The organism is Pseudomonas sp. DE0010 (assembly GCF_007680745.1).
GTDB lineage: Bacteria > Pseudomonadota > Gammaproteobacteria > Pseudomonadales > Pseudomonadaceae > Aquipseudomonas > Aquipseudomonas parafulva_B.
On the sequence record NZ_VEJQ01000030.1, the window covers coordinates 1 to 57,671 of the forward strand.

The following is a 57,671-nucleotide window of genomic DNA, read 5'->3' on the forward strand; positions in this document are numbered from 1 at the left end:
AGGCCTACCTGGTAAAAGCACGGCCTGCCTGGCGGTAGGCCGTTATCGGCCCGCACACAAAAAAACTGACACTCTCGCTTTAGCATGTTAGCTGGGGAGCTTTCGATTTTGCGGGTTGAATATTTCCGCCAGTGATTACGCTAATAGGACAGCAGCCAGCGAATGTCCGCGCAATAGCTGTGAAGGCATTCTAGGCAGTGATTCTCGTCCCGGCCTGCACCGAAAGCAGCTCTCAGGACCTTGTCGTACTTGTCCTCCTGAACTTCTTTACGGGCAGCAGACACCATATCGTTGACATACTCGAAGCCAGCGTAATCGATGAGATCCACCATGCAGCTTTCCAGGCAAACGACCTTCGTCCTTAAGTATTCAAAGGCATCCAGATTGCCATAATTGCAAATCGCTTTTAGCGCACGCTTGTCCCCGGTTAGAAGCTGGTAGCTCCGGTCGTTGACGTGATGGTCATACGCGTGCATGAAAAGGGTCTGCTCTCCCGGATCGATTTCGTCAATTTCTTGAAGATGGTCAAGCAAATCATAATCTGTTGGTCCGACGTCCAGAACCGAGCAACTTTCTAAAAACTCGCTGATGCGCTCATAAGCTTGAACACTACCGACATATTTGCGGATAGAAAGGTCAGCATCACGGAGACGTAGGCTGTAGCTCATGGTGTTGAGCACGTAACAGTCTTTTCTCTTGGCATCCATCGAAGCCAGCGTGTCCCCTATAAGATCACATTGAGCCAGCTTCACGATGAGATCGTTGTCGGACAGTAGGATCATTCAGGAACCAACTAGAGTCCCTAGGATGCCTAGATTGTCTTCCTTGATATCGTCTGGAAGGTTCTCATACAGATGCCTGTCGATGACCTCTTTATCAGACTTGCCGTCAGCTTCGCAGAGAACCTTCAACGTGTTAGCGCACAAACCCCAGAAATCGCCATTGTAGGCGCAGTTCAACAAAACATGATTAGGGGCAATTTTGTGTTCTTTGCCGTACTCCGTAACAGTCTTTGCGAGAGCAATAGGCTTTTGGAACGAAGTGAGACGAAGATTGCCCTGATGACCGGCTAGCAGTTCGAGCGCATAGCAATCAGCTTCCCGCTCGGCATCATCTTTTCCGTCCGGTTCTTTCTCGATTTTGGTGTCGATTATAGCCCCATTGGCATCAAGGTGGCCCAAGGCTACATGGCCCAATTCATGGGCAAGATGGAAAAGCATAAAACCGTAGGCTCTACGAGAAGAGAGCACAATACTGGGCCGCCCTTTGGTCGACATTGCAATGCCGTCCATTTTCTTACGCATCAGCGAGGACGCCAGATGGATAACAGGTATTCCTGTCTGCCAGCAATACGCCACTAATCCTTCCAGGTCCACCCATTTCCGGCCTGTGGCAAGAATGTGAGCGCGAACCTCAGCAGCTGAACCTGGGCGAACAAAGTCGTGGTCGATCGAAGACAGTACGATCTTTGAAGCACTGCGGGCCAATGCTACAGCCAGCTCGACGTCATCTTCAGTTGTACCTTTTGCCAGCTTAAACCGTCGTTCGGCCGGAAGGTCGAACTCTACCCGGGGAGGGGACTCAACGAGTGGGCGGATCTTCAGGTTTAGCGCCTTAGCAACGAAAAGCTTTGCCTGCTGAAGACCGGCCGCAGTCTCGGCAATCTCATCATCCCACCATGCAGGAAGGATCGCTCGTACGTCCGGCTTTTTCATTCCGTGACGACTGAGTGCGGAGTACAGGCTTTTCATGTTGTCAGTCATAGTCACCCCTCCTCATCAGCTTGGTGTCAGCGGCTTTGGCTCGGCACGGATGATATCAAAATCATACGATTTTGCACGATTCATCATAGCTTGCCATTGACGATTCTGATCGACCGCACTTTTCTGTTCATCTGACTGCCCTGTACGCGTTGAAGTGCATTCAGGACTCAAAGCACTGGATGGCCGGTGGCGGACGGTTCTGGATTAGAGGCTTGGCCGCCTCAGGCTGAAAAGCCATCCTGTCTATGATTCGCCTCCATGCACGCATGTGGCCGAGCGACCTTTAGGTCATGACGCGTGGCGATGAGCTGCTCATTCCGCGACTAATTGATATCCATCAACTCCTGCATACCCTCCCTGGCTTTGGCGAGTGGTCATCCCCAGCTCGAACCGCTGGTGATCTAGGAGCACCGCGCAACCCTTTCTCCTTTAAAGCTGTATGAAAGTACATTGTCGCCTTGCACCCGGCGTGCCGAGCTAGGGTCGACAACATGCAGGCTAGCGCGGTGCTGACCCTGCGCGCCCACGCCTGCGGGCTAAACGGGTCGGAATTTCGGCGCTCATGCAGCCAGGTTGAAGTCGCTCTGTGCTTGGGCTTTGGCAGGTGTAGTGGAATGTCGGTGTTCTGCAAATCCCTGCGGCAAGGGGCTTTTGGTGGCGAAGAGGAGCTGTACCGTCTCGTTCTGGGGAATGTGGGAAAAGATAAAGAAATTACTTAACCAGAATATCCCCGGCCATCTTCGTATTCCTTGTGTTGAAGGGCACTCCGTCTAGCGCCGGGCGTGTGTCAAGGATCTCCCAAATTCCGCGCTTGAGGTCAACTCATTCCCCCGGGCGACCTCTGTAGTCCCCAATGTATGCCAGTAGCTCTGGCAACCTCGATAAGGGTAGTGCGGGTCGTGAGTTACCCGTGGGTGTCTTGATCGAGCCATCTAGGTCGTAAGCCGGGTTCGCCGTGATTAGCCGAAGCCGTTTAGCCTCCTGCATGATGCTATGCAGATAGTTCTTGATCCTGACCGCCACGTCGAGAGTGCCACGCTTCGTCACGGCTTCCAGTGGTTGCATGAAGTCGTGGGTGTCCAACCCAACCATTGCTCTGGCACCGATCAAAGGGAATACGTGGGTCTTCCATCGGCTGAGCACAGTCTTGGCGTGGCCGGGAACTCACTTCCGCGCCATGCTCGCGTGCCAGTCGAGTGCAACGCTTTCAAAGGTACGGCCGTTGATCACGGCTTGGTTGGCGTCTATGCCATTGGCGAGCTGCTGCTTGATCTTGAAGTACTTACGGCGAGCGTCGCCCAGGCCAACCTTATTAGCGCTGGCTACCCTCGGAATCCGACGGAACGCCAAAACGAAAAAACCCGCCAGAAGACGGGTTTTTCGGGGGTTCCAGAGATTTTGAAAGCTTTCTATGGAACCTTGAATGGTGCCGGCACCAGGAATCGAACCCGGGACCTACTGATTACAAGTCAGTTGCTCTACCAGCTGAGCTATACCGGCAATGGGGCGTCATTATAACGATCGTTTGGCGTGTGTAAACCACTTCCTTGCGATTGTTTGAAAATGACCTAAGTCACCGACCCAAAAGGGGAATTTTCTTACCAGCCGCGGTGGATGGTGGTGACGCTTGGCTCGGTCTTGCCGGGGTTGAAGAACAGCTTGTCGTTGTCGCAACCGCGCTTGCGGCAGGTGTTGTCGGCGCGCAGGGGCAGGCCTCGGTCGCCGCCCAGTTGCATGCCGGGGTGGTTCCAGCCGAGGTTGCCGGGGGCGGGGTGCGAGGGGGCGCTGGCGCAGGCGGTGAGGGCCAGGGCGAAGGCGAGCAGGGCGAGGGGCTTGGCTTGGGTCACGAGAGTCAGGTCCGTTGTCGAATCTGGCGCAACGCCAGATGGCCGCAGGGCTGGCAGGCAGCGCGCGACGTCACTTTTTAATGATTTGGGGGGCGCATGATACACGGTTGTGGGGGCGGGGATTAGGGGTGGGGTGTTACGGGGAGTGTGCGGTGGGTCATGGAGTTGGAAGTTGGGTGGGGTTTGTGAGGGAGGAGGTGGGTGGGGGCGATGTGTGTGTAGGGGGGTGGATATGTGGTTAGGGGTGGGAGTTTTGGGGCCGCTTTGCGGCCCATCGCGGCGCGAGGCCGCTCCCACAGTAGATCGCGAGGGCTGTGGATTTTGTGTTCGGCATGGGTTGATGTGGGCCGCGAATATCCTTCGTGTAGGAAATGTCTGGACCTTAGGGCGAAAGGGTTCTGTATGACCTGGCTTCGGACCTATCCTACGCGTGCCGCTGAAATATCGCAGTTGTAGGGGAAACGACCCACGGATACCGTTCTGGGGTCGCTTTTGCGACCGGGTGTGAGAACCCGACTTTGAACCTAGCGGCTGCTCAATGGCGACCGTGCACGGGCAGACTTCGGTCTGGCCGGGCTTCCTATGTTCACTCGGTTTCTCACCCTGTGCACGGTTGCCGCCTTTGTCCCGTGAGAAGCATGAATGTGGCAACTCCTTTGAACATAGGGGTTTCATATGAAAACGATTGTTCCTGACCCACCCGTTGAGAGCGCTGTCACCACCGCAGGCGTAGAAACCTTCCTCCAAGCCGGCACACCACCCGTAAACCTCCTTCGCGTTCAACCTGGCATCCCGGTGGATGCTGCGTACGAGCACGTCTCGATCCTGATGGGTTACATCAGGCACCTGGTGCGTGAGGGGGACATGGAGGATGACCATAAGCTGCTCGGTGCTGCGGATTACCTCTGCGACATGGCCAACGCCTTGCTGAACGACATCGAAATCGCCAAAGGCAGACGCCACTAGCGAAGGCCCACCCGAACCACGGCTGCATGGATGACGATAGGGCCAGGGTGCCAAGCGGATAGGCAACCCGTTTTCAGGCACCCGCCCAGTTCTTTGATAACGGCGCGAAGACAACAGACTTCAAAAATCTCAAGGCCGTGGAAGGTTCTGAAGCCATTCCCAATTCCGGCATGGCGACCCGACCCCCTACGCACCAAACCTCTCTGAAATCAACAAAAAATCGCCCCCGAAAAATTGCTTATGCACAAGCGGCATCGAATGCTTGTGCCAATGGCATAACCCAGTCCTCACCTCGCCGGATTTGCGCAAATGCCTGTTTTTGCTGGTCTTGAACATGATTTTGGAATAAGCAAATCCATCTGGATAGCCCCGTAAACCAACAGGTAACCCCAAGCTTGTTCACAGACTTATCCACAGGTTGTTCTGCGGCTATCTGTCGCGCTCGGCAAGGATCATCAGGTTGCGTGGGGTGAGGGCATAGTCGCAAAACACGCCCAAACGCACGTCATAGCCCTGTTCGGTCAGAAAAAGGGCACGATCCAATGCCAGCCAGAGCTCAAGCGGGCGTCGGAACAGGTTGCGCAGGCGTTCGAGGTTGCGTACCTGCGCCAAGCGCTCCCACCCTGCCGACTCCAAGGCCGCCCAGTCGATATCCCCATGCAGCTCCAATTGCTTGAGCGCCGCCAGGTCACGGCAATACTGCTCGAAGGGCTTGGCCAGCCAGGCCACCGGCAGCGATGGCGTAGGCAGGTACTGGTCGGTCTGGCGCTGCTGGCGTTGCAGCAGGTCGAAGCCCAGGCGACGGGCCATGGACGTGTCGCGCTGGCGGCGTACGCGGGCGCCGGCAGTGACGGTTTCGCTCAAGGGCAGGCCAAGGTCATCCTGCGACAGCTGCAAGGCCGAGGCACGGGCAGCTGTGGATAACGCTTGGTACTGGGCAGTGGCAATGCGGTTGTAGCAGCACGGGGCCACGGCCAGTTGTGGGCAGTTTTGCTGGCTGGCCAGGCGCAGCAGCTGAACATGCAGGTCGCCGCAGGCGTGCAGGGCGACCACGCTGGTATCCGCATCCAGATGCTCGGCGCTGCCAGGGGCCATCACGTCCTGATGGAGGTGTTGCACGGGCAAGTGGTGATGGGCACTGAGGGCCTGGCCGGCAGCCACCAGATCGGTGTCGTGCTCCAGGCAGGTCAGGCGCTGGCCGGCTTGCAGCAAACGCCGGCCCAGATGGCCTTTGCCCGAGCACCAGTCCAGCCAGTGATGCGAGGGTGCGCGGAAGGCGAGGTGACTGGCGAAGGCTTCGATCTGCTGCCATTTGCGACCAGGCACATTGACGTCAAGCCGGTGCGCGGCGGCGGGGAGCGCAGAGGCTGGCAGGTTACCCAGAGCGCTGAGCGTCTGGGCGGCATCAGCCAGCTGTGGATAAGGTGCAGGCAGTGCGTGTGGGTCGACTTCACCCTCGGCATCGGCCAGGGTATTTTGGCGCAGATGTCGCGCCAGATCCGGGTAGGTGCCTTCCCAATCCAGTCGCAGGCGGGTGAATGGCCTGGGTTTCCACAGCGCCTGATGCTCGATCAAAAACCGATCGAGCGCCTGAAAGCGTTCGAGCAGAAGGTGGCTGTGGAGGGAGGTAGGCATTGGGAGCGCTGTCGATAGAAGGTGTTCAGGCCTTGCTGCCGGCTGAACCCGCTTTCACCCTTGCATCCACATGCTAGGCAAACACGGGCCAGCCGGCTGCGGCCGGTAAAGGATCAGCGCCCTTGGCAGGCGTCCACGCGCAACCAGCGCTCCAGCAGCTTGAAGCCCTGCACCAGCATGAACGAGATCAGCAGGTAGAAAAGGCCAGCGGCGAAGAAGATCTCCACCGGCAAGTACGTGCGGGCAATGATGGTCCGCGCCATGCCGGTCAGTTCCAGCAGGGTAACCGTACTGGCCAGTGCGCTGGCCTTGAGCATCAGGATCACTTCGTTGCTGTAGGCCGGCAGGCCGATGCGGGCAGCCCGGGGCAGCATGATGTAGACCAGTGTCTTGGCCCGGGACATGCCCAGCGCCCGCGCAGCCTCGATCTCGCCCTTGGGAATGGACTGCAAGGCGCCGCGCAGGATTTCGGCGATGTAGGCGGCGGTGTGCAGGGTCATGGTCAGCACGGTGCACCAGAACGGGTCGCGCAGGTACGGCCACAGCGCGCTGGCGCGCACGGCGTCGAACTGGGCCAGGCCGTAGTACACCAGAAACAACTGCACCAGCAGCGGGGTGCCGCGGAAGAAGAAGATGTAGCTGAACGGCACGGCGCGCACGTACCAGTGCCGCGAAGAACGGGCGATGCCCAGCGGAATGGCCAGGATCAGGCCGGCCACGACCGCGATGGCCACTAGCTCCAAGGTCAGGGTAGCGCCCTGGGCCAGGCGCGGCAGCCACTTGATGATCACTTCCCAGTTCATTGTTCGGCCCTCGCGAAGCCGCGAGCGGCGCGTTGTTCCAGGAAATGCATGCCGGTCATGGCGATGACGGTCAGGCTGAGGTAGATGCAGGCCGCCACCATGTAGAAGGTGAACGGCTCCTTGGTCACGGTCACGCCGATCTGGGCGTGGCGCATGATTTCTTCCAGGCCGATCACCGACACCAGCGCGGTGTCCTTCATCAGGATCATGAACAGGTTGCCAAGGCCGGGCAGGGCGATGCGCCACATCTGCGGCAGGATGATCCGCGACAGGATGCGGCCCTTGGACATGCCCAGCGCCAGCCCGGCTTCGCGGTGGCCTTTGGGGATGGCCAGGATGGCGCCCCGGAACACTTCGGTGGCGTAGGCGCCAAAACACAGGCCAAGGGCAATGACGCCAGCGGCAAAGGCGCTGAGCTCAAGGCCCGGCATGTGCAGGGCTTCACCCAGGGCGTTCATCAGGCCCACGGTGCCGAAGTAGATCAGCAGCACCCACAGCAGTTCGGGAATACCCCGTACCAGGGTCGAGTAGAAACCGCCAAGCCACTGCAACGGCTTGATCGGGGAAGTCTTGGCCAGGGCGCCGAGCAGGCCCAGCACCAGCCCTAACAGCAAGGCGCACAGCGCCAGTTTTACGGTCATCAGGGTGCCGGCCATCATGGCCGGACCGAATCCGTGCAAGTCGATATTCATGGGCAGGTCATTCTAGGGAGTGGCGCGCCACCGGGGCGCGCCAATCGGGGCGGATCATTCGATGCTGAACGGGAAGTACTTGTCGTTGATCTTCTTGTACGTACCGTCGGCCTTGATTTCGGCCAGGGCCTTGTTCAGGTCGTCGCGCAGCTTGGTGTCACCCTTGCGCACGGCGATGCCGATCTTGTCGCTGTCCATCACCGGCTCGCCCTTGAACTCGTAGTTCATGCCGTCCTTGCTCTTGAGCCACTCGTACTGCACGTACTTGTCGGCCAGGATGCCGTCGATACGGCCGGAGACCAGGTCCAGGTAGGCGTTTTCCTGGGTGTCGTACAGCTTGATGTCCACGCCGCTGTAGTTGTCTTCCAGGTAGGTGCCGGCCAGGGTAGCGCGCTGGGTGCCGATGACCTTGCCCTTGAGCGAGTCCTTGTCAGTCTTGAAGTCGACGTTTTTCGGCGCGATGAACTGCAGCTTGTTGGAGTAGTACGGGTCGGTGAAGTCCACCGCCTGCTTGCGTTCGTCGGTGATCGACAGCGACGAGACCAGGAAGTCGAACTTCTTGGCGTTCAAGGCAGGGATGATGCCGTCCCAGTCGGAGGTGACGACCGAGCACTCGACCTTCATCTTGGCGCACAGGGCATCACCGATGTCCTTGTCGAAACCGACGACGTTGCCGCTGGCGTCCTTGTTGTTGAACGGTGGGTAGGCGGCTTCGATACCCATGCGCAGTTTTTCCGCGGCCATGGCATTGGCCGACATCACCAGGGTGGCAGCGGCTGCCAGGAGAAACTTCTTGTAGGTGTGCATGTATTGCTCCGTTAGCGGTGGCTGGACATGAATTGCTTGCAACGCGCCGAGGTCGGGTTCTCGAAGACCTGCTGCGGCGATCCCTGCTCTTCGACCAGGCCCTGGTGCAGGAAGACCACTTCACTGGACACCTGGCGGGCAAAGTTCATCTCGTGCGTCACCAGCAGCATGGTACGGCCTTCGTCGGCCAATGCGCGGATAACGTTAAGCACTTCCTGGACCATTTCCGGATCGAGGGCCGAGGTGGGCTCGTCGAACAGGATGACCTTGGGCTTCATGGCCAGGGTACGGGCAATGGCGGCGCGCTGCTGCTGGCCACCGGAAAGCTGGGCGGGGTAGCTGTGGCGCTTGTCGTAGATCCCCACCTTGTTGAGCAGCGCTTCGGCTGCCTCGACGGCCTCGGCCTTGCTTTGGCCAAGTACGCGGCGTGGGGCTTCGATGATGTTGTCGAGGATCGACATGTGCGGCCACAGGTTGAAGTTCTGGAAGACGAAGCCGATTTCGCTGCGCAGGCGGTTGATCTGGCGGTTGTCGGCAGCCATCAGGTCGCCGTTCTTCGCCGCCTTGAGCTTGAGGGCTTCCCCGGCCACGAGGATTTCGCCCTGGTGCGGGTTTTCCAGCAGGTTGATGCAGCGCAGCAGGGTGGACTTGCCGGAGCCGGACGACCCCAGGATGGAAATCACGTCACCGTCGCGTGCGGTCAGCGAAATGCCCTTGAGAATTTCCTGCTCGCCATAGCGTTTGTGCAGGTTGCGGATTTCCAGCGCGGGCGTGGCCTGAGCCATGTGCGGTCCTCATGTGTTCGGGTGCGTTCCCAGCTGTTGGCGGCCTTCCTGGCGTGCGCCAAGCTAGCATAGCGGCATTATGACGGCCAACAGGGTCGCCGGGCACTCTGGGCATTGGTGGGGCAGTTTGTCGCATCGTTGCAGCGCAACGTCGCGCAGATGTCCACAAGGGAGGTTGCCCGGCACCAGAGCCATGATGAAAAAAGGCGCGATGGTGCCAGTTTTGACGGGCTCAGGGAAGCGCTTTCGGACCATGTGCCCGTGAAACCTGACTACCCGGGCAGCCTGTCGAGCCACCCTGGTGCAGCCTTTTTGGCCGCCGCTTCGGCCTAGGGTTGTACCGAAGGGTTGCGCCCTGTTTGCCTTGCGATGGTGCGAAGGTGTTACCGAGGGGCACCTTTGGTGCATTTGTAAGTGAGTATTTCGGTAATGAGCGCTTTTGATGGCTAATCGGCCACGCGATGGCGCTTTTTGCCCTAGCCCCCGCCGTTGCTGGTCTTGAGAGTGGTCTGGTTGAGTGCGCGTAGCACATGGCGCGGTTATTGCCAGTCTCCAATCAAGGGTTGCCGCTGTGCATGCTCCAGACGCGAGCCGCGCATCTGCAACCGACGTGATCTACTCCTTGCAAAGGTAGTTTTATGAGCGGCAACAATTCCAATGACCTCGCTCAGGGGCTTAAACAACGGCATGTGACCATGCTGTCGATCGCTGGCGTCATCGGCGCAGGCCTGTTCGTCGGTTCCGGCCACGCCATTGCAGCGGCGGGCCCGGCGGTGCTGCTGGCCTATGCCGCTGCCGGTACGCTGGTGGTGCTGGTCATGCGCATGCTCGGTGAAATGGCAGTGGCTTCGCCCGACACCGGTTCGTTCTCCACCTACGCCGACCGCGCCATCGGGCGCTGGGCAGGGTTCACCATCGGTTGGTTGTACTGGTGGTTCTGGGTGCTGGTCATTCCGCTGGAAGCCAACGCCGCTGCAGCCATCCTGCATGCCTGGTTCCCGGCCGTGGACCTGTGGGCGTTCTCCCTGTTGATCACCTTGGCACTGACCGTGACCAACCTGTTCAGCGTGAAGAATTACGGTGAATTTGAGTTCTGGTTCGCCCTGCTGAAGGTGCTGGCCATCATCGCGTTCATCGTGGTCGGTTGCGTGGCCATGTTCGGCCTGGTACCCAGCAGCCAGGTCAGCGGGGCCAGCCACCTGTTCGACACCCAGGGCTTCATGCCCAACGGCCTTGGTGCCGTGCTGGCTGCCATGCTGACGACCATGTTCTCGTTCATGGGCACCGAGATCGTCACCATCGCCGCTGCCGAGTCCAAGGACCCGGGCAAGCAGATCAGCCGCGCCACCAACTCGGTGATCTGGCGGATCTGCCTGTTCTACCTGGTGTCGATCTTCCTGGTCGTGGCGTTGGTGCCATGGAATGACCCGGCGCTGGCCGAAGTCGGCTCGTACCAGACCGTACTCAGCCGCATCGGTGTGCCCAATGCCAAGCTGATCGTCGATATCGTGGTACTGATCGCCGTGACCAGCTGCCTGAACTCGGCGCTGTACACCTCCTCGCGCATGCTGTTCTCGCTGAGCAAGCGTGGCGATGCCCCGGCGATGGCCCAGCGCACCACCAAGGCGGCTACGCCTTACGTGGCGGTGTTGCTGTCCACTGCGGCGGCGTTCCTGTGCGTCTTCGCCAACTTCCTCGCGCCGGCCCAGGTCTTCGAGTTCCTGCTGGCAAGCTCTGGCGCCATCGCGTTGTTGGTGTACCTGGTGATTGCCGTTTCGCAACTGCGCATGCGTGCCAAGCGCGAGGCCAGCGGTGAGCAGATCGCGTTCAAGATGTGGCTGTTCCCAGGGCTGACCTGGGCGACCATTGCCTTCATCGTGGCGGTACTGGGGGTAATGGCACTGCGTGAGGACCACCGCATCGAGATCATCGCGACGGCACTGCTGAGCATCGCCGTGGTGGCTGCGGGGCTGCTGGTGCACCGCAAGCGCGAAGCTGGTGGACGGGCAGTGGTGGCCAAGTAAGGCCGCCGATGTTTTGCCCTTTTGTGGGAGCTGCCTTGCCGGACCAGCGTACCAGCAAGGCCGCTCACAGGTATTCGCTAGCCCTCAGGGCCGTGAGCCCAGCCACCCAATCAACCAAACTGCTTCTGCTGTTGCTGCTGCTTGGCCACCAGCTCGGACGCAGCCAGGTAAGCCTGCTGGAACTCGTCGCTTTCCAGCCACGCCATGGTCGTGTCTTCGTCCGCGCCATCGAGCCATGCACGGTAGGCGTTGAATACCATCACGATATAGTCGGTCGCGTGTTCTTCCTTGTGGCCCTTGAGCACCAAGGCCAGCAGCGGGTCCACCAGGAACACCGAGATCATCGGCACCAGGCCGCCTTCCTGCGCTTCTTTCATCTTCTTGAACAAAGGGTCGTAACTGGCCGACGCCATGGCCTTGTCGAACACCTGCTCGACGCTGGCGCTATCGCCTGCGCTGGCTTTCACGGCCTGGCCGCTGCGCACCATACGGTTCTGCTTGGCCTTGGTGGCGGCGCGCTTGGCGCGTTTTTGTTGCTTGGTAGAAGTGGCCATGGGCAATCCTTGGGTGGGGCTTGAAAGTGCGCGTATTGAAGCGCAGTTGCCCGCGAAACCCAAGTGCCATGCACGCACCGGTGGCCGTCAACTGGCGATCGCGTCGTCCTCCTCGAACCCGCGCGATGCCCGGCCGACCAGCAGAGGGTCCGGCGCGTAGGCCACGCTCAAGTCCTTGTCCGGGTAGTCCAGCGAATGCAGGAAGTGGCGGATGCAGTTGATGCGCGCGCGCTTCTTGTCATCGGACTTGATCACCGTCCACGGCGCGTCGGCGGTGTCGGTATGGAAGAACATGGCCTCCTTGGCGGCGGTGTAGTCGTCCCACTTGTCCAGGGACTTGATGTCGATGGGCGACAGTTTCCAGTGCTTGAGGGGGTCGTCACGGCGCGAGATGAAACGGCGCAGTTGTTCTTCGCGGTTCACCGAAAACCAGTACTTGAACAGCAGGATGCCGCTGTTGCACAGCATCCGCTCAAGGTCCGGCGCCTGGCGCATGAACTCCAGGTACTGAAGGGGCGAGCAGAAATCCATCACCTTCTCGACGCCGGCGCGGTTGTACCAGGAGCGGTCGAAGAACACCATTTCTCCCGCCGTGGGCAGGTGCTGCACATAGCGCTGGAAGTACCACTGGCCTTTCTCCTGCTCCGACGGCTTTTCCAGCGCAACGATGCGAGCGCCCCGGGGGTTCAGGTGCTCCATGAACCGCTTGATGGTCCCGCCCTTGCCTGCAGCGTCCCGCCCCTCGAACAGAATCACCACCCGCTGGCCGGTTTCTTTCACCCAGCTTTGCACCTTGAGCAACTCGATCTGCAGGGCGTGCTTGGCCCTTTCATACTCCTGTCGACGCAAGCGCTGCGGGTAGGGGTAGCCCGATGGCAAGCGCGCAGATGTGCTGTCTTCGCTGCTGCCCTTGGGGGCGGTGGCGACTTCCAGTGCGGCGGGCGCTTGGCTGATCGCGGTAATGGCAGGTTCGGGTTTGCGCGGGCGCGGGCGGGGGCGGCGAGTGCGCGGCTTGGCCTTGGGGGTAGCGTTCTCGAGGGGTGGGGAAGTCTGGAGAGGGGCGTCTTCGCTCATGGAGGTCCTTGCAAGGTGGTTCGAATGTTCACCTTGAATGCTAAGGACGACAGGGGGCTGGCTTTTTGATGTTGGTCAACTTGGCCGGGATGAATGCTGCTGCTCGAAGGCTACCCATGACGAAAGGCGGTCCACCAGCACTTTTCGACAGGCAACAAAAAACCCGCACTGGGCGGGTTTCTTGTGTCGCTTCGGGTAACTTTGCAACCACCAGAAGCTGAAGGTGGTGCCCAGAGACGGAGTCGAACCGCCGACACGAGGATTTTCAATCCTCTGCTCTACCGACTGAGCTATCTGGGCGACGAGGTGAATTAAATAGACTTTCAGACTGCTCGTCAACGACTTTTTGAAAAAAATATTAAATTAATTCCGTCGCTTACGTTCCCCGAGGTCACTGCGAGGGCGGTACGTAGCCTTCTGCCTGGGCGTATTCTTCGCCGGCGAAAAACTTGTCCATCTCGGCCTGGAGGAATTTGCGGTCCTCGCCATTCATCATGTTCAGGCGCTTTTCGTTGATCAGCATGGTCTGGTGCTTCTGCCAGTCGGTCCAGGCCTTCTGCGAGATGTGGTCGAAGATGTCCTGGCCCTTGGCCCCCGGATAGGGTGGGCGGTCCAGGCCGGGCAGTTCTTCGTTGTACTTGCGGCACATCACGGTGCGGGTCATCAGGCATCTCCTGCAATCAGTTCGTCGGCTGCGCGTTTGAGCAGCTTCTTCACCGGGGCGGCCAGGCCCAGGCGCGGTGGGGTGGCCAGGTTATACCAGAGCCAGTCGGGCTCGACCATGTGCTCGCCGACCGGGTCGACGTGCACCAGCCAAGGCTCGATGGCCAGCTGGAAGTGGCTGAAGGTGTGGGTCAGGTTGTCCAGGGCGCGGCTGCGGCCCAGGCGCAGGCCGTGCTGGCCGGCCAGGTCGTCGAGCTGGGCGATGTCGTCGAGCTCCGGCAAGCTCCACAGCCCGCCCCACAGGCCACTGGACGGGCGACGGTACAGCAGGATGGCGCCGTCGTCGTTGGCCAGCAGCGGCATCAGCGTGCGCCGCTGCGGTAGCGCCTTGCGCGGTTTGGGCTCGGGGTAGCGGGTTTCTTCGCCGTGCAGGTGCGCCTCGCAGCCGCGCCGTACCGGGCAGAGCAGGCAGGTGGGTTTGCTGCGGGTGCACAGCGTCGCGCCCAGGTCCATCATCGCCTGGGTGTAGTGGTTGGCACGAAGCTTGGGCGTGAAGCGCTCGGCGGTGGCCCACAGTTGGTTGGCCACCTTCGGCTCACCGGGGTAACCGGCCTGGGCGGTGAACCGGGCCAGCACCCGTTTGACGTTACCGTCCAGGATCGGCGCACGAATGCCCATGCTGATGCTGGCGATGGCGCCGGCTGTGGAGCGGCCGATGCCGGGCAGCTCGGTGAGCTGCTCGACGCTGCGCGGAAACACCCCGCCATGCTGCTCGACCACGATTCTTGCAGCCTTCTGCAGGTTGCGGGCGCGGGTGTAGTAGCCCAGGCCCGTCCACAAGTGCAGCACCTCGTCCTCGGGCGCCTCGGCCAGCGCCTGCACGGTCGGCAGCGCGTGCATGAAGCGGTCGAAATAGTTCAGCACCGTGCTGACCTGGGTCTGTTGCAGCATGATCTCAGACACCCATACCCGATACGGGTTGATGCCCTGTTGCCAGGGCAGATCGTGCCGACCGTGCGCGTCGTACCACTCCAGCACAGCGCTGGAAAACTGCTCGGGTGTCATCGCTTGAACAGCCCCTTGAGCGCGTCTTTGAGTTCCGGGCTCACTTTGTCTCCGAGTTTTTCATCGAGCTTTTCGTCGATCTTGTCTTTGAGGCGATTGCCTGCGAGTTTGGCAGCGACCTTGCCCATGCCGTCCTTGTCCAGACGGCAGGCCTTGGCGCCCAGCTCCAACGGGCCACGGCAGCGCAGCGGTACTTCCACACCCACATAGCGCTCGTTGACCTGGCAGGCCGGGTCGGGCATGGCGCGCTGGTCGCCCTCGACGATCACGCCCACGTTGTAGTCCATGCCCAATACCCGCAGGTCCACGTCACCATGGCCGTTGACGGTCAGGCCTGGGATGCGCACCTTGAGGTCAGGGTTGCTGGCCACGCCATTGCGAATCACCACACTGCCACGCAGCTCCTGGAACGGGGTGTCCTTGCCGCGCGGCTCGCCGCTGAGCGACTTGCGGTTGAGCGTGGCGATGGCCTGGCACAGTTGCTGTTCGAGGTTGGCATTGACCAGCACACCGTCATTGATGGTGAAGTTGGCCGTGCCGTTGAGCGTGTCCACCAGCGCTTTCTGGCTGTTACCGGTGGCGGTCAGGTCGCTGGAGAGGGTCAGCAGGCCCTTGACCGGCGGCGTCTTGTCTTTGTCGTCGGTCTTGATGAAGTGCTCGACCGGTACTCGCTGAATGCGGGTATTGACCCCCAGCTGTGGCACGGCGGGGCGCACATCGACCGTGCCCTTGGCCTCGAAGGTGCCGTTGTACAGGTCACCGCGCAAGGTTTGCAGGGTCAGTAACCCACCCTGGCCATTTGCTGTCAGGCGGGCGTTGCCGATGGGCAGCTTGTCCAGCGTCAGCGAACCGAAGCTCAGGTCTGCCTGCAGGTCGAGGGCGCGCAGACGGTCCACCGGCAGCAGTTTGTCGGTGCTCCAGGCGCCCTGGGTGGGGGCGTCGGGCAGCGGTGTGCTGCCTGCACCGGCCACGGCACTGGCTTCCTGCTGCTGTACCTGGGCCTTGCGCGCAGCAGTGGCGCCTTTGGCCTCTTCGCTCTTGGCCGGCAGGTACCGGTCGGCATCGAAGCTGTCGCTCTTCAGTTGCAGGCGCAGGGCTTGCCTGGCGAAATCTTCGATCGCCACGCGCCCGGTGAAGGTGCTGCTGTCCAGTTTCACCGACAAGTCTTCCAGGGCGATGCTGGCAGGCGTGCCCTGCAGGCGCGTGACCAGTTCGAGCTTGCCGAAGGCGGCCGGGTCCTGGGTGGCGGGCAGCGGATGGCCGATACCATCCAGGAACGTGCGCAGGTCGAACTGTGCAATGGACAAGCCACCACTTAGCTGCGGCGTCTTGTCCAGCTCACGCAGGTTGAGTTCGCCCAGGGCGCGCAGCTGGTTGGCTGACAGTTTCAGGCCGGTCCATGACGCCGCGTTGGCGGCCTGGTCGAGCAGCAACTGGCCCTGGGCGGCGAAGGTCACGGTCTTGCCGCCGGTAGGCTCGCCGGAGGTTTCACCCGACAGGCGCATGTCTTCGAAGCTGTAGCGCTTGAGCGCACGGTCCAAACGCAGCTCGCCGGCCAGTTCGGTGCGCGCCTTGATGTTGGGCTGGCTGGCGCTGATGAATGCGCTGGCCTTGAGTGGAATATTGGCGCCTTCGTGCACCGCGCCAGTGCTGAGCTGAATGCTTTCGGCGTTGTAGCTGACGCCGCTGCGTGCGTCGGTGTACTGCACGCGTGCATTGTTCACGGTCAGGCTGTCGATATCGAGCTTGACCGGTCGGTCTGCGCTGGCGGTGCCGGAGCGCTGATCGCTGTTTTCGGTGCCTTGCGCATCCCCTGGCGCAGGGGTCTTGCCTTCGGCCGACGCGGGCAATGGCTTGCCGAAATCCTCCCAGTTGCCATGTCCCTGTTCGTCACGGGTCAGGATCAGGTTCAGTCCTTCGACGCGCACATCGCTCATCTGCACCTCACGGCGCAGCAGCGGCAGTACCCGCACCGACAGGCCCAGCATCTGCAAGTCGGCAAAGGGCGACTTGGGCGCATTCAAGGTGGCGATGCTGGCGTCATGCAGCTCCAGCCCCAGCCATGGGAACAGGCTCCAGCCAATGTCGCCGTTGAGGGTCAGCTCCACATGAGCCTTGTCGCGCGCCAACTGGCGAATCTCGTCTTTGTAGTCGTTGGGATCGAACAGGTGGGTCAGGGCAAAGCCCAGCGCCACGATGATCAGCAACAACCCGAGAAGCCCTAGGCCCAGGATTTTGCCGAACGCTTTCATGGGCGAGTCCTTAACTATCGGAATGTGAATTCAAGCGCGAGAGTATAGCGCCGCAGCGGCCGTCCCTGCTTATTCGCCTGGATATACCGGCCATTTCCTACGTGCCAAGTAGATGCTACGGCTTTCGACAGCGGTGATCATGGCAGTTCAGAAAGATCCGCTCAGCGCCTTACCATTTCAGCCGAACTAAAATGGGCGATATCAGATTGCTTTCATGTGGTCGGATATTGCACCCTTGCGCCGCTTTGCCTGCCTCCACAACTTATAAAAAAGGATCATCTCCCATGAGCCGTACCGTGACGGCGGATGCCCTGGCCAGTGCGCCAGGCTTCCTCTCCAAGGAACGCATCATCGCCCGGCCGGGCTTCAACCGCTGGCTGGTGCCCCCGGCTGCTCTGGCCATTCACCTGTGCATCGGCATGGCCTATGGCTTTTCGGTGTTCTGGCTGCCGTTGTCGCAAGCCTTGGGCATTACGGCGCCGGTGGCATGCGCGCCAGACATGAGCTTCATTGCCCGGTTGTTCAGCGCCGAGTGCGACTGGCCCATTTCGATGCTCAGCTGGATCTACACCCTGTTCTTCGTCTTCCTCGGCTGTTCGGCCGCCGTGCTGGGCGGTTGGCTGGAGCACGCCGGCCCGCGCAAGGCCGGGCTGGTCTCGGCGCTGTGCTGGTGTGGCGGCATGCTGATTTCCGCCATCGGGGTGAAGACCCATCAGCTGTGGCTGATGTGGCTGGGTTCCGGCGTGATCGGCGGCATAGGCTTGGGCCTGGGGTACATTTCGCCCGTTTCCACCCTGATCAAGTGGTTCCCGGACAAGCGCGGCATGGCCACCGGCATGGCTATCATGGGCTTCGGCGGCGGAGCCATGGTGGGTGCACCGTTGGCCACGGCGCTGATGGGCCATTTTGGCAACGCGCACGAGGTGGGCGTATGGCAGAGCTTCGTGGTCATGGCCGCGATCTACTTCGTGTTCATGACGGCCGGCGCCCTGGCGTATCGCATCCCGCCCACCGGCTGGAAGCCCGAAGGCTGGAGCGCACCGGCCAAGAAGGCGGGCAACGGCATGGTCACTGATCGCCATGTGCACGTCAGCGTGGCCTGGAAAACTCCGCAGTTCGTTTTGGTGTGGCTGGTGCTGTGCCTGAACGTGTCGGCCGGTATAGGGATTCTTGGCATGGCCTCGCCGCTGTTGCAGGAAGTGTTCGCGGGCAAGCTGCTGGGCAATGAACTCACCTTCAGCCAGCTCAATGCCGCGCAATTGGCGCAGATCGCCGCCATTGCGGCGGGCTTTACCGGCTTGTTGAGCCTGTTCAACATCGGCGGGCGATTCTTCTGGGCGTCGTTCTCCGACTACATTGGGCGCAAGAATACCTACTTTGCCTTCTTTGCCTTGGGCGTTGGCCTGTACAGCCTGATCCCGAACATGGGCCACTTGGGCAACGTGGCGCTATTCGTGGCGGCGTTCTGCATCATCCTGTCGATGTATGGCGGTGGCTTCTCCACGGTACCGGCCTACCTGGCCGACCTGTTTGGCACGCAAATGGTCGGCGCCATCCATGGGCGCCTGTTGACAGCCTGGGCCGCCGCCGGGGTGCTGGGGCCTGTATTGATCACCTACCTGCGCGAGTATCAGTTGGCGGCTGGCGTCGAGCGTGCGGCAACGTACGACATGACCCTGTACATCCTCGCTGGCCTGCTGGTGCTGGGCTTCATCTGCAACATGCTGATCCGCCCGGTGGCCGACAAGCACTTCATGACCGATGCGCAACTGGCCGCCGAACGTGCATTGAGCCACGACAAGGGCGCTGACGGCGCGCGATCCCTCGAATGGAAGGCCGCACCTGGCAGCCTGCCGCTGGTGCTGCTGGCCTGGGCCGTGGTGGTGGTGCCGTTGGCCTGGGGCGTCTGGGTGACCCTGCAGAAGACCGCCGTATTGTTCCACTGACCTAGGCCGGTCGAAGCGTTGTCATGGGGCCTTCGCGCCAGGCCCCGTGGCATCGATGCTGTCGGCAAGTGCAACAGGGCCGCGTTCAGTGGCGACCCTCCGGTTAGTACAAAAGCGATCATCGCCTCCCGGTTGTATAGACCTGTAGCGGTATCCGAGCCCGTCATGACTGGGCTTGCCATATGTCTTGCGCGTTCCAAGCAGCGGCCATCTGCGCCTATAATGCAGCCCTTTTCGCCTAATGATTTTGCGGAGCTGGTGATGGTCGAACGTAAGGCTTCCGTCGAGCGCAATACCCTGGAAACCCAGGTCAAGTGCTCGATCAACCTCGATGGCAGTGGCAAGGCCCGATTCGATATCGGCGTGCCTTTCCTTGAACACATGCTGGACCAGATCGCCCGCCATGGGCTGATCGATCTGGATATCGAGTGCAAGGGCGACCTGCATATCGACGATCACCATACCGTCGAGGACGTCGGTATCACCCTGGGCATGGCGTTCGCCCAGGCCATCGGCGACAAGAAAGGCATCTTCCGCTACGGCCACGCCTATGTGCCGCTGGACGAAGCATTGTCGCGCGTGGTCATCGACTTTTCCGGCCGCCCCGGCCTGCAGATGCATGTGCCTTACACCCGTGCCAGCGTCGGCGGTTTCGACGTCGACCTGTTCCAGGAGTTCTTCCAGGGCTTCGTCAACCACGCCCTGGTCACGTTGCACATCGACAACCTGCGGGGGCACAACACCCACCACCAGATCGAGACCGTGTTCAAGGCCTTCGGCCGCGCACTGCGCATGGCTGTTACCCTCGACGAGCGCATGGCCGGGCAGATGCCGTCCACCAAAGGGTGCCTGTAAATGCAGACGGTAGCGGTAATCGACTATGGCATGGGCAACCTGCACTCGGTGGCCAAGGCGCTTGAGCACGTCGGCGCCGGCAAGGTACTGGTCACCAGTGATGCAGCGGTGATCCGCGAAGCGGACCGGGTGGTCTTCCCAGGCGTTGGTGCCATTCGCGACTGCATGGCCGAGATTCGCCGCCTGGGCTTTGACAGCCTGGTGCGTGAAGTAAGCCAGGATCGCCCATTCCTGGGCATCTGCGTAGGCATGCAGGCGCTGCTCGAGCACAGTGAAGAAAACGACGGCGTCGACTGCATTGGCCTGTTCCCGGGCCAGGTGCGCTTGTTCGGCAAAGACCTGCAAGAAGACGGCGAGCATCTGAAAGTGCCGCACATGGGGTGGAACGAAGTCAGCCAGAGCGTCGATCACCCTCTGTGGCACGACATCAGCGACCGGGCGCGTTTCTATTTCGTGCACAGCTACTACATAGCCGCCGGCAAGCCCACCCAGGTGGTCGGCCGTGGCCATTACGGCGTCGATTTCGCCGCGGCGCTGGCCGATGGTTCGCGTTTCGCGGTCCAGTTCCACCCGGAGAAAAGCCATACCCATGGCCTGCAACTGCTGCAGAACTTCGTGGCCTGGGACGGGCGCTGGTAAATGAGCCGTTCGAAGACCAAGGCGCCGATCCTCACGTTGGCCCCCGAGCAGGAGCGTGAAGCGCTCGATACGCTCAAGCGCTTTCTCGAAGACCGCTTCGAGCTGGAGCTGGGGTCGTTCGAGGTCGCCGAGGTGCTCGAACTGTTCACCCTTCACATTGCACCCCATTACTACAACAGGGCGATCGCCGATGTTCAACTGCACCTCAAGGAGCGGTTCGAGAGCATCGAAAGCGATCTGTGGGCGCTCGAGAAGCCCTGAAACCCCAAGAACGGACAGGTTCCCAAGATGCTGATTATCCCCGCTATCGATCTGAAGGACGGTGCCTGCGTGCGTCTGCGCCAGGGCCGCATGGAAGATTCCACGGTATTTTCCGATGACCCAGTGAGCATGGCCGCCAAGTGGGTCGAGGGCGGCTGCCGTCGCCTGCACCTGGTCGACCTCAACGGTGCCTTCGAAGGCCAGCCGGTCAACGGTGAAGTGGTCACCGCCATCGCCAAGCGCTACCCGACCCTGCCGATCCAGATCGGTGGCGGCATTCGCTCGCTGGAAACCATCGAGCATTACGTCAAGGCTGGCGTCAGCTACGTGATCATCGGCACCAAGGCGGTGAAGCAGCCTGAATTCGTAGCCGAGGCCTGCAAGGCCTTTCCTGGCAAGGTCATCGTCGGCCTGGACGCCAAGGACGGCTTCGTCGCCACCGATGGCTGGGCCGAAGTGAGCACCGTGCAGGTCATCGACCTGGCCAGGCGCTTCGAGGCCGATGGCGTCTCGGCGATCGTCTACACCGACATCGCCAAGGACGGCATGATGCAGGGCTGCAACGTGCCGTTCACCAAGGCCCTGGCAGAAGCCACGTTGATTCCGGTGATCGCTTCGGGTGGCATCCACAACCTGGGCGACATCAAGGCGCTGCTCGAAGCCAAGGCGCCCGGCATCATTGGCGCCATCACCGGCCGCGCCATCTACGAGGGCACCCTCGACGTAGCCGAGGCCCAGGCCTTCTGTGACAACTACCCGAGCATTGGCCAGCGCTAAGCGAGCGCGACAAGGGGGCGCCTGTGGCGTCTCCCGTGTCGCCCCACGCTTGCTGCTTGCAGTTGCTTCCCAGGAGCCCTCTCATGGCTTTAGCTAAACGCATCATCCCTTGCCTGGACGTGGACAACGGCCGTGTGGTCAAGGGCGTCAAGTTCGAGAACATCCGCGATGCCGGCGACCCGGTGGAGATTGCCCGGCGCTACAACGAGCAGGGTGCAGACGAGATCACCTTCCTCGACATCACGGCCAGCGTCGATGGTCGCGATACCACCCTGCACACCGTCGAGCGCATGGCCAGCCAGGTGTTCATCCCGCTGACCGTGGGGGGTGGGGTGCGCACCGTGCAGGACATCCGCAACCTGCTCAATGCCGGTGCCGACAAGGTATCGATCAACACTGCCGCCGTGTTCAACCCGGACTTCGTGGGCGAGGCGGCGGACCGTTTCGGTTCCCAGTGCATCGTCGTGGCCATCGATGCCAAGCAGGTATCAGGCCCGGGTGAAACCCCGCGCTGGGAAATCTTCACCCATGGCGGGCGCAAGCCGACCGGCCTGGACGCGGTGGAGTGGGCGAAGAAGATGCAGGACCTGGGTGCGGGCGAAATCCTGCTGACCAGCATGGACCAGGATGGCATGAAGAACGGGTTCGACCTGGGCGTGACCCGTGCCATCAGCGATGCGTTGAGCATCCCGGTGATCGCCTCGGGCGGGGTGGGTAACCTTCAGCACCTGGCCGATGGCATCTTGCAAGGGCATGCCAGTGCCGTGTTGGCTGCCAGCATTTTCCATTTTGGGGAGTACACGGTGCCTGAGGCCAAGGCCTATATGGCAGCGCGCGGAATAGTCGTTCGCTGACCCGAAAAAAAGGGGCTGCCAGGCAGCCCCTTTGGTGATCAGCCCTGCTTCACTTCACGCATGGGCTTGCCTTTGACCGGCGCGTCGTTGGCCACGTAGTACTTGGCGGTGCTGCGCGGCAACGGCTTGCGGCCACGGATCTTGTCCGAGATTTTCTCGGCAATCATGATGGTGGTGGCGTTGAGGTTGCCGGTGATGATGATCGGCATGATCGACGCATCCACTACACGCAGGCCCTGCATGCCATGCACGCGGCCTTCGCCATCGACCACTGCCATGTCGTCGGTGCCCATCTTGCACGAGCACGATGGGTGGTAGGCGGTTTCGGCGTGCTCACGGATGAATTTGTCCAGCTCTTCATCGGTTTGCACGTGCGCACCTGGGCTGATTTCGCGACCACGGTACGGGTCCAGCGCTGGCTGGGCCATGATTTCGCGGGTCAGGCGAATACCGTCACGGAATTCTTCCCAATCCTGCTCGGTGGCCATGTAGTTGAACAGGATGCTTGGGTGCTGGCGTGGGTCCTTGGACTTGACCTGGACGCGGCCGCGGCTAGGCGAGCGCATCGAGCCCATGTGCGCCTGGAAGCCATGTTCCTTGACGCCCTTGGAGCCGTTGTAGTTGATGGCCACCGGCAGGAAGTGGTACTGGATGTTCGGCCATTTGAATTCAGGGCGCGAGCGAATGAAACCGCCGGCCTCGAACTGGTTGCTGGCCCCGATGCCGGTACCGTTGAACAGCCACTCGGCGCCGATGGCCGGCTGGTTCCACCACAGCAGCGACGGGTACAGCGAGACGGGCTGGGTGCACGCGTACTGAAGGTACAGTTCCAGGTGATCCTGCAGGTTTTCGCCAACGCCTGGCAGGTCGTGAACGACCGGGATGTCCAGGCTTTCGAGCAGGGCGCGCGGGCCCACGCCGGAGCGCTGCAGCAGTTGCGGCGTGGCGATGGCGCCGGAGCTGACGATCACTTCCTTGCGGGCACGTGCTTCGACGCGCTCTTCGCTGTCGCCCACCAGGTAGCTCACACCAATGGCGCGCTTACCGTCGAACAGTACGCGGTCGCTCAGGGCGTGGGTCACGATGGTCAGGTTGGGGCGTTTCTTGGCCTGGTCCAGGTAACCGCGGGCAGTGCTGGAGCGGCGGCCATTCTTGGTCACCGAACGGTCCATCGGGCCGAAGCCTTCCTGCTGGTAGCCGTTGAGGTCTTCGGTGCGCGGGTAGCCGGCCTGTACGCCAGCCTCGACCATGGCGTTGAACAGCGGGTTGTTGCCAGCCTTGGGCGTGGCCACGCTCAATGGGCCGTCACCACCGTGGTAGTCGTTGGGGCCGATGTCGCGGGTTTCGGCCTTGCGGAAGTACGGCAGGCAGTCCAGGTAGGCCCAGTCTTCCAGGCCTGGCAGCTCAGCCCAGCCATCGAAGTCCAGGGCGTTGCCGCGGATGTAGCACATGCCGTTGATCAGCGAGGAGCCACCCAGGCCCTTGCCACGGCCACATTCCATACGGCGGCCGTCCATGTGCGGCTCCGGATCGGTCTCGTAGGCCCAGTTGTAGCGGCGGCCTTGCAGCGGGAAGGCCAGGGCAGCTGGCATCTGGGTACGGAAGTCGAAGCGATAGTCAGGGCCGCCGGCTTCGAGCAGCAGCACGGTGGTGCCTGCGTCTTCGGTAAGGCGAGTAGCCAGGGTGTTACCGGCAGAGCCGGCACCAACGATGATGTAATCGTATTCCATGGGGAAGCTTCCTCCGGAAGCAGTTGCGCGTCTGGCGCTGCACCTGGTGCAGCCTGGCCTGACGCACAAATGGATGAGTGCTGCAGGGGCCGGTCGGTCAACGACCGGCGCTGTCCTGCAGCATGGGCTGGCGTGCTACGGCCGGTCAGAAGACCGAGGCGTAGTCGCCCAGCTCGACCTGTACCGACTTGATGCGGGTGTATTGGGCCAGCGAGCTGATGCCGTTCTCGCGGCCAACGCCCGATTGCTTGTAGCCGCCCACCGGCATTTCGGCTGCCGACTCGCCCCAGGCGTTGATCCAGCAAATGCCCGCTTCGAGCTGGTGGATGATGCGGTGGGCACGGTTCAGGTCGTTGGTGCACACACCGGCAGCCAGGCCGTATTCGGTGTCGTTGGCGCGGCGGATCACTTCTTCCTCGGTCTCGTAGCTGAGGATGCTCATGACCGGGCCGAAGATCTCTTCCTTGACGATGGTCATGTCGTCGCGGCAGTCGGTGAACACCGTCGGGGCCACGAAGGCACCCTTGCCGAAGTCGCCTTCGGTCAGGCGCTCGCCGCCACACAGTACGCGGGCACCTTCTTCCTTACCCTTGGCGATGTAGCCCAGCACGCTTTCCATGTGCTGGAAGCTGACCAGCGGGCCGAAATTGGTGTTTTCATCTTCCGGGTTGCCGGCACGGATACGCGCTACGCGCTCGAGAATCTTGGCTTCGAAGGCGGCCTTGTGCTCGGTTGGGATGAACACGCGGGTACCGTTGGTGCACACCTGGCCCGAGCTGTAGAAGTTGGCCATCATGGCGATGTCGGCGGCCTTGTCCAGGTCGGCGTCGGCGCAGATGATCAGCGGCGACTTGCCACCCAGCTCCATGGTCACTTCCTTGAGCGAGGAGCTCGAGGCGCTGGCCATGACCTTCTTGCCGGTGGTGGTGCCGCCGGTGAAGGAGATCTTCTCGATGCGCGGGTGCTCGGTCAGCCAGCTGCCGACTTCGCGGCCGCTGCCGGTCAGTACGTTGAACACGCCGTCCGGCAGGCCGGCTTCGGTGTAGATCTCGGCCAGCTTGAGGGTGGTCAGCGAGGTGACTTCCGACGGCTTGAAGATCATGGCGTTGCCGGCAGCCAGGGCCGGTGCGGATTTCCACAGGGCGATCTGGATCGGGTAGTTCCAGGCGCCGATACCGGCAGTCACGCCCAGCGGCTCGCGGCGGGTGTAGACGAAGGACGATTCGCGCAGCGGAATCTGCTCGCCTTCGATGGCAGGGACCAGGCCTGCGTAGTATTCCAGCACGTCGGCACCGGTGACGATGTCGACGTAGCGGGTTTCGGAGTAGGACTTGCCGGTGTCCAGGGTTTCCAGCATGGCCAGCTCGTCGTTGCGCTCGCGCAGGATGTCCACGGCGCGGCGCAGGATGCGCGAGCGCTGCATGGCAGTCATGGCCGCCCACACTTTCTGGCCGCGCTCGGCGCTTTCGACAGCCTTCTCGACGTCAGCCTCGGTGGCGCGTTGCACGTGGGCAAGCACTTCGCCGGTAGCCGGGTTGATGGCTTCGAAGGTGGCGTCGGTGCCAGCGTCGACGTAACCGCCATCGATGTAGAGTTTTTGCGTTCCGAAACGGGCCATAGTGTCCTCGCAAGTGCAATGTGTGAGTAGGCCGGGCGTCACGCTCCTGCCGTGCTGGCAGAGGCCGTGCGCCGTTTTTCAGCAGCAGGGTCGGTGCCCAGTGTGTGCTGCTTGGCCAGTTGTAGATCCATGTATTCGTAAGCGATCCGTATCGCCTGGTCGGTGTCGAAGGCATCCCCCGACAAGGCTCCACGCAGCCACAGGCCGTCGATCAGGGCCGCCAGCCCGCGGGCTGCCTTGCGTGCATGGTAAAGCGGCAGCACGCGGCGAAACTGGCAACACAGGTTGGAGTACAAACGGTGGTCGTTGATCCGTTGCAACCTGTGCAGATCGGGCTGGTGCATGCTGGAAGCCCAAAAGGCCAACCAGGTTTTCATCGCCGGGCCATTCACCTGGCTGGCATCGAAGTTGCCCTCGATGATCACTTTCAGGTGGGCGCGCGGCGCATCGTCCGTCAACGCCTGGCGGCGCGCTCGCACGCCTTCGTTGAGCATGCTCATGATGTAGCCCATCGTCGCTGCGATCAGGCCGTTCTTGTCCCGAAAGTAGTGACTGATGATGCCGTTCGACACGCCGGCCAAACGGGCAATGAGCGCAATGCTGGCGTCCCCCAGACCGACCTGATCGACCGCTTGTAACGTGGCTTCGATCAACTGCTGACGGCGGATGGGTTGCATACCGACCTTGGGCATCTTGCTTTCTCCTCAGGTCTGCGAGCAGACGACCAGCGTCTGACTCGGCGAAGACCAGTCTATTTTGTTTTGATTGAACGTTCAATCAATAAAGAATAAGCTCTGCGACAATTTGTGCCATTGACAGCCCATGTGGCGGCTCCAGCGGCATCGATTGAAACCTTAGGAAATCGCGCAAACCCAGGGCCGGCAAGGCTTGTACCGGGGGCGATCGATAAAGGACGCAGACGCCGTCGCAGCGTGGAAAACCTGCGACATGCCTCAGGATCGGGCGATATCCCTGTGACCAATGCGCGCACTTTCAACCGTGCGCAGCGTTATGAAGCGGTGGTAGCGGCGTATGTGTTGCAGCGGATCGGTTCGAAACCGCGATTCCCAGGGTGCTTTTATAACACCTGATGCAGTGGGGGTATTCCACCAAATGCTCAGGAAGACCGATTAGCCTCCACTGCCGTTCTGCCCGGAGCCTTCTTGCAATGAGTTCTGCCTCACTAACCAAACCCCCCGCCGAGAGGGTACGGGTCAACCGCGTGGTGTTCTACACCTCGGCGCTGATGATCCTCGTTCTGACTGCCTTGCTTATCGCTGTTCCTGAAACTGCCGGCCGCGTACTGGGCGTCGCCCAGCAGTGGCTGACGCGCAGTTTCGGCTGGTACTACATGCTGGTGATCTGCGGCTACTTGCTGTTCGTCATCTACCTGGCGTTTTCCGACTACGGCAAGCTCAAGCTGGGCGGCAAGGAAGACCAGCCTGACTTCAGCTACGGCGCCTGGGCCGGCATGCTGTTCTCGTCGGGCATCGGTATATCGCTGTTGTACTTCGGGGCATCCGAGCCACTGGATCACTACTTCAATCCGCCCGAAGGCACGCCGGCCAGCCTGGAAGCGGCGCGTCAGGGCCTGCAGCTTACGTTCCTGCACTGGGGCCTGCACGGCTGGGCGATCTACGCCCTGGTGGGCCTGGCCGTGGGTTATTTCGCCTACCGTCACAACCAGCCGCTGGCACTGCGCTCGGCACTTTATCCACTGGTGGGCGAGCGCTGGGTCAAGGGCGCTGCCGGCAACGCTGTGGATATCTTCGGCATGTTCGTGACCCTGCTGGGCCTGGTCACCAACCTTGGGATCGGCTCGATGCAGGTCGCGTCGGGGCTTGAATACCTGTTCGGCATGGACCACAGCAAGACCAACCTGCTGGTGGTGATTCTGGTAATGGCTGGTGTTGCCACAGTGGCAGCGGTCTCGGGCGTGGAAAACGGCATCCGCCGCCTGTCCAACCTGAACATCGCGCTGTTCAGTGGCCTGCTGATCTTCGTCCTGTTGGGCGGCGAAACCCTGCACCTGCTCAACGGCTTCGTGCAGAACGTGGGCGACTACCTCAACGGCATCGTGCTGAAAACCTTCGACCTGTATGTGTATGAGGGCGAGGCGGGCAAGTCCGAACGCTGGTTGGGTCTGTGGACGGTGTTCTATTGGGCCTGGTGGATTTCCTGGGGCCCGTTCGTGGGCATGTTCATTGCCCGAATCTCCAAGGGCCGTACCGTGCGCCAGCTGGTCAGCGGTGTGCTGTTGATCCCGCTGGGCTTCACCCTGGCGTGGCTGTCGATCTTCGGCAATACCGCCCTGGACCTGGTGATCAACCATGGCGCCGTGGAACTGGGCAAGACCGCCCTCGAGCAGCCCTCCATGTCGATCTACCAACTGCTGGAATATTTCCCGGCAGCGAAGATCGTGATCGGGGTGGCCGTGTTTGTTGGCTTCGTGCTGTTCCTGACCCCAGCGGACTCCGGCGCAGTCATGATGGCCAACCTGTCGTGCAAAGGTGGCAAGGTCGACGAGGACGCACCGCACTGGATGGTGGTGTTCTGGTCGGTGATCATCACCCTGGTCACCATCGGCCTGTTGTTCGCCGGCAACTTCGAAGCCATGCAGACCATGGTGGTGCTGGCAGGCCTGCCGTTCTCGGTGGTGCTGGTGCTGTTCATGTTCGGCTTGTACAAGGCCATGCGGCAGGACGTGGCCATGGAGCAGGAGCGGGCCGAACTGGCCGCACGTGGCCGCCGAGGCTTCAGTGAGCGCCTGACTCAACTCGAGCTGCAACCGACCCAGGCGGTGGTGCAGCGCTTCATGGACAAGCAGGTAAGCCCTGCGTTGAAGGATGCAGCGGCCCAGTTGCAAACCCAGGGCTTCGACGTCGAGACCCGGGTCGGCCAGTCGCGCAACATGATGGGCCTGCGGGTGATGATGGAAGAAGGCAACCCCTTCGTCTATGAAGTCAGCCTCGATGGTTACATGGCTGCACCGACAGAAGCCCCGGCCGAGGGTGAGCCCGAGGTACGGCAACGCTTCTACCGCGCCGAAGTGTATTTGCACGACGGCAGCCAGGAGTATGACCTGATGGGCTTTGCGCCTGAACAAATCGTGCGCGATGTGCTGGACCAGTTCGAGAGCCATCGACAGGTATTGGGGCGGGTATACAGCTGACGCATGACCCTGGCTTAGCAATATGTACGGCCAATGACCACACGTGCGTGACTACGGTGGGTTTCCCGATTCAAGGAGGCCCACCATGCCCACCGCTAGAGCCGCTTCATACGACTTCAAAGCCCAGGTCAACGCGCAGTTTTCTGGTCGGCCTACCTTACGACAGGTAGCCAGCCGACAGATCATGGGCCTGCTGATAGCGCACTACCCTCTTATCGCCGTTCATCGCCCCACGCTCAAGGATGCCAACCAGCTGAGCCTGGTCAGGGCGAACCCCGATGGGCAAAACTCAACGATCCTTCCGCTGGTAGACGAGATACTCAAGGCCAAGCTGCACAACCGGGTGCTGGACTTCGCGCCAGTGGCCAACATCAATCAGTATCTGCTGCTCAACGGCAAACATTTCTTCGCCATCCCCGATCCGCATGAAACAGCAGAGGGCGATCAAATCGATCTCTTCGCTCTGCAACCTGCCTTCGAAGACCTGCTGCTTTAATTGGACGACTACTTCAACGCGGCACAGGTCAAGTACTGGCGTGCTGTCGGCAGCATGGGCGTCAGCCGCGATCGCTGGCTGCAGCTGGTCATGAAAACGGCGCTGCTGCACAACCTGTCACTGCACGGTATGAACGCTCGCCAACAGGCATGCCTGCGTGGACTGTTGGGCAGCCCCAGTGAGCGGCCGACTGTTTCATGGTGGAGATGGCACGCCCTTTCCAAAACCGCACCGTGAGCCGATTCCTGCCCGATCTCATCGTACAGGGACAGTGGGATGAGGGTGAGGCAGTGCTGTGGTGCAAGCCGTCCGGCGTGGTCTGGGCGTTCGAGACGCTGGATGAATTTGCGCAGGCCCTACAGCAGGAGTATCCCGGCCTTGTGGACGAGCAAGGGATGGTCTGGCATCGGCATGAGCTTGAAGGGGACCCCTTTGCGCAGCAAGCGGCCATGATGCAGGAGCTCATGCTGGGACAAGTGAAGGACCTGTACAAGGTACCTCTGACAGACATCAAGGAGCTGGAGCAGGGCTACTTTGCGCTGAGTGATCCTTCGCACTGGTTCATCGAAGGCTACGTTGACCAGTCCGATTTCCAGAAGGCGCCCAAGGGGGTGCTTCAGGTGGCAGCGGCCGATAGCTTCGCTTGCCAGAGCGCCTTTTTCGAGATCGCCCTGGCCCAGGCCAACTCCGACGGGCAGGTGCACTGTCCGGAATTCTAGATCTCCACAGCTACACCAGCCAGCAGTTGCGCAAGCAGCTGTTGCAGGACCATCCGGTCGATGCCAATTATTTCCCCGATGATGTGCTTCTGGAATTGAGCACTGCCTACGGGGTTCCTGGCGGAGCAGGTACGGGCGCCGGCGACGGCGTTGTGGAAAAGCACACCATTACCTTGACGGATTTCGCCATTGGTAACCTGAGTTCGCTCGGGCAAGCGACCATCACCGCCATCAGTCACCGTGAAGATCAGCTGATCATGGATTGGTTGACCGTCGACTAGCTCAAGCAGCTTGTCTGGCGAGTGGATATTGGCGCCACTTACCCCGCGTATGTGGTCACCCATCTCGACGACGCGCAGCGCCAGCCTGAGCGGGTCAAACGCTTCGCAGGAGAATGGCGAAGCGCATTCCTGCATAGCGCCTTGCAGGCAAAATTGACTCGCCGGTTGAGCGAAGTCGGTCTTCAGGCTATTTCCGATTATTGCGGCGGCAGGGTGGACGCAACGCAACCGGCCAGCACATTGATGCCATTCGCATTGCGACGTGCACCGGACAGTGAGCAATACGATCAGGTACATGGCATGTATGTCCTGGTCAATCAGACGCCAGGAACCGTTGTGCTGTACAGGCCGCTTTACGGCGGTAAGGCCGTGCTGGAATTCACCAGCACAGACGCCTTGATGGCTGAGGTACGCGACAATGCCGAGCTGCAGACCAGCATCCTTGACTGGCTAACGCCTGACGTGCGCCCGGTCTATGACCACGGCGGGTTCGGCAAGCCTCATCTGGGGCATTCGATCATCGATACCTCGATCTTGCCCGGGCGTGTAGTCCCTGCGCAATTCTGGGCCAAGCCCTGGCTGAACGATGTCGATCTAAAACTATACAGAGCCAACCGCGATTTGCTGGTCGATCTGGCCGAGCGCAGTTCGGTCGCTAACGCAGAAAGCCAGTGGGCGATTCTCACTCAAGGTGCCTGGTTACTGTTCGACGTAGCGTCCATGTTGGTGAGTGGCCCCGTCGGCGCTGTAGCCTGGATGGTCCAAACGCTCAACGCCGCAGCAGCTGATGAAAAAGCCATCCGTGAGGGTACGGCGTTCGAGCGCTCGGCTGCCGTGGTGGACATCGTGCTCAACCTGGTGATGGCGCTGGGGCATGTGTTCGGACCAAAAACTGCCGCCAAGCCAGTAGAGCTACCCGATGCCATACGGCCTTCAACGTTGGCGCCGGGATCCACACTCCCGGTGCTGGCCGATGCCGATGTGCCGAGGCAAGGCAAAGTCTATCTCCCTGGGCCGGTCACCAAGGCGCAGGCGATCATGGATTTCTCTTTCTCTGGTGGGGAGGGGTTCAATGCCTTACCAACCGAAATGCGCAGCAAGGTCTTGGGTTTGCGCGTGCAGATCGATCTGGAACAGCACTCGCCCGCTTCCAGTGGGGAGGCCGCAGGTCTTTACACGGTCAATGGGCAACGCTACGCAAAGATGCTGATGGGCACCTTTGCTGTATCGGTCGATGCCGAAGGCGTGCGCATCAAGGATGCGCAGGGCAAGCCTGGCCCATGGTTGAAGCGTGTGGGCGGGGCATGGCGTATCGACTCGGGCCAACGCTTGCTAGGTGGCATGCCCAAGAGCCGTCTTCAGCTCGTACGCGAAGAGAACATGCGCCGCGAAGAGAGCATGCGTGAAGAGGATGCGCGCTTGACGTATGTGCGCGAAGCATTGGCCGCGACCTATGACCGACATGCTTCTGAAGTGGATAAGACCACCGAAAAACTTGAGGAACTTGAGCGAGTCGAAACGCCCGATACACAGCAACTGGAAATGATCAGCCTACTGCGTCAAGTCAGAAGGGGGCAGCGCCAGTATGTGTGCAAAGACCTGGACGCGATCATCAAACACGACCGCGAGCACGACGCTCTGCTCATGTCGGGCGGATCGGTAAGACCTTCCAGTCAGCTTGTCTCGACCACGGTAGCTTATCAACGCAGTATCATCCGACGTGGCCTGTTGGCGTCCTGCGAGACGTATTACAACTTGCTGGCGGTCATGATCAATGAAGAGTCCATAGACGCACAGCTTGATGAAATCGCAGTCCTACCTACCACTGAGGAGCAGCAGCAACGCTACAACCGATTGACTGCCTCGCTCGAGCGGGTGACGCAGTGGGCCAAAGATATGCTTGCCTTGGCCGCAAAACTTGACCCTCTACTTGAGAGCACCCGAGCCGACAATGACATTGTGTTCCAGGATGCTGATGGCAAGAGCGAAAACAAGCATCTTGAACTGACCAGAATCATCCAACAGCGCCAATTGAACGCCATTGATCTTGAGTTTCGACTGCTTGAAGACCTTGGCGAATTGTCACTTGATCGTCTACGAGGTGCCTCCGAAGAGCAGATCAACGCGTACAACGAAATGTTGGTTGGAAAAGCACTTAAGAGTGCGGGCAGTGCACATGGTGAATTAGCTGGCAGTAGCCTGTCTGTCGAAGAGCGAGTCGCTGTGCTCAATGACGTGATCGATGCGTACGAGGAGGCCATTGGCAGGGCGCAATATCTGGCCGGCTCCAAACCTGAAGCTATCCGACTCGATAAGCTCCAGCAGTATCTGGAAGAGCTGCGCCGGTTGAAGCTTTTGGCCAGTGAGGAAATGCAGGCCAATATTCGTGAGGTCGAGCAGAACAAAACCTTTGCACCACGCGCGCCCGTCTATGCCCCGCGCGGCGGTGTGCGTCGAATGGTCAGAACCAAGCAGGGACGTAACGTAGTGGGTGTCGAGAGCGTCGACGACGCAGGCCTGCCCGTCCTGCAGCAAGTGGACAGTCATGCGAAGGTGTTGAGAACCTTTCGCCGGCAGGATAGCCAGTGGCAAGAGGTCGAGCCGTCAGGAACTGCGGAACAGCCGCCGAGCCCTGCCATCAAAGTAAGCGAGTTACGTCGACAAGCGCAGAAACTGATCAGTAACGTTGATGCCACGGTTGCGATGGCAAGGAAATTCTTCGTCAAGAATGAGCCTTTAGGGTTGGCCACGATTGTCGACGAGCACGTCAAAGATCTCAAAACCAACCTGGCGTTGTTGCCTCGAACTGATGCTGAAAGTGCGTTAAGGGGGCGAATCGAGCATGCAATCACCGAGCTTGACGACCATCGTCAGGAGCTGCTCAAGACCTATTACCTGACCTGCAAAACCCCTACCTTGAACGCGCTCAAATTCCTTCACGAACTGGGCGAGATTACCATTAGCCGAGCCGATCGCAGGGTGCCGTTGGGAACAAATGACTATTTGGATACCTACGAGATCAAACGGGTATCAGGTAAGCCTATTTGGGAGGCTCACTTTCATTATCCTGCCGTGGACACGGCAGATCGGGACTTTTCTCGTGGGCATCTGAAATTGTGGGAGCAGCGCAGGCTTGGGCATCAAGCTGTGCTGCGAGCAGCGAAGAAACAAGAGGTGCTCTCCATCTACCGTGGCCAGCTACGCAAAGGCGATGTGGAGGGCATCATTCCATTCGAGTAACGATGCTGCTGTGGCCTGTGCTCTGCTCGCTGCCAGGTGGCAGAGCACATCGCGGTCTGTGGCTAATGAACGTAGGCCTCGACTCATTCACTGTGAATCACGGTGCTAAATCCAGGCCAAGCAATATGTAGTGACGCGGACCTTGCCACTTGCAGCAGCCTCTTGGTTTTTCAAGAGGTGTGTAAACATGAACAATCCTGCAACGCCCATATTCGATTTCAAGCAGGCAGTAGCCAGGCATTTTTCAAGCAGGCCAACGCTGCGACAGGTGGCCAGCGAGCAGTTGTTGCAGCTTTTGAACGACGAACTGCCATGGCTGGCCTTCACCACGCCTACGCTGACGTCCGCAGACCCCCTGACCTTGGACAGCCCAGACCCCGCTACACCCTACTGGACGACTGAACCTTTCGTAGATCGAATACTTAAAGCCATGCTCGCGTCTGAGCCACTCGATCTGGAGCCTTTGCCCGATGGGCGTCACCACAATGTGGGGTTGACCGCAGATTTTCGCTTTGCAGGCTCCGAGACCCCATTGGATACTCGACAATTGAGTGGGGTCACTGCAGCGCTTAATGAGTTAGTCGAGCAACTACCTCAACGCTTCTGTGAGGCTCAGTTGCAGTACTGGAACAGTCAGAGCGACGCTGGCATCACCCGTGATCACTGGATGCAGCTGCTGCTCAAGACTGCGCTCTTGCGGGGTTTGCCCCTGCAGGACCTGGACGCGCAAGAGCAGGCCTGCCTCAGAGGCCTGATCGGCGCTGAACCAAACCATGCAGCCGTTTATGCCGTTCGGGTTACGCTGGGTGATAGCTCGCTGGAGCATGAACAAGGGCTGTGTAACTTGCTGGTTTGCGGGGAATGGGACGAGCGAGAAGCCGTTCTGTGGTGCGCACCATCGGGTATCGTGCGCAGCTTTGACTCGTTAAGCGATTTCAGTAGTGCCTTGCGTGATGAGTTGGCGCAACGCTACGCGTTTGATCGTATGAGCTGGGCCCGTTACCCAATCGAGGGAAATGTCTTTGCAGTACAAACCTCGCTGTTGTTGCAGGCACTGTTCGACCGGGTCGATACAGCATACGTGCATGGCTTGAGCGATGTCACAGCCCTCGAAGCCCGTTTCGCCAAACTGAGCGATATCGCTGACTGGTTCATCAGTTATGAAAACGACACTCCCGCAGTAAGTACGCCGCCTGGGTTGTGGAACACTGCCGGCAAGAACACGTTCGCCTGGGGCGCTGCACTGGTTCAAATTGCGACCTACCAACTCGAGTCGGACGGCGTGGCAGCGCTTGATGGCATCGAGTCGCTTGAGTCTTACACCCGTCAACGCCTCATCCAGCAAATGATTGAGGACTATCAAGATAGCCGCCCACCCGACGATATTGTGCTGGACCTGGCGATGGCACACGGGGTCCCGGGTGGTGCCGCTACCGGCGCAGGCGGTGGCGAGCCTCTTGAATATGCGGGTAGCAAGAACCTGACAGAGTTCGCCATTGGTAACCTGGTATCGCTCAATGGCGCGATCATCACCCGGATCCGACTCCGCAGCGGTGGCGACCTTCCTGAATGGCTCGATGCTGATGCCACCAGGCAGCTTGTCTCCAAAGTTGATATCGGCGCGCACTACCCCCTGTATGTAGCCGACACGTTGAAAGACCCGGGTAAGCGTGCCGAACGGGTTCGGAAGATGGGTAGAGAATGGCGAAGCGCTTTGCTCGCCAGTGCCGTCACAGGTATGACTGACGGCAAGGTCAAGGAAAACGGCTTGCAGTGCGTGGTTGATTTCTGCGCGGGGCATGTGGATATGGCCAGCCCGCGGGTGCTACTTCTGCCGCTGGTGTTTCGACGCAGCGCGTCATCGCGGCATGCTGACAAGGTCAGCGGCATGTATGTGCTTTACTGCACCGAGCCAGCTTTGGTACTGCTGTATCGGCCGCTGTTCAAGCAAGATACGCTTCGCCAGTACGCAAGCCTCGACGCCTTGCTAAGACACGTTCAGGAGTCGGAGGTGCTGCAAAACAGCATCTTGCCCTGGATGGAGCCGGCAGCTCAGGCGGTTTACCAAAACGGTGGCTTCCTGGAGCCGCACATTGCCGTGCTGAACCAGGACTTTTTCACACCGCCTGAAACGCCGGCTCCAGCAACATTGTCCGTTGAATTCTGGCGCTCGGATATCGATGAGAAGCTGTATACCGCCAATTGTGAGCTGCTCGTACAGCTTGCCGAAGCACACACTGTGTCAAATGCCGAAAACCGTTGGCAGACCCTCACCGAAGGTGCCTGGCTTCTGTTTGATGTAGCGACCCTGGCGGTCTCGGGTCCGATTGCTTCGGTTGCCTGGCTGGTGCAGTTGATGACCGCGCTGGAAAATGACCTGGTTGCTCTAGAGCAAGGGAGTGCCTTCAGTCGCTCTGCCGCCATTGTCGACCTGCTGCTCAACATGGGGATGACCTTGCTGCATGCCCAGCGTCCCCGTGTGCAGCCAAGTGTTGTTGACCCACCCCTTGATGCCGGGGCGTTCATGGGCGCTGCACCCCAGCGTGGGGCTTTTGCCGAATTAGCTGTAAATCCCACTCACACCGACCTGCCTGAGGGTCAGGCGCAAGCCGCGCTGTCCAGCCGGTGGCTTGACTTCTCCTGGCGCGGTCAACAGGGCTTCAACTGGTTGCCTGCGGCTCAGAAAACTGCACTGCTCGGCATGCGTTCCAGCGTTTCACTCGCCGGACATGCACCTTTGAGCACTGGGGACACTGCCGGGCTCTACCTGGTGGGTGGCAATCATTACGTCATGCTCGCCGATGAGGTTTACCGTGTGGAGCATTCCCCTGCCGGTGTTCGAGTGGTCGATAACAAAGCTAACCCAGGGCCATGGTTGATCCGGGCTGACAGCGTGTGGCGCATAGATTCGTCGCTGCGCCTCTCAGGAGGTATGAACCGCAGCGGTACCCGCGCTAGCCTTGCCAGCCAATTCCGTAAGCTGCACAAAGCGATCAATGACCATGATGAACGCAGGGTGGCGGCTTCCAATGAGTTCCACCGGCTAGGCGCTGAAGTGGTGAGCTTGCAAGCGAAGCTAACTGCGCTTGGAGCTCGCAGAGAGAGTACACATCAAGCCCAAGCGGCGCTTCCGCCAGATGAGGAATCACAGAAACTCCAGCTGCTGATCGACCAGTTCGATGCGCGTATTGCTCAATGGGAGGCTGAGGCCGTCAGCATGCGAAAAGCTGCCGTTCAGCAATTGGAAACTGCCGTTGTTGCAGATACAGCGATCCTGCCGCTGCTCTCAGCCATGAAAGAGCCGAAGTATCGCACCGAACTGGAAAAAGGCGGGTGGAATGAAATTTTGCCAGACTACGAGGTCACGACTCGCGCAAATATCATCCGAAACAATGATTTCGTCGTGACCGAGCTGTGGAGCCTCAGCGATTATGCTGGCCTCGGCGAGCTGCAAAAGCGTATCGAGGGGCAAGACCTGACGCAGGTGAGGGCTGAGTATCAGCGCTTCCGACAACGATTGACGCTTGTTGTCGATATGCAAGACCGCGTGCTGACTGCCTTTGAACACCTCGATCAACAGCTCGCCGATACCCCCGATGACTTTGAAATCGTAGGCCCGGACGGCGATGCACCGCGGACGACAGGCGAGTTGATTGCGTTGCGCAAATTCACCACCGTACAGATGCGTTTCCATCAGGTACTCAACTTGGCGGATCTAGCACTGCACCTTGACGATGCAGCGGGCCAGAAAAAACTCTTCGGCTACCGTGACGGTCTGGCAGGTATCGCATTGCGCAATGCGGCTGAAGCCCATGGCGAACTGGATTTCGCCAATCTTGGAGCCCAGGATCGGATCACGATCCTGCAGGAAGCCTGGGATGAGTACTCCGCAGCCCTGCTCAACAGTGATCGTATCCGCAGAAACGGCGGCAAGCTGATTGAGCCAGCCATGCTCGACCGTTATCGCGCACATGTGGAAAAGCTCAAGCTCGATGCCGGCCGGCGCCTGCTCGAAGCGGCGCGCGAACAAGATGGGGGCCAGGGCAGCAGCACGTCCATCGCACGCTCACCTTACAAGGCTTCCGACACACCGCAGCATTTGGTCCGCAATGCACACGGGCAGTTGCTGTTTGGCACGCAAGTCATTGTGGACGGACAACCCATATTGGAAGTTCGTGAATCGTTCAGCAATGAGCTGTTGGCGACCTTCGAGCAAGTGGACGGGCAATGGCAGCAGCGCGAGCCTGCCAGACGGCCTTCATTCTCCACTGAGCCACCACCTGCAGATTTGAGCCTGTGGGTGCAATCGTTGATCGAGGAAAGCGATGCGATCAAGGAAAAGGCTGAAGCCTATGTGAAGAACGACATCAAAAGTGGCGCCTTGGTGCAGCTTTACGACGCCCAGCTCGAAAAAATGGATCAAGCGGCAGCCGTCGTCCGGGACGGGGGCGGCAACGACATACTACTCAGGGCGCTGGAGCGGTACGCCGATGCACTACGGGCGGACAAGAAACTTCAGCTCACAACGCTCTATACGGACACCAACTATCCTTCTGCCGAGGCTCTGAAGTTCCTGCACGACGAAGGCTTGCTCAAGGTGGAATATGTGGAACGGCGAACCATGCAAAATGGCACTGCCTTCGACGAATACAAAATCCTGCGCCTGCCGAGCAAACGCAACCTCTGGGCCGCCCATTTTCACTTCGAGTCGCCCGATGCGTTTGCCGAAGACTTCACCGTCGGGCATTTGAAAACCTGGAAGCAACGTCGCATGAGCAGCCAGTTGGCTGCTCAGTCAGGCCTTCGTCTGCACCGAGGAAGGCTGACGCTGGAACAGGCACGGGGCATCATTCCGTTCACATGACCTGCTTGACGGGCATCGTTCGCGATGCCCGCTCAACGGTTGCTGTAGCGGCCTTGCTTGCCATGGGCGGGCATGGCCAGGTTGCTTCGTTCGGCAATCATCTGCTGTAGGTTGATCAGCTTCACACCCTGTCGCGTGAGGTTTGGCAACTCGCGCTCCAGCACTTCGAGGGTCTGTGGATACGGGTGGCCAATCAGCACCGCCGAGCCCTGCTTGCGCGCCAGGGCGATGCCTTGGTGCAGTTGGCGCGTAATTGCCTCAGGCGTGCGCTCATCATCCAGAAACACATCCCTGGACACGTTCGCCGTGCCCTGTGCCTGGGCTTGTGCCGCGGCCACGGTCGCAGCGCTGGTGCGGCTGTCGACGAAGAACAGGTCGCGGCGCTGTAGCTCACCCATCAACCAGGTCATGGCGTCGCGTTGTGCCGTCATGCGGCTGCCCATGTGGTTGTTCACGCCAGCGGCATAAGGCACCTTGGCCAGGGCCGCATCAAGACGCCTGGCAAGCTCGTCTTGCGGCACGCCGGGGTGCCAGGCATAGGGCCCGGTGGCCGGGTCCATGGGCATGTGCAGGATGACGGTTTTACCCGCCTTATGCGCCTGGCGGGCGAAATCGGTGGCATGCGGGGTGTCAGGCATGATGGCCATGGTCACCGGCCCCGGCAGCGCCAGGGTTCGACTGTCGCGTTCGGGGCTTTGGCCGAGGTCATCGATGATGATGCTCATGTAGGCCTGGCTGGTGGGCGCCGCGTGCGCCACGCCCGCCATCAGCCCGATCAGCAGATACAGCAAATAACGCATGGGTGGCTCAGCTGCCTTTGGTGATGTTCAGGCCCTTGAGCAGGCTCAGGGCCTGGCTCAGCTGGAAGTCGTTGTCCTGCGGCCGCTCCTTGCGCTTGCTGCTGCCAGTGGGACGGTCGGCGCCACCATTGCCGTTGCCCAGGTGCCCCTGCAGGTCGGCTTCCTTGAAGTTGTCGTTGTCCGCTTCGGCCGTAAGCTTGGCCTGGCGGACCTCGATGTCCGGCACGATACCCTGGGCCTGGATGGAGCGACCGTTGGGGGTGAAGTACAGGGCAGTGGTCAGCTTAAGGGCACGGTCGTTGGCCAGGGGCAGCACGGTCTGGACCGAGCCCTTGCCAAAACTGTCGGTGCCCATCAGCACGCCGCGCTTCTGGTCCTGCAAGGCGCCCGCGACGATTTCCGAGGCCGAGGCGCTGCCGCCGTTGATCAGCACCACCAGTGGCACACCTTCGCTGGCATCGGCAGGGTCAGCCGAGAAGCGCAGCTCGGAATTGGCGATCCGCCCTTTGGTGTACACGATCAGGCCCTTGGTCAGGAAGTGGTCAGCCACTTCCACCGCCGACTGCAACACGCCCCCCGGGTTGTTGCGCAGGTCCAGGATCACGCCGCGCAGCTTCTTGCCGTTGTCCTTGCGCAGCTTGGCCAAGGCCTTGCCCACTTCGTCGCCGGTCTTGACCTGGAACTGGGTGATGCGGATATAGCCGTAGTCGTTCTCGAGCAGTTGGCTCTTGACGCTTTTAACCTGAATGACTGCACGGGCAAGGGTCACATCGAACGGCGTACCCCCATCGCGCACCAACGTCAGGGTGATCTTGTCGCCCACCTTGCCGCGCATCTTGTCCACGGCCTCGGTCATGGTCTGGCCGCGTGTCGGTGCGCCGTTGATCTTCACGATCAAGTCGCCCGCCTGCACGCCGGCCTTGGACGCTGGGGTGTCATCGATGGGCGAGACCACCTTGATGAAACCGTCTTCCTGGCCGACTTCGATGCCCAGGCCGCCAAACTCACCGCTGGTACTTTCCTGAAGCTCCTGGAAGTCTTCAGGGCCCAGGTAGGCCGAGTGAGGGTCGAGGTTGCTGAGCATGCCTTTGATGGCGTTTTCCAGCAGCGTCTTGTCATCGACAGGCTCGACGTAAGCCGCCTTGATACGGTCCATGACCTCGGCGAAGGTGCGCAGCTCTTCAAGCGGCAGCGGCGCCTTGGCAGTGACCTCGGTGACGGGCACGGCAGCCGCCTTGGCAGGCTCTGCGGCAATGGCCAGGGGTGCGCCGACCGCCAGGGCGATGGACAGGGCCAGCTGGGTAAGACGGGGCGAGTGCAGCATGTCGAACGAACTCCTGATCCTGTAGACGCTCCCTTCGGAGCATGGGCACAGCACACGCTGCGCCACAAGTTTGACTAGCCGCGGCACCACTGGGAGGGGTCGGAAGGCCGGCCCTGCTGGCGGATGGCGAAATACAGACCGGCAGCCTCCTGGCCACCGCTATCGCCGACTGTCGAAATAGCTTCGCCCGCCTTGACGACGTCTCCGGCGCTCTTGAGCAGGCTCTGGTTGTGGCCATACAGGCTCAGGTAACCATTGCCGTGGTCGAGAATGACCAGAAGGCCGGCGCCACGCAACCAGTCGGCGAACACCACACGGCCGCCATGGACAGCCCGCACCTGGGTACCGGGGTTGGCACTGATCGTCACCCCGTCCCACTTGGCGCGTGAATCACCGCCACGGGCATCCCCGAAGCGTGCCAGCAATCGACCATTGACGGGCCATGGAAGTTTTCCGCGGGACGCAGAAAATGCGCCGCCATAACTGGCACCGTCGCTCGAAACCATGGGCCCGAGGGTCGCGCGGGCCTTGCGAGGTGGTTCGACTGGCTCGGGCGCCTTGTCACGGGCTGCGGCGGCGAGTGCCTCTTGCTGGCGACGTTTTTCCGCCTCCTGCTGGGCCAGCAGTGCGCGTTGGCGTGCCTGCTCGGCTTCACGCGCCTGGCGGGCCAGGGTTTCCTCGATGGTCTTGAGTACCTTGGAAAGGTCGGCCTGGTCCTGCTCGCGGGCGCGCAGCTTCTGGTCGCGGTCCTTCACATCGCCGTTGAGCTTGGCCAGCACTTCGCGGCGCTTGCCTCGTTCGACTTCCAGCGCCTGGCGGCGGGTATCGAGATCGGCGCGCTGGGCCAGCAATTGCGCTTGCTGGCTGCCGATGTCGCGTTCGACACCGGCCAGTTGGCGCAGGGTGTCATTGAAGGCGCGCAGTTGCTCCAGGCGCGCCTTGCTCAGGTAGTCGTAGTAGGTGAGTGTTCGCGCGAATTTTTCCGGGTTCTGCTGGTTGAGCAGCAGCTTGAGGTATTCCTCACGGCCGTTCTGATAGGCCGAACGGGCCTGGATGGCAATCAGCCGCTGTTGTTCAACGCGGGCGCTCTGGAGTTTTTTTTTCTCGGTATCAAGGCGCTCCAGCTCGCCCTCGGTCTTTTTTAGCTGCTGCTGCAGGGCCTCCACCTGCTTCTCCAGGTTGCCGATGTCGGTTTCGGTGGCCTTCAGGTCTTTCTGCACGCCGGCCTTTTCTTCCTGGAGCTTGCCCAAGGTTTTCTTGAGCTCGGCGATGTCCTGGCGGGTGGCGTCCAGTTGCTGCTGGGTCTGTGCGCGCTCGTCGGCGAACGCCGGGGTGAGCAGGCAAGACAAGGCGAGAAGGATCAGGGCGCGAAGCATGGGTTTGGCATACCGGGGATGGAGACTGGCCTAGTATGAATGAGCGGCAGGCTGCACGCTACACGCCACAGGAAAGGGCCGCGAACTGGCCCGTGCTTCTTGTGGCGTGTGGCATGACTGTCAGGCGTCGATCAGGATGGACGTGCCTGTCATCTCGGCAGGCTTCTCCAGCCCCAGCAGCTTGAGCATGGTCGGTGCCACGTCTGCCAGTACACCGCCTTCGCGGACCTTGAGGTTGCGCTTGCCTACATAGATGAACGGCACCGGCTCGGTGGTGTGTGCGGTGTGCGCCTGGCCGGTGGATTCGTCTTCCATTTGCTCGACGTTGCCATGGTCCGCCGTGATCAGTGCTTCGCCACCGACCTTGTCCAGCGCCGCGACGATGCGGCCCATGCAGCCATCCAGGGCCTCGACGGCCTTGACTGCGGCATCGAACACACCGGTATGGCCAACCATGTCGCCATTCGCGTAGTTCACCACGATCACGTCATGACGCTGCTGCTCGATGGCTTCGACGATACGGTCGGTGACTTCGGGCGCGCTCATTTCCGGCTGCAGGTCATAAGTAGCGACCTTGGGCGATGGAATGAGGATGCGCTCTTCGCCTTCGAATGGTTCTTCGCGCCCGCCCGAGAAGAAGAAGGTGACATGCGCGTACTTTTCGGTTTCGGCGATGCGCAGCTGGGTCTTGCCATTGTTCGCCAGGTATTCGCCCAGCACGTTGTGCAGGCTGGCCGGCGCGAAGGCGGCCGGCGCCGGGATCTTGGCCGAATACTGGGTCAGGCCGATATACGCCGCCACTTTCGGCAGACGCGCGCGCGGGAATTCGTTGAAGTCCGGCTCGACGAACACGCGCGACAGCTCGCGGGCGCGGTCGGCGCGGAAGTTCATGAAGATCACCGCATCGCCGTCTTCGACCTTGACGGGCTCGCCGATGCGCGTGGCCTTGACGAACTCATCACTCTCATCGCGGGCGTAGGCTGCTTCGAGACCGGCCAGGGCAGTGTCGGCGGTGTATTGCGCGTCACTGTCTACGATCAGGTTGTAAGCGGCGCTCACCCGGTCCCAGCGGTTGTCGCGGTCCATGGCGAAGTAGCGGCCGATGAGGCTGGCGATGCGGCCTTTGCCCAACCGGGCGAACGTGGCATCGAGCAGTTCGATGGAGGACTGGGCGCTGCGCGGCGGGGTGTCGCGGCCATCGAGGAAGGCGTGCAGGTAGATTTTTTCGGCCCCACGCTGCGCAGCCAGCTCAGCCATGGCAACGAGGTGGTCTTGATGGCTATGAACACCACCGTCGGACAGCAGGCCGAGAATGTGCACGGCCTTGCCAGCGCCCGCCGCCGCATCGACTGCACCGGTGAGCACCGGGTTGGTGAAGAACTCGCCGTCACGGATGGCCTTGGTGACGCGGGTGAAGTCCTGGTAAACGACGCGCCCGGCGCCCAGGTTCATGTGGCCGACCTCGGAGTTGCCCATCTGGCCATCCGGCAGGCCGACATCCATGCCCGAGCCGGAAATCAGGCCGTGCGGCTGGGTAGCCTGCAAGCGGTCGTACACCGGCGTGTTGGCGGCGTGGATGGCGTTGTACTCAGGGCTTTCGCTGTAACCGAAGCCGTCCAGGATGATCAGGACCAGGGGTTTGGGCGTGCTCGTCATCAATCAAACTCACGGTTGTTCAAAGATGATAAAGACACGCATTTTAGGGCAAATGCGCCGGTGTGGGCGAATAATCGTCCTCAAGCCCGACCGGCGCACCTTCACGGCATTGTGTAACGGCACTTGCTCCGCGGCCCGGTCAGGCTTTGGTGGCACCGGGCTGGTGTGTATACTGGCCGGCATTTTCAATCGCGTGGAACACCCCAGATGGTTGCTAACCTGATTCAATTCGCGACAAACCACTACCTCCTGGTGGCGATCTTCGTCGTTCTGCTGGCGGCATTGCTGGTCAACGAAATCCGCCGTGGCGGGCAGAGCCTGAGCAATGGGCAACTCACCGCCCTGGTCAACGCCGACAAAGGCCTGGTAATCGATATTCGCCCGGCCAAGGAATATGCTGCCGGTCACATCGTCGGTGCGCTCAGCATCCCCCAGGACAAGCTGGCCACCCGCATGACCGAGCTTGAAAAGCACAAGGACAAGACCCTGATCGTGGTGGACGCGATGGGTCAACATGCCGGCACCGTGTGCCGCGACCTGCTCAAGGCTGGTTACAACGCTGCCAAGCTCAGCGGTGGCGTTTCCAGCTGGAAAGCCGACAACCTGCCTTTGGTGAAGTGATATGAAACCTGTCATCGTCTATTCCAGCGACTACTGCCCCTACTGCATGCGTGCCAAGTACCTGCTCGAAAGCAAGGGTGTGGCATTCGAGGAAATCAAGGTCGATGGCAAGCCGCAGGTTCGTGCTGAAATGACCCAGAAGGCCGGTCGCACCTCCGTGCCGCAAATCTGGATCGGCAGCACCCACGTCGGTGGCTGCGATGAACTGCATGCCCTGGAGCGCGCCGGTAAGCTCGACGCACTGCTGGCCGACTGATTTTTGCACTGCATTCCCAAACATTAGGATAAGGATCTGCCATGACTGACCAACAGACCACCGGCGCTGCTGCAGAAGACAACAGCCCCCAGTTCTCGATGCAGCGCATCTACGTGCGTGACTTGTCGTTCGAAGCCCCGAAAAGCCCGCAGATCTTCCGTCAGACCTGGGAGCCGAGCGTTGGGCTTGACCTGAACACCAAGCAAAAGGCCCTGGAAGGCGACTTCCACGAAGTGGTGCTGACCCTGTCGGTGACGGTCAAGAACGGCGACGAGGTCGCCTTCATCGCCGAAGTGCAGCAGGCGGGTATCTTCCTGATCAAGAACCTGGATGCCGAGTCGATGAGCCACACCCTGGGTGCGTTCTGCCCGAACATCCTGTTCCCGTATGCCCGCGAAACCCTGGACAGCCTGGTGACCCGTGGCTCGTTCCCGGCCTTGATGCTGTCGCCAGTCAACTTCGATGCGCTGTATGCGCAAGAAATGCAGCGCATGCAGGAAGCCGGCGAAGCACCCACCGTGCAGTGATCGCCCGCATCACGAAAAGCGCCCTTAGTGGCGCTTTTTGTTTGCCTGGCATAAAGCCTCTAGCAGGCCCCGTGGGCTATTGCGCTGCTGCCTGGCGCTTTGTCAGCTACCGGCAAACCCGTTCTGACGCCAGGCTTCATAGACCGTCACCGCCACCGTGTTGGACAGGTTCAGGCTCCGGCAGCCGGGGCGCATGGGCAGTCGCAGCCGTTGTTCTGCGGGCAGGCTGTCCAGCACTTCGGTCGGCAGGCCGCGGCTTTCGGGGCCGAACAGAAAGGCATCGCCTGGCTGGTAGGCCACTTCATGGAAAGGGTGCGAACCTTTGGTCGTGAAGGCGAAGAGCCGTGGCTGGCCCAGGCTTTCGAGGCAGTGCGCCAGGCTCGGGTGGCGCTTGAGCGTGGCATACTCGTGGTAATCGAGGCCTGCGCGGCGCAAGCGCTTGTCGTCCAGTTCGAAGCTGATGGGCTCGATCAAGTGCAGCGCGCACCCGCTGTTGGCGCACAGGCGAATGATGTTGCCCGTATTGGGTGGAATTTCGGGTTGAAAAAGGATGACGTGAAACATGCACGGCTCCAAGCATGAAGATGGCGAGCATTCTACCCCTGAACCGGACGTGCGATCGAAAGCCTTCCCTCGGGTGATGCTTTCATTGGCGATTGTGGGTGTGATGATCGGCTTGATGATTGGCCGCCTGACCGCGCCCGTCGAGCGTGAGTTGCAGCAGGTGAGCGTGGCGCAAGACGGGTTGGTGTTGTGGTTCAACGCAGAACCCAAGCTGCATGGCGAGATTGTGGAAGGCACCGTGGCGTTGCTGTTTCAGGCCAAGGGCCGCCCTCAGCGAGGGCAGCTGACCGTGCGTGGCAAGCCGGTCAGCTGGCGAGTGCAGGACAGTCAGGAGGGCCTGCTGTTGACGGTGGTGGCTACGCGTACGCTGCAGGGCCACTGGTCCAGTGAAGAAGTATCTGGACGCTGGCGTGTGCAGGTGGACCTGCACGAATAAAAGAGGGGATTCCCGGCCTGCCTGTACCAAGGTCCCCCGAAACGTGTGCGTGAGCGAATAAAAGAGGGGTCACCTGGCCTGCCTGTACCAGGGCCCCCGAAACTGGAGTTATTTGTCTTATTGCAGGTGCCGTGCCAACTTTTGAACCCTGTTAATGCGGGGTAAAAAGGGGAAAACGGCCAGTATGCGCGGCCATTTGTGCCTTCAGGCGGTGCGTGCGGCACAGCAACGGTGCACCTGACGCTCAAACTGAAAAGGGCCGCTAAGCGGCCCTTCTCTGGTGTTCTGCAGCAGTCGACGCCTAGTGGTCTTCACCCTCTTCCTCATCACCACCGGCTACGTTCATGCCCAGTTCCTTGATCTTGCGCGTCAAGGTGTTGCGACCCCATCCCAGCAACAATGCCGCATCTCGGCGCCGCCCTGCGGTGTGCTTGAGGGCCGTCTCGATCATGATGCGTTCGAAACTCGGTACGGCGCTGTCGAGCAGGCTGGTCTGCCCGCGCGCCAATGCCTGGTCCGCCCACTGGCGCAGCGCTTGCTCCCAGTTGGTAACCGGCGCGGCATCCTGCGGCAGGTTCAACAACTCAGGTGGCAAATCGCCGATCAATACCTCACGGCTCGAAGCCATTACCGTGATCCAGCGGCAGGTGTTTTCCATCTGTCGCACGTTGCCCGGCCATGGCAGGTTGCGGATGAATTCCTCGGTCTCGGGCTTGAGTACCTTGGGTTCTACCGACAGCTCCTGGGCCGCCCTGGCCAGGAAATGGCGAGCAAGGGCGGGAATGTCTTCACGGCGATCTGCCAACCGAGGGATATGAATGCGAATGACGTTCAGGCGATGGAACAGGTCTTCGCGAAACTTGCCGGCCTGCACCAGCGCCTCCAGGTTCTGGTGGGTCGCTGCAATGATGCGCACATCGACCTTGACCGGAATGTGGCCGCCGACGCGATAGAACTCGCCGTCGGCCAGCACGCGCAGCAGGCGCGTCTGGGTATCGGCCGGCATGTCGCCGATTTCATCGAGAAACAGTGTGCCGCCGTCCGCTTGCTCGAAGCGTCCTCGACGCAGGTTGGCCGCGCCAGTGAAAGCGCCTTTTTCATGGCCAAACAGCTCCGACTCCATCAGGTCCTTGGGGATCGCCGCCATGTTCAAGGCGATGAAAGGTGCGGCTGCACGCGGGCTGTGCCGATGCAGTGCGTGGGCGACCAGCTCCTTGCCCGTACCGGACTCTCCATTGATCAGTACGGTGATGTTGGAATGGCTCAGGCGCCCGATGGCACGGAACACCTCCTGCATTGCCGGTGCTTCACCGATGATTTCAGGCGTGCGCGCCAGGTTTTGCGGCACCTCCAACCCTTGCTGCTCCTGGGCGTGCTGGTTGGCACGCTTGACCAGGGCAACCGCTTCATCCACATCGAAAGGTTTGGGCAAATACTCGAAAGCGCCGCCTTGATACGACGCCACGGCACTGTCCAGGTCCGAGTGTGCGGTCATGATGATGACCGGCAGGCGAGGGTGCTGGTCGCGTATCTGCGCCAACAGCTCCAGGCCGCTGGAGCCAGGCATGCGGATGTCGGAAATGATCACGTCTGGCTGCTGACGGGCCAGGCGGCCCATGACGCCCTCGGCGCTGTCGAAGCTCTGGGTGGTCATCCCTTCCTGTTGCAGGGCTTTTTCAAGGACCCAGCGAATGGAGCGATCATCATCGACGATCCATACGGTTTCACTTCGGCTCATGAGGCGGTGGCTCCTTGTTCCAGGGGCAGATAGATTGAGAAGGCGGTGTGACCTGCGTGGCTTTCACACTCGATCAGCCCCTGGTGCTGGCTGATGATGTTTTGGGTAATGGCCAGGCCCAGGCCGGTACCGTCCGGGCGACCACTGACCATGGGGTAGAAGAGGGTGTCCTGGAGCTCGGCAGGGATGCCCGGGCCGTTGTCTATGATCTCGACGCGTGCCACCAGGCGATGGCGTACGTGACCGATGGTGAACTGGCGCAGTGCCCGGCTGCGCAAGGTGATGCGGCCCAGGCGCAGCTCATTTTGCGAGCTGATGGCCTGCATGGCGTTGCGCACGATGTTGAGCACCGCCTGGATCATCTGTTCGCGGTCGATCAGCACGTCCGGAAGGCTGGGGTCATAGTCGCGCACCAGGGTGATGCAGCCCTGGCTCTCGGCCTCCACCAGGCTGCATACCCGCTCCAGCACCTCGTGGATATTGGTCATGGCCAGCGACGGCAGCTTGTTCGAGCCCAGCATGCGATCGACCAGGTTTCGCAGGCGGTCAGCTTCCTCGATGATCACGTTGGTGTAATCGCGCAAGCTCTCTTCGGGCAACTGACGCGCCAGCAATTGTGCTGCACCGCGAATACCGCCCAGCGGGTTCTTGATCTCATGGGCGAGGCCCCGCACCAGCATCTTGGTGGTCTCCTGCTTGCTCAGCTGGGCTTCTTCCTTGGTGATGCGCAGCAGGCGATCGCGCGGGTGGACCTCCAGCAACAGCAAGGTCTGGCCCAGGTGCAGGATTGGTGTGACGGCATAGTCCACCGTGATGGTCTGCCCCGTCAGCGAGGTCAACTGGGCTTCACGCTTGGTGAAGGGGTGCGCCTGCTCCACGGCTTGGCGCAGCGAACTCAACGCTTCGGTGGACTCGGTGAACAGCTCGCTGATGAACTGCCCGTGGCTGCGCTGGCCACTGACGGCTAGCAGCATTTCGGCGGCCGGGTTCATGTACTCCAGCCGCAGCTCGGCATTGAGCAGCAGCGTGGCCGTGGTCAGGTTGTCCAGAAGCAGACGGTGTTGTGCATCGCTGATGGTCATGGTGCGGCGTCGACCTCTTTCGGTGCTTGCTGGCAAAGGAGGCGCGCGATGCGCGACACATCCAGTGGTGGCTGTTGGTCTGGAAATGCAAGAAACAAACCAAGGCGCCGAAAAGAGGCAGATTCGACAGGATCCTGTGAGTTTTCGCCCAGATTCGCACCAGAAGACACTGCATTAACGTTTCAGGTGCCTCATTATGGCTTGAATCGCGGTGCGGCCATGGAATTTCTGCACCATTTTGGAGCATAGGGTGTTTAAGACGGATCGCAAAGCTGGCCAGTTGCCCTGATCATGCCCTGCTTCATCAGCGGTGCACTTGGCCGGCTCGCAATAGCGGTGGCCACGCTTCGTGCGCAGGCCTGACCGTCCTGACGCCTGAATGCCGCGAGCTGTTCAAGCAACTGACCTTCTAGCCTGTCCAGCTTCGGGCGAATGACAGTCTGCAGGTCCGCCCGAAGGTTGTCCGGCGCCCGCCCTGCCAGGCGCCATTGGTGAAGCAGGGTGTACTGCACAAGCTTGTTGGCTTCTATCTGGTCGGCAAAAAAGGCTTCGGCATCTTGCGGGGCCAGGCCCAGCCCGGGCGCGGCCACCTGCACGCGCGCCAGCACTGCTTGCTCGCGGTCAGTGGCTTGCACGGGTTGCTCTTTATCCCATTTATGCAGGGCAACGGCCTGTGCAATGGCCAGGCGCTGCTCAATGGTATCTAGCAACGGCTCAAGAGCAGGGTGCCGCGGTGAAGCGGCGGTGCACCCGCTCAAGCTGAACGCGGTGAGCAGGCAAAGCAGTCGATTGCGCATGGGGTGCCTCCTTAGGATGGAGGCTTGATTTTGAGAGGGAAGGGCAACGGATCGAGGTAGGCAGCTTCCGAAATACTTGAAGTCCAAAACGCAAACGGCCTCCCAAGGGAGGCCGTTTCGATCGAGTCATCGGCGCCAGGCGCCGATCAGATCAGCAGCTGTAGTACAGCTCGTATTCAAGCGGGTGAACGAAGGTGCGGACCTTGATTTCTTCTTCGCTCTTGAGCTCGATAAAGGCGTCGATGAAGTCGTCGGAGAAGACGCCGCCCTTGGTCAGGAACGCACGACCTTTGTCCAGCTCTTCCAGCGCTTCTTTCAAGCTGCCGCACACCTGCGGGATGTCCTTGGCTTCTTCAGGCGGCAGGTCATACAGGTTTTTGTCGGCTGCATCGCCTGGGTGGATCTTGTTCTGGATGCCGTCCAGGCCAGCCATCAGCAAGGCCGCGAAGGCCAGGTACGGGTTGGCCGATGGGTCCGGGAAGCGCGCCTCGATACGGCGGGCTTTCGGGCTACCGACATAAGGGATACGGATCGAAGCCGAACGGTTGCGCGCCGAGTAGGCCAGCATTACCGGTGCTTCGAAACCTGGGACCAGACGCTTGTACGAGTTGGTCGACGGGTTGGTGAAGCCGTTCAGGGCCTTGCCGTGCTTGATGATGCCGCCGATGAAGTACAGGGCGGTGTCGGACAGGCCGGCATAGCCTTCACCTGCGAAGGTGTTCTTGCCGTCTTTCCAGATCGACATGTGCACGTGCATGCCCGAGCCGTTGTCGCCGTACAGCGGCTTTGGCATGAAGGTCGCGGTGCGGCCGTAGGCGTCGGCAACGTTGTGCACGACATACTTGAGGGCCTGGACTTCGTCGGCCTTCTTCACCAGGGTGTTGAACTTGACGCCGATTTCGTTCTGGCCGGCAGTGGCCACTTCGTGGTGGTGCACTTCGACCAGTTGGCCCATTTCTTCCAGTGCGTTGCACATGGCAGTACGGATTTCGTGGTCGTGGTCGAATGGCGGCACGGGGAAGTAGCCACCTTTGACGCCTGGACGGTGGCCTTTGTTGCCGCCTTCGATATCGGCACCGGTCATCCACGAGCCTTGCTCGGAGAAGATCTTGAACATCGAGCCGGAGATGTCCGACTGGAACTTCACTTCATCGAAGATGAAGAACTCAGGCTCTGGGCCGGCGAACACGGTGTCACCGATGCCAGTGCTCTTGAGGTATTCCTCGGCACGCTTGGCGATCGCACGTGGGTCACGGTCGTAGCCCTGCATGCTCGACGGGTCGACGATGTCACAGGTGATGATCAGCGTCGGCTCTTCGGTGAACGGGTCCAGAACGGCAGTCTCGTCCACCGGCATCAGGATCATGTCGGAGGCTTCGATGCCTTTCCAGCCAGCGATGGAGGAGCCGTCGAACATCTTGCCGACTTCGAAGAAGTCTTCGTCCAACGCATCACGCGCCGGCATGGTCACGTGGTGCTGAGTACCTTTGGTGTCCGTGAAACGCAGATCAATCCACTTGACGTCATGATCTTTGATGAGCTGAACCGACTTCGACATGTTGTCCTCCGGATGGTCTAGGGCACGGTTGGCCGCCGCCCTGGAAAAAGGGTGTTGCTGGGCGCGGATAGTCGGCCAAGCTTACCTGCCTCACAAGGGAGCAAATTGCATGCCAGTGCCCGAAAATGGCGAGGTCTGGACAGAAGGGGGCGTTTGTGGGCATCTGACTGGGGCTGCAGAAGGAAATATGCACCCTTACGATGCGATTTTTTTGAGATTTGCACCAATTGGGTGCATTGGGTCGGATGGTTGTGAACTGGGCCGTGTTCGGCGTATGGGTTCAACTGGATGCAATGCGCCGTCTACCCCTAGCATGCTGATACCTCCTCAAGCCCCGAAGCGCGGTGTCTGAAGCTGGTCTCCTGCATTTTTCTGCAAGCTTCTGCTCAAAAGTTGGTCAAATCCTGAGCAATTTCCGATATAATTCGCGCCCCTCATTTTCGGCAGGCCCTGCGCGCGCTGTAAACCAATGAAACTTATCGTCAAAGTCTTCCCAGAGATCACCATCAAGAGCCGGCCGGTGCGCAAGCGCTTCATCCGTCAGCTCGCCAAGAACATCCGCAACGTGCTCAAGGATCTGGATCCTGAGCTCGTGGTCGATGGTGTCTGGGACAACCTCGAGGTGATTACCCGCATCGAGGACGAGAAGGTTCAGCGCGAGATCGTCGAGCGCCTGACCTGTACACCGGGTATCACCCACTTCCTGCAGGTCGAGGAGTACCCCCTGGGTGACTTCGACGACATCGTTGCCAAGTGCAAGCAGCACTTCGGTCACCTGCTGGCCGGCAAGCACTTTGCGGTGCGTTGCAAGCGCGGTGGGCACCACGACTTCACGTCGATGGACGTTGATCGCTACGTTGGCAGCCAGTTGCGCCAGCAGTGCGGTGCGGCCGGTATCACGTTGAAGAACCCGGATGTGCTGGTACGCATCGAAATTCGCAACCAGCGCCTGTTCGTGATCCACAACCAGCACCAGGGGATCGGCGGCTACCCGCTTGGCGCCCTGGAGCAGACCTTGGTCCTGATGTCCGGCGGCTTCGACTCTACCGTGGCCGCCTACCAGATGATGCGTCGCGGCCTGATGACGCACTTCTGCTTCTTCAACCTTGGCGGACGTGCCCACGAACTAGGCGTGATGGAAGTGGCACACTTCCTTTGGAAGAAGTACGGCAGCAGCCAGCGCGTACTGTTCATCAGCGTGCCCTTCGAGGAAGTGGTCGGCGAGATCCTCAACAAGGTCGACAACAGCTACATGGGCGTCACCCTCAAGCGCATGATGCTGCGCGCCGCGACGCGCATGGCCGAGCGCCTCGAGATCAACGCGCTGGTGACCGGCGAAGCCATATCCCAGGTGTCCAGCCAGACCCTGCCGAACCTGTCGATCATCGACTCGGCCACCGACATGCTGGTGCTGCGCCCTCTGCTGGCGACCCACAAGCAGGACATCATCGACCAGGCCAACGCTATCGGGACCGCCGATTTCGCCAAGCACATGCCCGAGTACTGCGGCGTGATTTCGGTGAACCCGACCACCCATGCCAAGCGTCACCGCATGGAGCACGAAGAAAAGCAGTTCGAGATGCAGGTGCTCGAGCGCGCCATCGAGCGCGCCAAGTTCATCTCCATCGACCATGTGATCGATGAGCTGGGCAAGGACATCGAGATCGAAGAAGTGGCCGAGGCCTTGCCGGGCCAGATCGTCATCGATATCCGCCACCCCGACGCCCAGGAGGACGAGCCTCTGGCGATCGACGGTATCGAAGTCCAGGCGCTCCCGTTCTATGCCATCAACAGCAAGTTCAAGCACCTGGACCCCACGCGCCAGTACTTGCTGTATTGCGACAAAGGTGTGATGAGCCGTCTGCACGCACACCACCTGCTCAGTGAGGGACATGCCAATGTGCGTGTTTATCGTCCGGCATAAGACGCCAGGGCTGTATGGCGGCAGCATCCGCCATCGCCCTCCCGACCTGCGGGCCCGCTGAGCCTCAAACGTACTTATTCGCCGCCTACACTGGCGGCAACCGAATCCTCTGATCGAGATACAGTTGTGATCGAAAATCTGCGTAACATCGCCATCATCGCCCACGTTGACCATGGTAAAACCACCCTGGTCGACAAACTCCTGCGCCAGTCGGGCACGCTCGAGCGTAACGAGCTCAACGACGAGCGCGTGATGGACTCCAACGACCAGGAAAAAGAGCGCGGCATTACCATTCTGGCGAAGAACACCGCCATCAACTGGAACGGCTACCACATCAACATCGTCGACACCCCCGGCCACGCCGACTTCGGTGGCGAGGTTGAGCGTGTGATGTCGATGGTCGACTCCGTGCTGCTGCTGGTCGACGCCCAGGACGGCCCGATGCCGCAAACCCGCTTCGTGACCAAGAAGGCGTTCGAAGCTGGCCTCAAGCCAATTGTGGTCATCAACAAGGTCGACCGTCCGGGCGCGCGTCCTGACTGGGTTCTGGACCAGATCTTCGATTTGTTCGACAACCTGGGCGCCACCGATGAGCAGCTGGACTTCAAAGTCGTCTACGCCTCGGCCCTGAACGGCATCGCCGGCCTGGACCACACCGACATGGCCGAAGACATGACCCCGCTGTACCAGTCGATCATCGACAACGTACCTGCGCCTTCGGTTGACCGTGACGGCCCGTTCCAGATGCAAATCTCGGCACTGGACTACAACAGCTTCCTCGGCGTGATCGGCGTTGGCCGCATCGCCCGTGGTCGCGTCAAGCCCAACACCCCGGTTGTCGCCATCGACACCAATGGCAAGAAGCGTAACGGCCGTATCCTCAAGCTGATGGGCCACCACGGTCTGCACCGCGTCGACGTCGAAGAAGCCCAGGCTGGCGACATCGTCTGCATCAGCGGTTTCGACGAGCTGTTCATCTCCGACACCCTGTGCGACCCAACCGCGGTCGAGGCGATGAAGCCACTGACCGTTGACGAGCCAACCGTATCCATGACCTTCCAGGTCAACGATTCGCCGTTCTGCGGCAAGGAAGGCAAGTTCGTCACCAGCCGGAACATCAAGGACCGTCTGGACAAGGAACTGCTGTACAACGTGGCCCTGCGCGTTCAGGAAACCGATTCCCCTGACAAGTTCAAGGTATCGGGCCGTGGCGAGCTGCACCTGTCGGTACTGATCGAAACCATGCGTCGCGAAGGCTTCGAGATGGCTGTAGGCCGTCCGGAAGTGATCATTCGTGAAGTCGACGGCGTCAAGCAAGAGCCGTTCGAAAACGTCACCATCGACATCCCTGAGGAATCCCAGGGCAAGGTCATGGAAGAGATGGGCCTGCGTAAGGGCGACCTGACCAACATGGTTCCGGATGGCAAGGGCCGTGTGCGTCTTGAGTACAACATCCCGGCCCGTGGCCTGATCGGTTTCCGTAACCAGTTCCTGACCCTGACCAACGGTGCAGGCATCCTGACCTCGATCTTCGATCGCTACGACACCATGAAGTCTGGCCAGATGTCCGGCCGTCTGAACGGTGTGCTGGTGTCGGTCGAGACTGGCAAGGCGCTGACCTATTCCCTGGAAACCCTGCAGGCGCGCGGCAAGCTGTTCGTCGAGCACGGTCAGGAAATCTACGGTGGTCAGATCATCGGCCTGAACAGCCGCGACAACGACCTGGGCGTGAACCCGACCAAAGGCAAGAAGCTCGACAACATGCGTGCTTCGGGCAAGGACGAAGTCATCGCCCTGGTACCGCCAGTGCGTCACACCCTGGAACAGGCCCTGGAATTCATCCAGGACGACGAGCTGTGCGAAGTCACGCCTAAGTCGATCCGTCTGCGCAAGAAGATCCTGGACGAAGGCGAGCGTACCCGCGCTGCCAAGAAAGCCAAGAACTGAGTTAGCTCAGGCTGAATGAAAACGCCCCCGGTCGAAAGGCCGGGGGCGTTTTTGTTTGTCTGGCGACTCGTTGCCCTGTCGGTGGCCAGCGAGGCACCAGCAGTCAGTAAAAATACGAAAGGTTATCGAGCCCTATTGGGTCTCAGCGCCCAACCACCTTCGGCTTGTAAGCACAATACCCCGGCCGTGGCCCGACCTTCGGATGGTTGCGGCAGGTGTCGGGGCGCTTGTCATAAATGGTGCACAGCCGGCTCTTACGATCCAGATACATGCAATCGTCGTTGCTCATGCGCGTCAGGGTGAAGATGCCCGACTTCTGGTTGAAGCGTTCGATGATGCCTTCTTTCTGCAAGCGCTTGGCCACGTTTTTGGGCGGCTCGTCTTTTTCGAATTCATCCACCACGCCGATGCGGATCAGGTCCTTGATCTTGACCTCCACCGGCAAGGTGCAGCAAGTTGAGTGGCAGCCGCCGCACATGTGGCTGGCATAGCGCTGCCAAGTCTCCAGGCGGTCGACTTCGGCAGCGGCGATCAGGGTCGTTTTCATCGTTTTATGAGGTGGATCACGGTGTAGGGCGCGCGATGATACCGGAATTGCTCAATTTATGAACAATTTTATGACCGGTTGCACGCTGCCGCGCAAATACTCGAACACTGGTGATTGCGGCCGGTCGAAGCGTCTAGGCTCAACATTTGCTGTCTGCTCTTGTCCACTTGCCCCGAGGATGACGCATGTCCCAGGAACCCAAAGCGCGTGACGCTGAAGTCGCGGATTTTCGCGCCGCAGTGCTGGATAAACTTACCTATGCCGTCGGCAAGGACCCGGAGCATGCTTTCGACCATGACTGGTTCGAAGCCATCGCCTTGGCCGCGCGCGACCATATGGTCGATCACTGGATGGACCATACCCGGCAATCCTACCGACGCAGCCAGAAGCGCGTGTACTACCTCTCATTGGAGTTCCTGATCGGTCGCCTGCTGTATGACAGCCTGAGCAACCTGGGCCTGCTGGACATCGCGCGCGAAGCGCTGGACGGCCTGGATGTGGACCTGGAGCGCATTCGCCTGCTCGAGCCCGACGCGGCGTTGGGCAACGGTGGCCTGGGCCGGCTGGCGGCATGCTTCATGGAAAGCATGTCGACGCTGGGCATTGCTGCGCATGGCTACGGTATCCGCTACGAGCACGGCCTGTTCCGGCAGGCGATGGTGGACGGCTGGCAGCAGGAACAGACGGAAAACTGGCTGGATTTCGGTAACCCATGGGAATTCGAGCGGGCCGAAGTCATCTACCCCATCAGTTTTGGTGGCAGCGTCGAAACGGTCAGCGACACGCATGGCAACCAGCGCCAGGTGTGGTCACCCAGCGAAACCGTCCGGGCGGTGGCGTATGACACGCCGGTGGTCGGCTGGCGAGGCTCCAGCGTCAATACCTTGCGCCTGTGGCGTGCACGGGCGCTGGAAGAGCTGCACCTGGAGCGCTTCAACGCAGGTGACCACCTGGGCGCCGTTGCCGAGGTGGCGCGCGCCGAAAGCATCTCCCGCGTGCTGTACCCGGCCGACAGTACCGAGGCTGGCCAGGAACTGCGCCTGCGCCAGGAATACTTCTTCGTGTCGGCATCGCTGCAAGACCTGCTGCGTCGGCACCTGAACATGCACGATAACTTGCTAAACCTGCCCGATGCGGCGGCCATCCAGCTCAACGATACCCACCCCTCCATTGCTGTGGCCGAGCTGATGCGGTTGCTGGTCGATGAACATCAGATCCCCTGGGATACCGCCTGGGAACTGACCGTGGGCACCTTGGCCTACACCAACCACACCTTGCTGCCCGAGGCCCTGGAAACCTGGCCGGTGGCATTGATGGAGCGCATGCTGCCCAGGCACATGCAGATCATCTACCTGATCAACGCCTACCATATCGACTCGTTGCGGGCCAAAGGCATGCACGACTTCGATGTGCTGCGTGCTGTGTCCTTGATCGAAGAAGACAACGGCCGGCGAGTGCGCATGGGCAACCTGGCCTTCCTGGGCTCGCACAGCGTCAATGGCGTGTCGGCCCTGCACAGCCAATTGATGAAAAGCACGGTCTTTTCCGAATTGCACAAGCTGTACCCGCAGCGAATCAACAACAAGACCAACGGCATCACCTTCCGCCGCTGGCTCTACCAGTCCAACCCACAGCTGACACGCATGCTGGTGGAGGCATTGGGCCCGGAACTTCTGGACGATCCTGAGCGGCTGCTGACCGGGCTGGTTCCGTTCGCCGACAAAGCCAGTTTCTGCAAGCAGTTCGCGGCGCAGCGGCTGCACAGCAAGCGTGCATTGGCGAGCATCATCCAGGACCGGGTGGGCGTTACGGTGAACCCGGAGGCGATGTTCGACGTGCAGGTCAAGCGCATCCACGAGTACAAGCGGCAATTGCTCAACCTGCTGCACACCGTCGCGTTGTACCAGGCCATTCGCCACGACCCGGGTACGCACTGGGTACCGCGGGTCAAGATCTTCGCGGGCAAGGCGGCGGCCAGCTACCATCAGGCCAAGCTCATCATCAAGCTGACCAACGACATCGCTCGTGTGGTCAACAACGATCCCACCGTGCGCGGCCTGCTCAAGGTGGTGTTCCTGCCCAATTACAACGTCAGCCTGGCTGAAAGCATCATCCCGGCCGCGGACCTTTCCGAGC

The 57,671-nt window shown here is 60.6% G+C and carries 48 protein-coding genes, 2 tRNA genes and 1 pseudogene (1 of these 51 running past the window's edge); 22 read left to right on the plus strand and 29 right to left on the minus strand.

Annotated elements, in window-relative coordinates:
• Positions 1-140: 140 nt before the first annotated feature.
• The 5 genes and pseudogenes from FS767_RS19200 to FS767_RS19220 form a co-directional block, all read right to left on the minus strand.
• A complete protein-coding gene (locus FS767_RS19200; RefSeq protein WP_144967485.1) occupies positions 141-782 on the minus strand; it encodes a hypothetical protein in 642 nt (213 codons plus the stop codon).
• Positions 783-1,763, minus strand: a complete 981-nt coding sequence (locus FS767_RS19205) for an ImmA/IrrE family metallo-endopeptidase (RefSeq protein ID WP_144967487.1) — start codon at positions 1,761-1,763, stop codon at positions 783-785.
• A 723-nt stretch (positions 1,764-2,486) separates the two neighbouring features.
• Positions 2,487-3,071 (minus strand): annotated as a pseudogene (locus tag FS767_RS23245) (tyrosine-type recombinase/integrase); the annotation flags it as partial.
• A 116-nt stretch (positions 3,072-3,187) separates the two neighbouring features.
• Positions 3,188-3,263 (minus strand) — tRNA-Thr (locus FS767_RS19215).
• 98 nt (positions 3,264-3,361) lie between these two features.
• Entirely contained in the window at positions 3,362-3,610 is a 249-nt protein-coding gene (locus tag FS767_RS19220; protein WP_078477836.1) for a hypothetical protein, read from the minus strand.
• A 675-nt stretch (positions 3,611-4,285) separates the two neighbouring features.
• Here FS767_RS19220 and FS767_RS19225 point away from each other — a divergent pair.
• The gene (locus FS767_RS19225; protein ID WP_144967489.1) at positions 4,286-4,576 is read left to right on the plus strand and encodes a DUF3077 domain-containing protein; all 291 of its coding nucleotides are present in this window, start codon (positions 4,286-4,288) and stop codon (positions 4,574-4,576) included.
• A gap of 429 nt (positions 4,577-5,005) precedes the next feature.
• On the opposite strand, the gene FS767_RS19230 is transcribed toward FS767_RS19225, so the two are convergent.
• The 5 genes from FS767_RS19230 to FS767_RS19250 all read right to left on the minus strand — a co-directional run bounded on the left by FS767_RS19230 (position 5,006) and on the right by FS767_RS19250 (position 9,298).
• Positions 5,006-6,211: a methyltransferase gene (locus FS767_RS19230; RefSeq protein WP_144967491.1), complete on the minus strand. Its 1,206-nt coding sequence runs from the start codon at positions 6,209-6,211 to the stop codon at positions 5,006-5,008.
• A 113-nt stretch (positions 6,212-6,324) separates the two neighbouring features.
• Positions 6,325-7,014, minus strand: a complete 690-nt coding sequence (locus FS767_RS19235) for an ABC transporter permease (RefSeq protein WP_023535781.1) — start codon at positions 7,012-7,014, stop codon at positions 6,325-6,327.
• Positions 7,011-7,706: an ABC transporter permease gene (locus FS767_RS19240; protein WP_058606101.1), complete on the minus strand. Its 696-nt coding sequence runs from the start codon at positions 7,704-7,706 to the stop codon at positions 7,011-7,013. The genes FS767_RS19235 and FS767_RS19240 overlap by 4 nt, the downstream gene beginning before the upstream one ends.
• A 54-nt stretch (positions 7,707-7,760) precedes the next feature.
• Positions 7,761-8,513 (minus strand): ABC transporter substrate-binding protein, encoded by a 753-nt coding sequence (locus FS767_RS19245; protein WP_023535762.1) that lies wholly within the window; start codon positions 8,511-8,513, stop codon positions 7,761-7,763.
• Positions 8,514-8,524: 11 nt separating this feature from the next.
• A complete protein-coding gene (locus FS767_RS19250; RefSeq protein ID WP_058606102.1) occupies positions 8,525-9,298 on the minus strand; it encodes an ABC transporter ATP-binding protein in 774 nt (257 codons plus the stop codon).
• Positions 9,299-9,936: 638 nt separating this feature from the next.
• Here FS767_RS19250 and gabP point away from each other — a divergent pair.
• The gene (gene gabP, locus FS767_RS19255) at positions 9,937-11,322 is read left to right on the plus strand and encodes a GABA permease (RefSeq protein ID WP_144967493.1); all 1,386 of its coding nucleotides are present in this window, start codon (positions 9,937-9,939) and stop codon (positions 11,320-11,322) included.
• Positions 11,323-11,432: 110 nt separating this feature from the next.
• Here gabP and FS767_RS19260 read toward each other — a convergent pair whose 3' ends face one another.
• The 6 genes from FS767_RS19260 to FS767_RS19285 all read right to left on the minus strand — a co-directional run bounded on the left by FS767_RS19260 (position 11,433) and on the right by FS767_RS19285 (position 16,930).
• Positions 11,433-11,876: a hypothetical protein gene (locus FS767_RS19260; RefSeq protein WP_058639911.1), complete on the minus strand. Its 444-nt coding sequence runs from the start codon at positions 11,874-11,876 to the stop codon at positions 11,433-11,435.
• A gap of 87 nt (positions 11,877-11,963) precedes the next feature.
• The gene (ppk2, locus tag FS767_RS19265; protein WP_144967495.1) at positions 11,964-12,950 is read right to left on the minus strand and encodes a polyphosphate kinase 2; all 987 of its coding nucleotides are present in this window, start codon (positions 12,948-12,950) and stop codon (positions 11,964-11,966) included.
• A gap of 224 nt (positions 12,951-13,174) precedes the next feature.
• Positions 13,175-13,250: transfer RNA gene (locus FS767_RS19270), tRNA-Phe, on the minus strand.
• Positions 13,251-13,341: 91 nt separating this feature from the next.
• A complete protein-coding gene (locus FS767_RS19275) occupies positions 13,342-13,614 on the minus strand; it encodes an oxidative damage protection protein (protein WP_058639172.1) in 273 nt (90 codons plus the stop codon).
• On the minus strand, positions 13,614-14,678 hold the full coding sequence (gene mutY / locus FS767_RS19280; RefSeq protein WP_144967497.1) for an A/G-specific adenine glycosylase: 1,065 nt from the start codon (positions 14,676-14,678) through the stop codon (positions 13,614-13,616). Before mutY ends, FS767_RS19275 begins: the two co-directional genes overlap by 1 nt.
• Entirely contained in the window at positions 14,675-16,930 is a 2,256-nt protein-coding gene (locus FS767_RS19285) for an AsmA family protein (protein ID WP_144967499.1), read from the minus strand. Before FS767_RS19285 ends, mutY begins: the two co-directional genes overlap by 4 nt.
• Before the next feature lie 284 nt (positions 16,931-17,214).
• Between FS767_RS19285 and FS767_RS19290 the strand changes: the two genes are divergently transcribed.
• The 6 genes from FS767_RS19290 to hisF all read left to right on the plus strand — a co-directional run bounded on the left by FS767_RS19290 (position 17,215) and on the right by hisF (position 22,262).
• The gene (locus FS767_RS19290) at positions 17,215-18,876 is read left to right on the plus strand and encodes an OFA family MFS transporter (protein WP_144967501.1); all 1,662 of its coding nucleotides are present in this window, start codon (positions 17,215-17,217) and stop codon (positions 18,874-18,876) included.
• A gap of 261 nt (positions 18,877-19,137) precedes the next feature.
• On the plus strand, positions 19,138-19,731 hold the full coding sequence (gene hisB / locus FS767_RS19295; protein WP_023532883.1) for an imidazoleglycerol-phosphate dehydratase HisB: 594 nt from the start codon (positions 19,138-19,140) through the stop codon (positions 19,729-19,731).
• Positions 19,732-20,370: an imidazole glycerol phosphate synthase subunit HisH gene (hisH, locus tag FS767_RS19300; protein WP_058604243.1), complete on the plus strand. Its 639-nt coding sequence runs from the start codon at positions 19,732-19,734 to the stop codon at positions 20,368-20,370.
• Positions 20,371-20,631, plus strand: coding sequence for a DUF2164 domain-containing protein (locus FS767_RS19305; protein WP_144967503.1), 261 nt, complete (start codon positions 20,371-20,373; stop codon positions 20,629-20,631).
• A gap of 27 nt (positions 20,632-20,658) precedes the next feature.
• Positions 20,659-21,408: a 1-(5-phosphoribosyl)-5-[(5-phosphoribosylamino)methylideneamino]imidazole-4-carboxamide isomerase gene (gene hisA, locus FS767_RS19310; protein ID WP_144967505.1), complete on the plus strand. Its 750-nt coding sequence runs from the start codon at positions 20,659-20,661 to the stop codon at positions 21,406-21,408.
• Positions 21,409-21,491: 83 nt separating this feature from the next.
• Positions 21,492-22,262 carry an imidazole glycerol phosphate synthase subunit HisF gene (gene hisF, locus FS767_RS19315; protein WP_058604246.1) on the plus strand — a complete coding sequence of 257 codons (771 nt, stop codon included), beginning with the start codon at positions 21,492-21,494 and terminating at the stop codon, positions 22,260-22,262.
• A 38-nt stretch (positions 22,263-22,300) separates the two neighbouring features.
• Here the strand turns inward: hisF and betA are convergent, their stop codons facing one another.
• The 3 genes from betA to betI all read right to left on the minus strand — a co-directional run bounded on the left by betA (position 22,301) and on the right by betI (position 26,302).
• Complete coding sequence (gene betA / locus FS767_RS19320; RefSeq protein WP_023532909.1) at positions 22,301-23,992, minus strand: choline dehydrogenase; 1,692 nt, start codon at positions 23,990-23,992, stop codon at positions 22,301-22,303.
• A 145-nt stretch (positions 23,993-24,137) separates the two neighbouring features.
• Positions 24,138-25,610 (minus strand): betaine-aldehyde dehydrogenase, encoded by a 1,473-nt coding sequence (gene betB / locus FS767_RS19325; RefSeq protein ID WP_144967507.1) that lies wholly within the window; start codon positions 25,608-25,610, stop codon positions 24,138-24,140.
• A 38-nt stretch (positions 25,611-25,648) separates the two neighbouring features.
• Positions 25,649-26,302, minus strand: a complete 654-nt coding sequence (gene betI / locus FS767_RS19330) for a transcriptional regulator BetI (RefSeq protein ID WP_023533018.1) — start codon at positions 26,300-26,302, stop codon at positions 25,649-25,651.
• Between the two features lie 476 nt (positions 26,303-26,778).
• Here betI and FS767_RS19335 point away from each other — a divergent pair, with 476 nt between their 5' ends.
• The 7 genes from FS767_RS19335 (at position 26,779) to FS767_RS19365 (ending at position 38,382) form a co-directional block, all read left to right on the plus strand.
• Positions 26,779-28,782 carry a BCCT family transporter gene (locus FS767_RS19335; protein WP_058639166.1) on the plus strand — a complete coding sequence of 668 codons (2,004 nt, stop codon included), beginning with the start codon at positions 26,779-26,781 and terminating at the stop codon, positions 28,780-28,782.
• An 85-nt stretch (positions 28,783-28,867) separates the two neighbouring features.
• On the plus strand, positions 28,868-29,278 hold the full coding sequence (locus FS767_RS19340) for a hypothetical protein (RefSeq protein WP_144967509.1): 411 nt from the start codon (positions 28,868-28,870) through the stop codon (positions 29,276-29,278).
• Positions 29,279-29,515, plus strand: coding sequence for a hypothetical protein (locus tag FS767_RS19345; protein WP_144967511.1), 237 nt, complete (start codon positions 29,279-29,281; stop codon positions 29,513-29,515).
• A complete protein-coding gene (locus tag FS767_RS19350; protein WP_144967513.1) occupies positions 29,512-29,997 on the plus strand; it encodes a hypothetical protein in 486 nt (161 codons plus the stop codon). Before FS767_RS19345 ends, FS767_RS19350 begins: the two co-directional genes overlap by 4 nt.
• A gap of 26 nt (positions 29,998-30,023) precedes the next feature.
• The gene (locus FS767_RS23585) at positions 30,024-30,278 is read left to right on the plus strand and encodes a hypothetical protein (RefSeq protein WP_371921602.1); all 255 of its coding nucleotides are present in this window, start codon (positions 30,024-30,026) and stop codon (positions 30,276-30,278) included.
• A gap of 51 nt (positions 30,279-30,329) precedes the next feature.
• Entirely contained in the window at positions 30,330-33,518 is a 3,189-nt protein-coding gene (locus FS767_RS19360) for a dermonecrotic toxin domain-containing protein (RefSeq protein ID WP_371921603.1), read from the plus strand.
• 187 nt (positions 33,519-33,705) lie between these two features.
• Complete coding sequence (locus tag FS767_RS19365) at positions 33,706-38,382, plus strand: DUF6543 domain-containing protein (protein WP_144967519.1); 4,677 nt, start codon at positions 33,706-33,708, stop codon at positions 38,380-38,382.
• A gap of 32 nt (positions 38,383-38,414) precedes the next feature.
• Here the strand turns inward: FS767_RS19365 and FS767_RS19370 are convergent, their stop codons facing one another.
• The 4 genes from FS767_RS19370 to gpmI all read right to left on the minus strand — a co-directional run bounded on the left by FS767_RS19370 (position 38,415) and on the right by gpmI (position 43,538).
• Positions 38,415-39,182, minus strand: coding sequence for a divergent polysaccharide deacetylase family protein (locus FS767_RS19370; protein WP_100850627.1), 768 nt, complete (start codon positions 39,180-39,182; stop codon positions 38,415-38,417).
• 7 nt (positions 39,183-39,189) lie between these two features.
• Positions 39,190-40,506 carry a S41 family peptidase gene (locus FS767_RS19375; protein ID WP_058604251.1) on the minus strand — a complete coding sequence of 439 codons (1,317 nt, stop codon included), beginning with the start codon at positions 40,504-40,506 and terminating at the stop codon, positions 39,190-39,192.
• 74 nt (positions 40,507-40,580) lie between these two features.
• A complete protein-coding gene (locus FS767_RS19380) occupies positions 40,581-41,882 on the minus strand; it encodes a murein hydrolase activator EnvC (RefSeq protein ID WP_144967521.1) in 1,302 nt (433 codons plus the stop codon).
• 120 nt (positions 41,883-42,002) lie between these two features.
• Positions 42,003-43,538, minus strand: coding sequence for a 2,3-bisphosphoglycerate-independent phosphoglycerate mutase (gene gpmI, locus FS767_RS19385; protein ID WP_144967523.1), 1,536 nt, complete (start codon positions 43,536-43,538; stop codon positions 42,003-42,005).
• A 207-nt stretch (positions 43,539-43,745) separates the two neighbouring features.
• On the opposite strand from gpmI, the gene FS767_RS19390 reads away from it, so the two are divergent.
• The 3 genes from FS767_RS19390 to secB are packed head-to-tail and all read left to right on the plus strand — an operon-like array spanning position 43,746 to position 44,942.
• Complete coding sequence (locus tag FS767_RS19390; RefSeq protein ID WP_023532978.1) at positions 43,746-44,159, plus strand: rhodanese-like domain-containing protein; 414 nt, start codon at positions 43,746-43,748, stop codon at positions 44,157-44,159.
• A gap of 1 nt (position 44,160) precedes the next feature.
• Entirely contained in the window at positions 44,161-44,415 is a 255-nt protein-coding gene (gene grxC, locus FS767_RS19395; RefSeq protein WP_023532936.1) for a glutaredoxin 3, read from the plus strand.
• Positions 44,416-44,456: 41 nt separating this feature from the next.
• On the plus strand, positions 44,457-44,942 hold the full coding sequence (secB, locus tag FS767_RS19400; RefSeq protein ID WP_023532907.1) for a protein-export chaperone SecB: 486 nt from the start codon (positions 44,457-44,459) through the stop codon (positions 44,940-44,942).
• A gap of 102 nt (positions 44,943-45,044) precedes the next feature.
• Here the strand turns inward: secB and trmL are convergent, their stop codons facing one another.
• Positions 45,045-45,506 (minus strand): tRNA (uridine(34)/cytosine(34)/5-carboxymethylaminomethyluridine(34)-2'-O)-methyltransferase TrmL, encoded by a 462-nt coding sequence (gene trmL, locus FS767_RS19405; protein WP_058604254.1) that lies wholly within the window; start codon positions 45,504-45,506, stop codon positions 45,045-45,047.
• Between trmL and FS767_RS19410 the strand changes: the two genes are divergently transcribed.
• On the plus strand, positions 45,505-45,942 hold the full coding sequence (locus FS767_RS19410) for a hypothetical protein (protein WP_144967526.1): 438 nt from the start codon (positions 45,505-45,507) through the stop codon (positions 45,940-45,942). The genes trmL and FS767_RS19410 overlap by 2 nt on opposite strands.
• A 301-nt stretch (positions 45,943-46,243) precedes the next feature.
• Here the strand turns inward: FS767_RS19410 and ntrC are convergent, their stop codons facing one another.
• The 4 genes from ntrC to glnA all read right to left on the minus strand — a co-directional run bounded on the left by ntrC (position 46,244) and on the right by glnA (position 51,117).
• Positions 46,244-47,680 (minus strand): nitrogen regulation protein NR(I), encoded by a 1,437-nt coding sequence (gene ntrC / locus FS767_RS19415; protein ID WP_058604256.1) that lies wholly within the window; start codon positions 47,678-47,680, stop codon positions 46,244-46,246.
• A complete protein-coding gene (gene glnL, locus FS767_RS19420; RefSeq protein WP_058604257.1) occupies positions 47,677-48,762 on the minus strand; it encodes a nitrogen regulation protein NR(II) in 1,086 nt (361 codons plus the stop codon). The genes ntrC and glnL overlap by 4 nt, the downstream gene beginning before the upstream one ends.
• A 254-nt stretch (positions 48,763-49,016) precedes the next feature.
• Complete coding sequence (locus FS767_RS19425) at positions 49,017-49,559, minus strand: chorismate mutase (protein WP_144967528.1); 543 nt, start codon at positions 49,557-49,559, stop codon at positions 49,017-49,019.
• A 151-nt stretch (positions 49,560-49,710) separates the two neighbouring features.
• The gene (gene glnA / locus FS767_RS19430; protein ID WP_023532915.1) at positions 49,711-51,117 is read right to left on the minus strand and encodes a type I glutamate--ammonia ligase; all 1,407 of its coding nucleotides are present in this window, start codon (positions 51,115-51,117) and stop codon (positions 49,711-49,713) included.
• 469 nt (positions 51,118-51,586) lie between these two features.
• Here glnA and thiI point away from each other — a divergent pair, with 469 nt between their 5' ends.
• Positions 51,587-53,041 carry a tRNA uracil 4-sulfurtransferase ThiI gene (gene thiI, locus FS767_RS19435; RefSeq protein ID WP_144967530.1) on the plus strand — a complete coding sequence of 485 codons (1,455 nt, stop codon included), beginning with the start codon at positions 51,587-51,589 and terminating at the stop codon, positions 53,039-53,041.
• 126 nt (positions 53,042-53,167) lie between these two features.
• Positions 53,168-54,988, plus strand: a complete 1,821-nt coding sequence (typA, locus tag FS767_RS19440) for a translational GTPase TypA (RefSeq protein ID WP_023532979.1) — start codon at positions 53,168-53,170, stop codon at positions 54,986-54,988.
• Between the two features lie 142 nt (positions 54,989-55,130).
• On the opposite strand, the gene FS767_RS19445 is transcribed toward typA, so the two are convergent.
• Complete coding sequence (locus FS767_RS19445; protein ID WP_016712459.1) at positions 55,131-55,535, minus strand: YkgJ family cysteine cluster protein; 405 nt, start codon at positions 55,533-55,535, stop codon at positions 55,131-55,133.
• A gap of 185 nt (positions 55,536-55,720) precedes the next feature.
• On the opposite strand from FS767_RS19445, the gene FS767_RS19450 reads away from it, so the two are divergent.
• Positions 55,721-57,671, plus strand: partial view of a glycogen/starch/alpha-glucan phosphorylase gene (locus FS767_RS19450; protein ID WP_144967532.1) — the 5' portion only. It continues 500 nt past the right edge of the window; 1,951 of the gene's 2,451 nt are visible here — the first part of the coding sequence; it begins with the start codon at positions 55,721-55,723; its stop codon lies off the right edge, out of view.

Excerpts from the sequence above, each read along its gene's own strand:
- FS767_RS19200 (WP_144967485.1), bottom strand. The coding sequence starts at position 782 with ATGATCCTACTGTCCGACAACGATCTCATCGTGAAGCTGGCTCAATGT.
- FS767_RS19205 (WP_144967487.1), bottom strand. The coding sequence starts at position 1,763 with ATGACTGACAACATGAAAAGCCTGTACTCCGCACTCAGTCGTCACGGA.
- FS767_RS19225 (WP_144967489.1), top strand. The coding sequence starts at position 4,286 with ATGAAAACGATTGTTCCTGACCCACCCGTTGAGAGCGCTGTCACCACC.
- FS767_RS19230 (WP_144967491.1), bottom strand. The coding sequence starts at position 6,211 with ATGCCTACCTCCCTCCACAGCCACCTTCTGCTCGAACGCTTTCAGGCG.
- FS767_RS19235 (WP_023535781.1), bottom strand. The coding sequence starts at position 7,014 with ATGAACTGGGAAGTGATCATCAAGTGGCTGCCGCGCCTGGCCCAGGGC.
- FS767_RS19240 (WP_058606101.1), bottom strand. The coding sequence starts at position 7,706 with ATGAATATCGACTTGCACGGATTCGGTCCGGCCATGATGGCCGGCACC.
- FS767_RS19245 (WP_023535762.1), bottom strand. The coding sequence starts at position 8,513 with ATGCACACCTACAAGAAGTTTCTCCTGGCAGCCGCTGCCACCCTGGTG.
- FS767_RS19250 (WP_058606102.1), bottom strand. The coding sequence starts at position 9,298 with ATGGCTCAGGCCACGCCCGCGCTGGAAATCCGCAACCTGCACAAACGC.
- gabP (WP_144967493.1), top strand. The coding sequence starts at position 9,937 with ATGAGCGGCAACAATTCCAATGACCTCGCTCAGGGGCTTAAACAACGG.
- FS767_RS19260 (WP_058639911.1), bottom strand. The coding sequence starts at position 11,876 with ATGGCCACTTCTACCAAGCAACAAAAACGCGCCAAGCGCGCCGCCACC.
- ppk2 (WP_144967495.1), bottom strand. The coding sequence starts at position 12,950 with ATGAGCGAAGACGCCCCTCTCCAGACTTCCCCACCCCTCGAGAACGCT.
- FS767_RS19275 (WP_058639172.1), bottom strand. The coding sequence starts at position 13,614 with ATGACCCGCACCGTGATGTGCCGCAAGTACAACGAAGAACTGCCCGGC.
- mutY (WP_144967497.1), bottom strand. The coding sequence starts at position 14,678 with ATGACACCCGAGCAGTTTTCCAGCGCTGTGCTGGAGTGGTACGACGCG.
- FS767_RS19285 (WP_144967499.1), bottom strand. The coding sequence starts at position 16,930 with ATGAAAGCGTTCGGCAAAATCCTGGGCCTAGGGCTTCTCGGGTTGTTG.
- FS767_RS19290 (WP_144967501.1), top strand. The coding sequence starts at position 17,215 with ATGAGCCGTACCGTGACGGCGGATGCCCTGGCCAGTGCGCCAGGCTTC.
- hisB (WP_023532883.1), top strand. The coding sequence starts at position 19,138 with ATGGTCGAACGTAAGGCTTCCGTCGAGCGCAATACCCTGGAAACCCAG.
- hisH (WP_058604243.1), top strand. The coding sequence starts at position 19,732 with ATGCAGACGGTAGCGGTAATCGACTATGGCATGGGCAACCTGCACTCG.
- FS767_RS19305 (WP_144967503.1), top strand. The coding sequence starts at position 20,371 with ATGAGCCGTTCGAAGACCAAGGCGCCGATCCTCACGTTGGCCCCCGAG.
- hisA (WP_144967505.1), top strand. The coding sequence starts at position 20,659 with ATGCTGATTATCCCCGCTATCGATCTGAAGGACGGTGCCTGCGTGCGT.
- hisF (WP_058604246.1), top strand. The coding sequence starts at position 21,492 with ATGGCTTTAGCTAAACGCATCATCCCTTGCCTGGACGTGGACAACGGC.
- betA (WP_023532909.1), bottom strand. The coding sequence starts at position 23,992 with ATGGAATACGATTACATCATCGTTGGTGCCGGCTCTGCCGGTAACACC.
- betB (WP_144967507.1), bottom strand. The coding sequence starts at position 25,610 with ATGGCCCGTTTCGGAACGCAAAAACTCTACATCGATGGCGGTTACGTC.
- betI (WP_023533018.1), bottom strand. The coding sequence starts at position 26,302 with ATGCCCAAGGTCGGTATGCAACCCATCCGCCGTCAGCAGTTGATCGAA.
- FS767_RS19335 (WP_058639166.1), top strand. The coding sequence starts at position 26,779 with ATGAGTTCTGCCTCACTAACCAAACCCCCCGCCGAGAGGGTACGGGTC.
- FS767_RS19340 (WP_144967509.1), top strand. The coding sequence starts at position 28,868 with ATGCCCACCGCTAGAGCCGCTTCATACGACTTCAAAGCCCAGGTCAAC.
- FS767_RS19365 (WP_144967519.1), top strand. The coding sequence starts at position 33,706 with ATGAACAATCCTGCAACGCCCATATTCGATTTCAAGCAGGCAGTAGCC.
- FS767_RS19370 (WP_100850627.1), bottom strand. The coding sequence starts at position 39,182 with ATGCGTTATTTGCTGTATCTGCTGATCGGGCTGATGGCGGGCGTGGCG.
- FS767_RS19375 (WP_058604251.1), bottom strand. The coding sequence starts at position 40,506 with ATGCTGCACTCGCCCCGTCTTACCCAGCTGGCCCTGTCCATCGCCCTG.
- FS767_RS19380 (WP_144967521.1), bottom strand. The coding sequence starts at position 41,882 with ATGCTTCGCGCCCTGATCCTTCTCGCCTTGTCTTGCCTGCTCACCCCG.
- gpmI (WP_144967523.1), bottom strand. The coding sequence starts at position 43,538 with ATGACGAGCACGCCCAAACCCCTGGTCCTGATCATCCTGGACGGCTTC.
- FS767_RS19390 (WP_023532978.1), top strand. The coding sequence starts at position 43,746 with ATGGTTGCTAACCTGATTCAATTCGCGACAAACCACTACCTCCTGGTG.
- grxC (WP_023532936.1), top strand. The coding sequence starts at position 44,161 with ATGAAACCTGTCATCGTCTATTCCAGCGACTACTGCCCCTACTGCATG.
- secB (WP_023532907.1), top strand. The coding sequence starts at position 44,457 with ATGACTGACCAACAGACCACCGGCGCTGCTGCAGAAGACAACAGCCCC.
- FS767_RS19410 (WP_144967526.1), top strand. The coding sequence starts at position 45,505 with ATGCACGGCTCCAAGCATGAAGATGGCGAGCATTCTACCCCTGAACCG.
- trmL (WP_058604254.1), bottom strand. The coding sequence starts at position 45,506 with ATGTTTCACGTCATCCTTTTTCAACCCGAAATTCCACCCAATACGGGC.
- ntrC (WP_058604256.1), bottom strand. The coding sequence starts at position 47,680 with ATGAGCCGAAGTGAAACCGTATGGATCGTCGATGATGATCGCTCCATT.
- glnL (WP_058604257.1), bottom strand. The coding sequence starts at position 48,762 with ATGACCATCAGCGATGCACAACACCGTCTGCTTCTGGACAACCTGACC.
- FS767_RS19425 (WP_144967528.1), bottom strand. The coding sequence starts at position 49,559 with ATGCGCAATCGACTGCTTTGCCTGCTCACCGCGTTCAGCTTGAGCGGG.
- glnA (WP_023532915.1), bottom strand. The coding sequence starts at position 51,117 with ATGTCGAAGTCGGTTCAGCTCATCAAAGATCATGACGTCAAGTGGATT.
- thiI (WP_144967530.1), top strand. The coding sequence starts at position 51,587 with ATGAAACTTATCGTCAAAGTCTTCCCAGAGATCACCATCAAGAGCCGG.
- FS767_RS19445 (WP_016712459.1), bottom strand. The coding sequence starts at position 55,535 with ATGAAAACGACCCTGATCGCCGCTGCCGAAGTCGACCGCCTGGAGACT.